The following is a 49,671-nucleotide window of genomic DNA, read 5'->3' on the forward strand; positions in this document are numbered from 1 at the left end:
TATCGCGGGTGCAGAAAGCCATGAACACCGAGGTCTGCTCCGTTTACCTGCTGGACCCGGCCTCCAACCGTTACATCCTGATGGCCACAGAAGGCCTGTACAAGGATTCTGTGGGCAAGGTCAGCCTGGCCTATTCTGAGGGTCTTGTTGGCCTGGTGGGTTCCCGCGAAGAACCCATCAACCTGGAAGACGCCCCTTCCCATCCGCGCTACCGCTACTTTCCTGAAACCGGTGAGGAACGATTCCGTTCCTTCCTCGGTGTGCCCATTATCCACCACCGCCGCGTACTTGGCGTGCTGGTCGTCCAGCAGCGGGAAAGCTCCCGGTGCTTTGATGAAGGGGAAGAAGCATTCCTGGTTACCGTATCAGCCCAACTGGCCGGGGTGATCGCGCACAGTGAAGCCACGGGCGCGATCAGCGGCCTGTCGCTTACCGGTGAAGAAACCCAGGACGTCAGCTTCAACGGCGTGCCTGGTGCTCCGGGCGTGGCCATTGGCACCGGCGTAGTTGTGTATCCGGCGGCAGACCTGGACCTGGTGCCCGAGAAGCCTACCGAGGAGATCGAGCAGGAACTGGCGCTGTTCCAGTCCGCCGTGCAGGCAGTACGGGAAGATATCGAACGGGTAGCGAACCGGCTGGCGTCCCAGCTGCGACCGGAAGAGCAGGCACTGTTCGATGTGTATCTGCGCATGCTCAGCGACGAAGCCCTGCCCGGCGAGGTGGTCAACAAAATCCGCGAGGGTACCTGGGCTCAGGGCGCCCTTAAGCAGGTGGTTCAGCAGTACATCCGGCATTTCGAGATGATGGACGACCACTACCTGCAGGAGCGGGTAGTGGATATCCGGGATCTCGGCCGCCGCCTGCTGTCACACTTGCAGGAAGGTGAGCAGAAACACCTGGAATATCCCGAGCATACGATACTGGTCAGTGACGAAATCACTCCGGCTATGCTCGGGGAAGTACCCAAAGGCCAGCTTGTGGGTCTGGTATCCGTAAAAGGCTCCAGTAACTCCCACGTGGCCATCCTGGCCCGGGCCATGGGTGTGCCCACGGTGATGGGCCTGGTGGATATTCCGGTGAACCAGCTGGATGGCAGGGAACTGATTGTCGACGGTTTCGAAGGGCAGATTTTCGCCTCGCCCTCGGCGGATCTGCGGGCCTTCTACCAGGCTATTTGCGACGAAGAAAACGAGCTGATTCGCGGCCTGGAAGCCCTGCGGGACAAACCCTGTGAAACCACCGACGGCCACCGGGTCGCGTTGCTGGTGAATACCGGCCTGATGACCGATGTATTGCGGTCGCTTTCCCATGGCGCCGAGGGTATTGGTCTGTACCGAACCGAAGTGCCGTTTATGATCAAGGACCGCTTCCCCTCCGAGCAGGAGCAGCGGGAATATTATCGGGAGCAGCTGGAAGCCTTCGCCCCCAACCCGGTTACCATGCGTACCCTGGACATCGGCGGCGACAAGGCCTTGACCTATTTCCCCATCCAGGAAGAAAACCCGTTCCTGGGCTGGCGTGGCATCCGGGTTACCCTGGACCACCCGGAAATCTTCCTGGTACAGGTGCGGGCCATGCTCAAGGCCAGCGAGGGCCTGAACAATCTGCAGATCATGCTGCCCATGATCAGCAACATTTCCGAGGTGGAGGAGTCCCTGCACCTGATTTACCGGGTTTACCACGAGGTTCGGGAAGAAGGTTACGACATCCACATGCCCAAGGTGGGCGTGATGGTGGAAGTGCCGGCTGCGGTTTACCAGATTCGCGAACTGGCCGAGCGGGTGGACTTCCTGTCGGTCGGTTCCAACGACCTCACCCAGTACCTGCTGGCGGTCGACCGAAACAACCCCCGCGTGGCCCAGCTTTACCACTCTTACCACCCGGCCGTGCTGCAGGCACTCGTACGGATTGCACAGGATGCCCACTCCGTTGGCAAACCGGTAGGCATCTGTGGCGAGCTGGCCGGTGATCCGGGCGGTGCCTTGTTGCTGATGGCCATGGGCTACGATTCCCTGTCTATGAACGCAGCCAGTCTGCCCAAGGTGAAATCGGTTATTCGCAGTATCGATCGGGAATGGGCGATCCAGTTGCTGGAAGATGTATTGCTGCTGGACTCTCCCCATGTGATCAAGAGCTGCGTTGACCTGGCCATCCGAAATGCCGGTTTCGGCCGCTACCTGCGGCCGGTGAAGTCCTCTCCCGTTGCACTGGCGGAACAGGCCGTTTCCTGATTTTCCGGTGGTTATAGGGTGCGCACTCTAAAAACCGTTGTTAGGTTAGTAGGGTAAATTCGCTGCAGTAACCGTGAAGGACAGCCGATGAAGCAGTCGACCGAGCTTAAATCCGCACCACGCATAGGCCTAGCCCTTGGCGGCGGCGGCCCATTGGGCGGTATTTATGAAATCGGTGCCCTGCGGGCGCTGGATGAAGCGCTGGACGGCCTCGACTTCAATAATGTGGACGTGTACGTAGGCGTGAACTCCGGCTCCTTTGTGGCCGCCAACCTGGCCAACCAGGTGACCACCGCCCAGCTGTGCCGGATCTTTGTGCGCAATGAAGCCGAAGTGCATCCCTTCCATCCGGAAGTGTTCTACCGCCCGGCGCTCCGGGAATACGGTAACCGCTTGCTGGCCGTGCCGAAGCTGATCTCCACCGCCATCAGCCGTTTCGTCAACAACCCCTACGACCAGAGCCTGCTGGAGGCCATGACCATCCTGGCCCAGGCGGCCCCGGCGGGGTTGTTCGACAACGAAGGTCTTCATGATTACCTGCGCCGGGCCTTCACCATGCTGGGGCGCACTAACGACTTCCGGCAACTGAAGCACCGGCTGTACGTGGTGGCTGCCGATGTAGAAAGTACCGAAGCCGTGTGTTTCGGAGCGCCGGGTTTCGACCACGTGCCCATTTCCAGGGCGGTACAGGCCAGCACGGCCTCTCCGGGCTTGTATGTGCCGGTAGACGTAGACGGCCGGTACTATGTAGACGGCACCCTGAGAAAAGGCCTGCATGCATCGGTCGCTTTCGAGGATGGTGCGGACCTGGTGCTGGCGGTGAATCCGCAAGTGCCCATCGATGCCAGCGCGGCCGTGCGGGCAGGCACCATGCAGCCGGGCGATCTCACCCGCTCGGGCATGCCCAACCTGCTGTCCCAGATGTTCCGCACCATGGTTTATTCGAGAATGCAGTCGGGCATTGCCCAATACGCCCGGGATTACCCGGACAAAGACATCCTGCTGTTCGAACCCACCCGGGACGATGCCAAGCTGTTCTTCTCCAACGTATTCAGCTTCCAGAGCCGCCGCATGGTGTGTGAACACGCCTACCAGATGACCAGGCGGGACTTGCTCAGCCGGGCCGATGAACTGGAGCCAAAATTGGCGAAATACGGCATCAAACTACGCCGGGACCGCCTGGAAGACGAGCAGCGCACCATCTCCACCAGCCTGTATGGCGAACTGTTACCTCTGTACGTGGCCAAGGGCCGCAAGAAGCAGGCCGAGAAGGGCAAACTGGCCAGCGGGATCAGTAACGTTACCCATCTGTTTTCCCGGGCCCAGTAGGGCCTGTGACTCTTCTGTCCTTTGATCGATAGTCAGATACCGGGAGCAAGCTGCGGGAAGTAGTAAGGTTCCGCATGTTCCGGGATTTCCCATTTCAGAGGGGATCGACTGCTGGTTTCACTCAGCAGCCCGTCGTCTTTCAACTGCTTGATGAGCCTTCGTGCTGTGCGGCTTTCGGACGCGCCGGTCATTTCCAGTGCGGTGGAGCGTTCGAGCGCGCCCTGAATGAAGGCCTGGAACAGAATCTGTGAAGCTTCCGGTTTCAGTGCTCCGTCAACGCCCGGAATTCGGCCTTCATTTCTCGCCTGAACATAACTGCGAATGCGTTTCTGCATCCCGCTAAGATCAAGCAAGCCGGCAATGTAAGCCACCTGATCCCTGGCAGTCTCAAGCATGAATCTGGCGAATAACGCCAATTCCGTTTCGCTGAGGTATCCTCGGCCATCATGGTTGCCCTGGCGAGGGAAGTCCGCGCGGGCCAGCTTTGCCTTATAGCTATCCGACTGCCGCGCGAGGCCCCGGCTAAGACACCAGACCCCGATACTTTCCAGCCCGGCTGCCTTCCATGCCGCGTCGGTCCAGAGCCGGATAACACGGCCATTGCCATCCAGGAACGGGTGAATCCAGAGTAGACGATGGTGGGCACACGCCAGGGCGATAAAACGCTTGTCGCCAGAGTAAAGCTTGCCCGAATAATGCTCGCATGCCTGAGACACAAGCTGTTCGATATGTTCCGCAGGCGGGGGCAGGTGCCGGCCGACTGTGACAGACTGTCTTCGGAACCTGCCTGGTTCTACCCATCGCTCCTCTCCGTTCCCGGATTTCATGATTCGAAGCGACTCGGGTAAATCCCGGTAAAAGCGCTCGTGTAACTCTCTCAGAAAGCCCGTTGAGCATACCCGGTCAAGATCCGGATTCTGCTCCTGAACCCAGTCCTGGACAGCAATGTGTGCGATAGATTCCAGCTGGTGGTCTCTGGCCACCGGATCGTGGCTGAAATCGCCCCGCTGGGCTTCCCGTATTTCATGGGGAAGGGTTCGATTACCTTCGATCAAATTCGAGTAGTAGGAATTGATCACCGCCATGTGCTTTCGGATAGTTACGGCCGTTTCGTCGGCCAGCCGGCCGGTCAGTTTGGCGGCTTCACGGTTCAGCGTGCTGGCAAGGTCCAGAAGCTCGTGCTTAATCAGCGCCTCTTCCTGCGGTACGAACGGGGCCAGGTCCATAAATGAAGTCATACACAGTCCTTGGTATATTCTGGTCGAGCTTTGTCAGGAGTGTCCGGTTTAATGTCCGCTTTGAAAGTTCCACAATGCCACAGTGAGTGCCCATAAATAAAGGTTTTGGTGTGAGTCGGTGGCAGGAGAGAGCTGCTTTTTAGGCGTTAAATGTCCGGTTTAAAGTCCGCTTTCTGAATGGCTGCCTGGCAAGCTGGCACAAAAAAGGCCGGACGGGACAACCCCTCCGGCCTTTTGCTTACCTGGCTGTCGGCTTACAGGATATACCGGCTCAGGTCTTCGTCTTCTGCCAACTCGCCCAGTTTCTCGTCGACATAGGCGGCGGTGACTTCGAACACCTCGGTTACCTTGTCGCCGGCATCGTACGACAGGCTTTCCAGTAGGCGCTCCAGTACCGTATGCAAGCGGCGGGCGCCGATGTTTTCGGTGGTTTCGTTCACCTTGTAGGCCACTTCCGCAATACGGGCAATGGCATCGTCTGCAAACGTCAGCTTCACGCCTTCGGTGCCCATCAGGGCTTCATACTGCTGCACCAGAGACGCGTCCGGCTCGGTCAGGATGCGCTTGAAGTCGTCCGGGGTCAGCGCTTGTAGCTCTACCCGGATCGGCAGACGGCCCTGCAGTTCCGGAATCAGGTCCGACGGCTTGGACAGGTGGAACGCACCGGAGGCGATGAACAGGATGTGATCGGTACGCACGGCACCATACTTGGTGCTTACGGTGCTGCCCTCGATCAGCGGCAGCAAGTCACGCTGTACGCCTTCACGGGAGACGTCAGACGAGGTGTTCTCGGAACGCTTGGCCACCTTGTCGATCTCGTCGAGAAACACGATGCCGTTCTGCTCAACGGCCAACAGCGCTTTCTGTTTGATCTCTTCCTCGTTCACCAGCTTGGCGGCTTCCTCGTCCTTGGCCAGTTTCAGGGCGTCTGCCACCTTCATCTTCCGGGTCTTGCGCTTGTCGGAAGACAGGTTGGAGAACATGCTCTGCAGCTGGTTGGTCATCTCCTCCATGCCGGGAGGCGCCATAATCTCAACGCCGGCGCCGCTGCTGCGCAGGTCGATCTCGATTTCCTTGTCGTCCAGCTCACCTTCGCGCAGTTTCTTGCGGAACATCTGGCGAGTGGCGGAATCGTTGCTGGTACGCTGGCTGTCTTCGTTGAAATCCCGCGCCGGCGGTAGCAGGGCATCCAGAATGCGGTCTTCGGCCGCGTCCAGGGCACGGTTTTCGTGCCGTTTCATCTCCTTCTCGCGGAGCATCTTCACGGCCATATCCGCCAGGTCCCGGATAATGGACTCCACATCCCGGCCCACGTAGCCCACTTCGGTAAACTTGGTGGCTTCTACCTTCAGGAAGGGCGCATCGGCCAGCTTCGCCAGGCGGCGGGCAATCTCGGTTTTACCCACACCGGTGGGGCCGATCATCAGGATATTCTTGGGGGTAATCTCGTCACGCAGGCTGCTGTCCAGCTGCATCCGGCGCCAGCGGTTACGCAGGGCAATGGCCACGGCACGCTTGGCTTCCTGCTGGCCCACGATGTGTTTGTTAAGTTCGTGAACAATTTCACGGGGAGTCATTGCAGACATGGTCGCTCCGGTCAGTCTTTGATGGGCAGCACTTCCAGAGTGCGGTTCTGGTTGGTGTAGATGCAGATGTCGCCGGCAATCTCCAACGCCTTCTCTGCAATCTCGTGGGCGCTCATATCGGTATTCTCGAGCAGTGCCCGTGCCGCCGCCTGGGCAAAGGCCCCGCCGGAACCAATGGCAATCAGGCCCTGTTCCGGCTCGATGACATCACCGTTACCGGTAATAATCAGCGACGCAGTCTTGTCGGCCACGGCCAGCAAGGCTTCCAGCTTGCGAAGAGCACGGTCACTACGCCAGTCTTTGGCCAGCTCCACCGCAGCGCGGGTGAGGTTGCCCTGGTGTTTCTCCAGCTGGGCTTCAAAGCGTTCAAAAAGGGTAAAGGCGTCTGCAGTGCCACCGGCAAACCCGGCAATAACCTGGCCGTTGTACAAACGGCGCACTTTGCGGGCGTTCCCTTTCATGACGGTGTTGCCCAGAGAAACCTGGCCATCGCCGCCCATGGCGACTTCGTCGTCCCGGCGGACGGAAACTATGGTAGTCATTTTGGCTCCAGTTGCCTGTGTGAAAAATCGTATTTCAGGTTTATGGAGGCAGCTGGCGGGAATTCAAGTGGCCCAGGTTTGGCGGCTTTGGTCGCGGGGGGAGGGACAGGTTTGGGGGCGGCTTTCCAAAAACCGCTCCTTGCGGCACATCCCTGTGGCGCTTCTGCTCCGCCATCCATGGCTCCGCAAATTTTTGGAAAGCCGCCCCCAAACCTGTCCCCGAGCAATGTGCTGGCCCGCAGGCAAGCCCCCCGCGCCTTAAGAGGTTGTGTCGGAAGCTTCAGCCTTCTTTGGGAACTTTACGAACCAAAGGCTGGATATTGATGGACACCAGCTTGTCCACAGCCGAATTCATCTGGCTGCGAGAGGTGAACGGGCCGACATTCACCCGGTACCAAATGCCGCCATTATCCTGTGTGATCTGCTGAACGTGGGCGCGAAGGCCCTGGAAGGCAATCTGGGCACGCTGGCGCTCAGCGTCTTCCTTGCTGCGGAAGGAGCCGGACTGGAGGATGTAGTCGAACGCCGTTTTGGCCGGGCCCGGGGTGTACTCCTGTACTTTCGGAGGCACCACCTCAGATTCCGGCAGCATTTCATAGAAGCGGAAATTCTGCTCTTTTTGCCGGGCAGCGTCCTGCCTGGCCTTGGTGGCTGCAGGGCTTGCTTGTTGCTGGGCCGGCGCTGCCTGTTTCGGCGCTTCCGGGCCTACAGGCAGGGTGTTCAGGTAAACAATAAAACCGATAAAGCCACCAACAGCGGCCAGAGACAGAACCCACTTCAAGGACAAGCTCCCGTGCTGCCTGTGCGCAGGGGCGCTGCGCTTGGGTTTTGATGCCTTGCGGGCGGCGGTCTTCTGCCTGGGGGCAGCGGCGCCTTTGCCCGCGGGGCGATCCTTTTTGGCGTAGTCTCTGGCCATGGCCGGTTTACATCTCTTCCGGTGCGCTCACGCCCAGCAAGTCCAGGCCGTTGGCAATCACCTGGCGTACTGCCAGGTAAAGGCTCACACGGGCGTCCCGCAGGGCAGTGTCTTCAATCAACACCTTGTGGGCGTTGTAGTAGGTGTGGAACTGCCCGGCCAGCTCACGCAGGTAGTGGGTGAGGTGGTGCGGCTCGCGCTGGGCGGCGGAGTTGGCAATCAGCTCCGGGTATTTCGCCAGCTGATTGGCCAGTTCTTTTTCTTCATCCAGAGTCAGCAGGCTCAAATCGCCCACACACTCGTTCAGGCCCCGCTGTACGCCTTCGGCGGCCAACTTGCGCAGTACGCTGCAAATCCGGGCGTGGGCATACTGGATGTAATACACCGGGTTTTCATTGGTCTGGGAGCGGGCCAGGTCGATATCGAAGGTCAACTGGGAATCCACGCGGCGCGCGGCCAGGAAGAATCGGGTAGCGTCGCGGCCCACTTCGTCGATCAGGTCCCGTACGGTTACGTAGCTGCCGGCCCGCTTGGAGATTTTCACTTCCTGGCCGGAGCGGGTCACCATCACCATCTGGTGCAGAACGTAGTCCGGCCAGCCCTGTGGGATGCCGGCTTTCAGTGCCTGCAGGCCGGCGCGCACGCGGGTCACGGTGGAGTGGTGGTCTGCACCCTGTTCGTTGATCACGGTGGTAAAGCCACGCTGCCACTTGTCCAGATGATAGGCCACATCCGGCAGGAAGTAGGTGTAGCCGCCATCCTTTTTGCGCATAACCCGGTCTTTGTCGTCGCCAAACTCGGTGGTTTTCAGCCACATGGCGCCGTCCTGTTCGTAGGTGTAGCCGTTGGCTTTCAGGCGCTCAACGGTGGCTTCTACTTTGCCATCTTCGTAAAGGGACGATTCCAGGAAATACACATCGAACTGAACGCCAAAGGCTTTCAGGTCCAGGTCCTGTTCCCGGCGCAGGTAAGCTACGGCGAATTCGCGGATGGCGTCCTGGTCGTCCGGGTCGGCCTTGGCGGTCACTTCCCGGTCGTCGGCAATCACGGTTTCGCCGGCCATATAGGCGTTGGCTACGTCGACAATGTAGTCGCCCCGGTAGCCGTCTTCCGGCCAGCTTTCGTCTTCTGGAGTCAGGCCCTTAACGCGGGACTGAACCGACAGGGCCAGGTTGTTGATCTGGGCACCGGCGTCGTTGTAGTAGAACTCCCGGGTAACGTCGTAACCGTTGGCTTCTAGCAGGCGGCACAGGCAGTCGCCAATCGCGGCGCCACGGCCGTGGCCCACGTGCAGTGGGCCGGTGGGGTTGGCAGACACAAACTCCACCTGAACCTTCTCGCCCTTGCCGGTGTTGTTGCGGCCGAACTGCTCCGCTTCATCCAGAATGCTGTTCACAATGCCGAACGCGCTGGCGGTGCTCATGAAAAAGTTAATAAAGCCCGGCCCGGCAATTTCCACCTTCTCAACCGCTGAACTCTCCGGCAACGCCGCCACCAGTGCCTCGGCCAGCTTTCGTGGCGGGCAGCCAGCCGACTTGGCGGCCATCAGGGCAATGTTGCAGGCGTAATCGCCGTGGGATTTGTCCTTGGTGTTACCCACCTGGGGGGTAAAGGTCTGGTCAGCCGGCAGGGTGCCTTCGGATTGCAGGGCGGCCAGTGCAGACTGGAGAAGCTCGGATACGGTCTCTTTCATGCGTCAGATGACTCGGTGTTCAGGAGAATGGATACAGGGCAGGGCGCCCGTTGAAATCAGAAGGGGCGTATTATCGCGGAAAGTTGGGGTGTAAGCAAAAAGGCCCGTTGCGTTGACTGTCAGCGGACGTGCAATTAAATGCTCAGCCCATGATGCCGGCCCGTTGAATCTGCGTAGGTTCGGGTTTGCATTGGTAGAAGGGCCTTTCGAAAGGCTTCAGTTTTGTCGCTAAGCTTCCATCGCTTGCTGGGAGAGTATCTCCCGCGCGGCTGTGGGCCTTTGTCGCCCAACAAAAGACTATGAAAGCGGCGAGTTAGCTGCTGAAGCCTTTCCGCTTTGTCGCGAGGGCACACTGGGTACTGGCTTAGCAGTTCTAAAACGCACAGTAAGCGTTGGAATTCCTCGGAGGTTATCTCCGATCGCACTTGGTTCAATTCAGGCATCGTTGGCCGGTACTCGGTAAACCAAAGTAGCTCTGCAAGAGATTTTGCATCCTCATTTGCTTTCTCAAGCGGTGTTGTGCCGACACGATAGAGTAATCGTTGCTCACAAGTCACTGTCATGACTCTTTACCTTGATAACTGTTCGTCAGAACCTCAAAACATCTGTGAGTGCTCTCCCCAATGCGGTGTCTGGCTTAATAACTCGAGAATCGCCTTGCTCACGCAGCATCATGGGCTCCGGTACTGTTCGATTTTTGAGTCTATCACAAGATGGCAGTGTGCGATGGTGGGCAGGGCGCCCGTTGAAATCAGAAGGGGCGTATTAACGCGGAAAGTTTGGGTGTAAGCAAAAAGCCCGGCGCTGAGGCCGGGCTTTTTGCTGGTTAAGATCTTTAGTCTTAAATGTCGAGCAAGTCCTCTGCTACTGTTTCGCCCGGCGTTGTAACGGTAACAGTAAGCTTCGCTGGTACAGTATCGTCAGAACGCTGGGCGAATACGCAAGCGGAGTATGCACTTTCATTGTCGGGAAGAGAGGATCCGCGGACAGTTTTTGTAGTCTCTGCTGAAAGAATCTCTCCAGTGCTACTAATTGAAAACGCGACTTCTGTTCCGGTTGGTGGGTGAATTAGAGTTCCAGCAGCATCCTCAACGGAAACGGAAGCGCAGTACTCCCCAGCTTTTGCGCCTGGGGCTAAAGTAACTGTTGGATTCTTAGAGCTGGAAATGAAGAGGCTGCCAGTCTGGGATATCGAGCCGACACCGCCTGCGGTTAGCTCGCCAATTGTGGTTGCAGTTATTTCGGGTTTTGTTAGCCACGGTGCTTGGCTACGCCAAATAACTGTGCAGGCACCATCTTCGTTCAATTGGCATTCGGGGGTTATCGATCCGCCTGTGGACGTGAAGTTGATTGTTGTGTTGCCCCTGACGTTTTGGCCATTCTTGTCAGTTGCGAAGACAGTGAAATCGACCTCAATACCTGCTGTAAACTGAGCGTCAGGAATGAGGTTGCTTGCGGCAAGGGTCAGCCCAGACTCAACAGGAATAGTCGAGTTGATTGCAATTGGTTGCGACTGGGTTTCGCTCAAGCTTCCATCGGACTTCTCAATGCCTGCGATTACCCTCACTACTGTCGAGTCGGATCCAGCGATCACTAGTGTCGAGACATTGCCATTGCTGTCTGAAGTTGCTTGTGCTGGGTCAATGGTTACTGGTAGCTCTGGTGATGGAGTGTCACCAGAAATTCTGAAGTTCACAGTTACACCGGGTACGGGATCTCCGGCTTGGTCAACAACTTGAAAGCTAACCTCTGATTCAGATGGCCTTGCAGAGGATCCTGAGCCTGAAGGTGCGATAGATGTATATTCTGGATCGTTGGAAACGATTCTGTCTGCCTCTGCACCGTCAATGTTGAGAACTATGCTGGCTGTGGCTTGCTCGCCTTCAATGAATGCTGTAACGGTATCTGTGGGGGTGCAGCCATTGGCGGTGTACGTGGTCTGCGCGATCCCTGAGCCGGTTACGATGGGGGAATTGATCGAAGCTGTTCCGTTAGTCAGGCAGCCAGACCTAAAGCTGACCTGTATATCTCGGTCGGCTATCAAAGAGTTTCCGTCTGATGCGTTAGCAATTGAAACATTAAGTGAAGTTGTTCCCCGAGGCGGAAGGCTGGTGACCTCGCTAGTGATTGAGCCCTCTATGAATGCATCGCCTTCACCCGAGCCAAGGACGACGGTTTCTTCTGCGGTTGCATCGGGAGTAGTATCCGCTCCACCGTTAGCTGAATCGTTGTTCGGCTGGTTTGGTGTATTGGTACCGGAAACAAGAGGCGTCGAATTCTCATCCCCCCCACAAGCCGCCAAAAATACAGCCAGCGACAACGCCGACGCACGCGCAAGGAATTTCCCTGACATTTTTATATCTCCAGTGTTCGTTACAGCAAAAGCCTTTTCGCTGCGCATTCCCTGCACGAGAACCGCAACCTCAGGTGTTGTTACAGAATTCTTCTATAGTTTGCTGAAAATCATAGCACAGTCGGTGAAAAGGCAATGATTACGGCGCGAGTTTTCTGCAAAAGATTGTAACGTTTTGCAGGGCGTGCGCTGTGTCGCACTTCAAAGCTTTCCTCGTCAGCCGGTTTCCTGTGGGTCCACATCCACCATCCAGCGGGTGCTGGTGGGCAGTTTTGCCTGGTCCAGGTATTGGCATATATGGCTCAGTAGCCGGTTCAGCTGGCCCCGGCTGTCGCTCACCAGTACCAGCTGGGCACGGTGGCGGTCGGCCTTGCGGGCGATGACGGCTGGTAGCGGGCCCCATACTTCTATGCCCGGTGTTTGTGCCATGGGTTTCAGGGTGTCCAGCAGTTGCAGGCTGTGCTGCATGGTGTCCGCTTCGGCCCGGAGGATGGCCATGGCCCGGAAGGGCGGGAGCTGGCCGCCTTCGCGTTCGGCCAGTAGCTGGTCGGCGATGTTGGCGTAGCGGCCCTGGTGCAAGGCGTTGAGCAGTGGGTGGTCGCTGTGGCAGGTCTGGATCAGTACTTTTCCGGGTTTGTCGCCCCGGCCGGCGCGGCCGCTCACCTGTAACAGGGTCTGGATCATCTGTTCCGGTGCGCGGAAGTCCACGCTGAACAGGCCTCCGTCGGCATTTACCACGCACACCAGGGTCACGTTGGGAAAGTCGTGGCCCTTGGCCAGCATCTGGGTGCCCACCAGTATGCACGGCTCGCCGCTGTTCACTTTTTTCAATATGGCCTGGATGCTGCCCTTGCGCTGGGTGCTGTCCCGGTCGACCCGCACCACGGGAGTGTCCGGGAACTGTTCGGCCAGGGTGTCTTCGGTGCGCTCGGTGCCCTGGCCCACGGGTTTGTAGTTTTCGCTCTGGCATTTCGGGCAGGTGTGGCTGACGGCCATCTGGAAGTCGCAGTGGTGGCAGCGCATGGCCCTGTCCCGCCTGTGATAGGTCAGGCGGGTGTCGCAGCGGGGACATTCTTCCAGGTGGCCGCAGTCAAAGCACATCATCACCGGGGCGAAGCCGCGGCGGTTTACAAACACCAGGGCCTGTTCGCCTTTATCCAGCGTTTCTTTTATGGCATTCAGGGCGGGTCGGGACAGCCCGGCTTCCAGTGGCCGGCTGCGGATGTCCAGCAGTTCCAGCGCCGGAGGTTTGGCGTTACCGGCCCGTTCTTCCAGCCGGATGAGCTGGTACTTGCCCTGACTGGCGTTGTGCCAGGATTCTAGAGAAGGCGTGGCGGAGCCGAGAATCACCGGGCATTGATTCAGGTGGGCCCGGTATACGGCCACATCCCGGCCGGAGTAGCGGAAGCCTTCACCCTGCTTGTAGGAGCTGTCGTGCTCTTCGTCCACGATGATGGTGCGGAGCCCGGTAAACGGAAGCAATACGGCAGAGCGAGTGCCAATCAGGATAACCGGCTCGCCGTTGCGGATTTTCAACCAGGTGCTCAAGCGCTCGCCGTCGTTCAGGGCGGAATGCCATACCGCAATCCGGTTGCCGAAATAGCGGCGGAAGCGGGCCAGGGTTTGCGGTGTCAGGTTGATTTCCGGCACCAGCACCAGTGCCTGCTCGTTGTCTTGCAGGCGGGTTTTCAGGTAGTGCAGGTACAGCTCGGTTTTGCCGCTTCCGGTAATGCCGTATAAAAGGGTGGCTGAAAATTCATCGGTATGTTCCGGTAAACCGGCAGCCGCTGTTTGTTGAGCTGCTGACAGCAGCGGAGCGGACAGGTCGGCTTCGGCAGCTGTGGTTATGCCGGCAATCGCCTCCTTCTGCTGTATCAGTTCTTTCTGTTCCAGTGCACGCATCTGTGCGCGGCTGAAGCCGGCCTGTACCAGGGCGCTGGTGGTTATGCCGGGCGCTTCTTTTACCGTATTGAACAGCGCCCGCTGGCGGTGCGCGGTGGCCGGCAGGGCGGGCTCGCTGGCTGTGCAGTGCCAGCTTTCATCCGGCTTTTCCCGCGCCGGCCGGCCTTTGCGCAAGGCGGGGGGCAGGGCGGTGAACAGGCATTCGCCCAGTGGGTGCTGATAGTAGTCGCTGGCCCAGGTTAATAGCCGGAAGGTGCTTTCGGGTAGAGCGGGCCAGGGCTCCAGGGTTTCGGCCACCGGCTTCAGGGTAATGCCTTCTGGCGGTTGAACCCCTGTTTCTACCACCAGGCCGGTCAGGGTTTGCCGGCCGAAAGGCACTTTCACCCGCTGCCCCGGGGCCAGCTCAAGGCCGTCCGGAACCCGGTAGTCAAACAGCCTGCGGAGCGGGCGGTTGAGGGCGATGCGGGCAGTTGCTGGCCGTGTCACGGTATCTGCGTATCCTGAAAACGGGCGGTATGGCGCCGGCGGTAGTTTACGGGCTGGTTCCGGGGAGCAAGATACTTGCCTGTGGCCGGGTTTGTCAGTAAGATTCGCGGTCTGTTTCTGGCCGGGCTTGATTGTGCACGGTCTTTCCAATTGATTCAAACATGCGGTGCCTGGCTGAAACCGCCCCTTACGGCGGGTGATCAGGTAGCGGCATGACCGAAAGAGGTTCGCCATGAAAGAAGGTATTCACCCGAAGTACGAAGACATCACCGCTACCTGTTCCTGCGGTAACGTGATCAAGACCCGTTCTACTGTTGGTCACGACCTGCAGCTGGACGTTTGCTCCCAGTGCCACCCGTTCTACACTGGCAAGCAGAAGGTTATGGATACCGGTGGTCGTATCGATCGCTTCCAGAAGCGTTTCGGCAGCCGGATCGGCGGCAAGAAAGACTGATCATTGCCGCAATGCTGAAAAAAGCGCCTTCGGGCGCTTTTTTTGTGCCTGCAGATCAGGCCCCTTTGCTGCTGCATACGCAAAATGCCCTATTGACTGATTGCAAAATGTTCGATTTCGGCTTGTCGTTTCGGGTCGGGCGCGCCATAATGGCGCGCTCCGCTGGCTAGGTCCGGCGGTATTTACCTTTAAACGTGACAAACGGAACAGTGGCAATGTCTCAAGATCTGAAAGAAGCAGCCCTTGAATATCACGCCAAACCGCGGCCGGGTAAGCTGAGTGTTGAAATCACCAAGCCGACCGAAACTGCCCGCGATCTTTCCCTGGCGTACAGCCCCGGGGTTGCCGAACCGGTCCGCGAGATCGCGAAGGACCCCGAGAATGCATACAAATACACAGCCAAGGGTAACCTGGTAGCCGTTATTTCTGACGGTACTGCCATCCTGGGTCTGGGTAATCTCGGCCCCCTGGCGAGCAAGCCGGTAATGGAAGGCAAGGGCGTACTGTTCAAGCGCTTTGCCGGAATCGACGTATTCGATATCGAAGTCAATTCCGAAAGCCCGCAAGCGTTTATTGAAACTGTTGAGCGTATCGCAGATACCTTCGGCGGCATCAACCTGGAAGACATCAAGGCACCCGAGTGCTTCGAGATCGAGCGCGCTCTGATCGAAAAGTGCAATGTGCCCATCTTCCACGATGACCAGCACGGTACTGCCATCGTAACTGCAGCCGGCATGATCAATGCCCTTGAGCTGCAGGGCAAGAAAATCGAAGAAGCCAAGGTGGTTTGTCTGGGCGCTGGTGCGGCCGCAATCGCCTGCATGAAGCTGTTGGTCAGCTGCGGTATCCGCTCTGAAAACATCTACATGCTCGACCGTAAGGGTGTGATCCACTCTGGTCGTGACGATCTGAACCAGTATAAGGCGATGTTCGCGAACGAGACGGACAAGCGCACCCTGGACGACGCTATCGACGGTGCTGATGTATTCCTGGGTCTCTCCGGCCCGGACCTGTTGGGTGCCGAGCAGCTGGCCAAGATGGCTCCGAACCCGATCGTGTTTGCCTGCTCCAACCCGGATCCGGAAATCAGCCCGGCAGTGGCCATGGCTACCCGTGATGACCTGATCATGGCGACCGGTCGCTCTGACTATCCGAACCAGGTAAACAACGTACTGGGCTTCCCGTTCATTTTCCGTGGCGCGCTGGACGTTCGTGCAACCGCCATCAACGAGGAAATGAAAGTGGCCGCTGTTCACGCCATCCGTGAGCTGGCCAAGGAGCCGGTACCCCAGGAAATCTGTGCCGCTTACGGTGTAGATAGCCTGGAGTTTGGCAAGGAATACATCATTCCCAAGCCGATGGATGTTCGTCTGCTGGAAGTGGTTCCTGCTGCTGTGGCCCGTGCCGCGGTAGACTCCGGTGTAGCTGGCCTGCCTTACCCGGCCCACTACCCGCTGAAGTCCATGGACGACATCATCTGATTGCGATGTAGTCTGGCTTCATAAAAAACCGGCGGAGATCCCGCCGGTTTTTTTATGTCTGTATCTTCGCTTTTCGGTCAGAAAATCTGCCGTGACAAGCCTTCAGATTCTCCGTTCAGTCCGGAGCCGTTGTCGTCTGCAGAAAGCGGGGCCGGCACGTTTTCTTCCTTGAACAGCTCGAACACTCCGTCCTCTCCCGGCCGTGCCCGCTCACCGGTCTGTGGGTTAATGCGGATGCTGGCAAGGCCGTTTGGCCGGTCCATAGTGGCGGCAGGCGCATCCTTCAGCGCGACTTTCATGTAATCCAGCCACACCGGCAGGGCGGTGCTGGCACCATATTCGGCGCGACCAAGCGGGGCTGGCTGATCAAAGCCGACCCATACGGTTGTTGCCATGTCGTGGTTGAAGCCGGCAAACCAGGTGTCTTTCTGCTCGTTGGTTGTACCGGTTTTGCCTGCCAGGTCACTGCGCTCAAGGGCCAGTGCGCGGCGGCCGGTGCCCCGGCGGATGACGTCCTGCATGATCGAATGCAGGATGTACACGGACTGCTCATCGGCCAGCCGGCGCATTACCCGTGGCCCTTCGGGTTCGTCTGCAGAGGCGGGCAGTGCCATGCCTTCGGTATCGGGAAGCTCGTCGGTCTGGATGTCTGTGGCGTTCTCGTTTTCCGCCAGCTGATCGCAGTTACTGTCGCACAGTATGGTTTCCGGTGCTTCGTATACCACGGTGCCGTCAGATTCCTCGATGCGTTCGATCAGGTACGGTTGTACATCGTAGCCCCCGTTGGCGATAACCGCGAAGGCCCGGGCCAGTTCCATCGGAGTCAGCAAGCCACTGCCCAGAGACAGTGACAGGTTGGATGGCATGTTGTTGGTCGGTACTTTCAGCTGGCCCAGGTAATCAAGGGTCGTCTGAATGCCCAGGTCCCGAAGCAGGCGAATAGATACCAGGTTCCGTGAGCGATAGAGGCCCTCACGCAAGGTGGTGGGGCCGTAGAATTGCCCTGATGAATTCTGGGGGCGCCAGGTGTCTTCCAGTTCCGAGTCATCGAAAACAATCGGCGCGTCATTATAAATGGTGGCCGGTGTGCGGCCGTTTTCCAGGGCCGCTAGGTACAGGAACGGCTTGAAGGTAGAGCCCGGCTGGCGCTGGGCCTGGGTGGCGCGGTTGTATTTGCTCTGGCTGAAGCTGTAGCCGCCGGCCAGGGCTTCGATGGCACCGGTTTTTGCGGCCAGTGAGATCAGGGCGCCTTCCACTTTGGGTGCCTGGGCAAGGGCCGCTTTCAGGGTACCGGCACCCGCGTCTTCGGGATCCGGCTGATCGTCATTGGCCTCTGGCAGTTCGGTGACCTGCGGCAGTTCCAGGATCTTCGTGTAAATCACGTCACCGGCGCTCACCACGTCTGACGGCTTTTTCGGTTCCGGGCCGGTCAGGTTTTCGGTGCGGTACCGCTTGGCCCAGGTCATGGTGTCGAAGCCTATGATCCCGGTACCCAGTCTTCGCAGCTGGGCATGCACTTCACCGGCCTCATCGTCGATGCGGGTAACCACGGCGGGCACCAGTGACTCCACTTGCGGATAGTTGAGCAGTTGTCGGGAGATTTCGTCGCCTGACAGGTCGCTCACATCAATCTGGCCGATCGCGCCACGGAACCCGTGGCGGCGGTCATAGTCTTCCAGGCCCGCCTGCAGGGCTTCGGTGGCAGCCTGCTGCTTTTCGCTATCCACGGTGAGGGTTACGCTGTACCCATCGGTGTAGGCTTCCTCGCCAAACCTGCGAACCATTTCGGCACGGGCCATCTCAGCCAGGTAGTCGGCGTTAACTTCGGTTTCCCTGGTGTTGTAGCTGGCGGTAATAGGTGCGTCTTTGGCAAGGGCCCCGGCTTCTTCACTGATGTAGCCCAGGTCTTTCATCCGGCCAAGAATCCAGTCCCGGCGAATCAGCGCCCGCTCGGGGTTTGCCAGCGGGTTATAGGCGGAAGGTGCCTTGGGCAGGCCTGCCAGCATGGCCATCTGGGCGAGCGAGAGTTCGTTAACCGGTTTGTCGTAATACACCTGAGCTGCCGCTGCGATACCATAGGCCCGGTTACCCAGATAGATCTTGTTCAGGTATAGCTCGAAGATCTGTTCTTTGTTCAGTTCACGTTCAATCTGAAGTGCCAGCAGTATCTCGTTGAACTTGCGGATGAAGGTGCGGTCCCGTGACAAAAAGTAATTTTTTGCAACCTGCATGGTGATGGTGCTTCCGCCAGACTGGATTTCGCCGGTGGAGATCAGTTCGATGGCAGCCCGCACCAGGCCTTTGATGTCTACCCCGAAGTGGTCGTAAAAGCGGGAGTCTTCAGCGGCCATAAAGGCTTGTAACTGAATTGTAGGGATCTGTTCTATTGTGACCGGTGCCCTTCTCTTTTCGCCGAATTCTGCTATTAATCTGTTGTCTTTGCTATACACCCTCAGCGGCGTCTGCAGCTTTACGTCCAGCAGCTGGTCAACATCCGGCAGGTTGGGGCGAAGGTAAAGGTAGAAGCTGGAGGCAACAATAACAGCGACACTCAGGCCGGTGAGAATGAACCAGGCTAAAACACGAGATGTACGCAGCAGATTAGACATTTTTTTCTGACAACAGTTGGATATAGGTCTATTATTTGAGAAATTGCTTTAGGAAGGCTTGGGTGGCCTTTCCAACCTGCAATCGCTCCTGAATAAATAAGAGAGTGCATTGTAGACGTAAAAAAAAAGAAATTCTCTTACATAAAAAACAGATAGCGCAATTCTGGGACAGCTACCGGAACTCAGGAGCTCCAGGGTTGCACAGCCGGGTGTATTCAACCAGGTATAGGGTGAGCGCGTGTTCGGATTACCAGGAAAAAAATCCAGTGCTGTGCTGGGAGTGGATATCAGCTCCAGTTCAGTGAAGGTGCTCGAGCTGTCGAAACATGGCAGTCGTTATCGGGTCGAGAGCTATGCCGTAGAGCCGTTGCCGGCTGATGTGGTAGTCGAGAAAAATATCACCAACGTCGAAGCTGTGGGCGAAGTGCTCAAGCGGGTGGCGTCCAAGTCCCACACCAGCGTCAAACAAGCTGCTGTCGCGGTGTCCGGTTCGGCGGTCATCACCAAGATCATTGAGATGGACAGCGGCCTCAATGAGTTCGAGATGGAAGACCTGATCGGCCTTGAGGCGGATCAGTACATTCCCTATCCGCTGGATGAAGTGGCCCTGGATTTTGAGGTTCAGGGGCCTTCCGAATCTAACCCGGACAAAGTTGAAGTGCTCCTGGCGGCTTGCCGGAAAGAGAACGTGGATGTCCGGGAAGATGTGCTTGAAATTGCCGGCCTGAAATCCAAGATCGTCGACGTTGAAGCCAATGCCCTTGAGCGCGCTTACACCCTGATCGAACAACAGCTCGATGGGCAGGGCGAGGAAATGGTCGTTGCCATTGTCGACCTGGGTGCCACCATGACCACGCTTAGCGTTCTCGCCGGCGGCACGACGGTTTATACCCGTGAACAAATCTTCGGTGGCCGCCAGCTGACGGAAGAAATCCAGCGCCGCTATGGCGTGTCGTTCGAGGAAGCCGGCCTGGCCAAGAAAAAGGGCGGGCTGCCGGACGACTACGAAGAAGAAGTACTTGGCCCCTTCCGGGAAGCAGTGGTTCAGCAGGCTGCCCGCGCACTGCAATTCTTCTTCGGTGCCAGCCAGTACAACTCGGTGGATTATGTGGTGCTGGCAGGTGGAACCGCTTCTATACAGGGGCTGGTTGAAATGGTTGAAGAAAAAACCGGTACCCGGACCCTGGTGGCCAACCCCTTCGCCGATATGTCGATCGGCTCCCGGGTAAACGCCTCAGCCCTGAGCAATGATGCCCCGTCGTTGATGATTGCCTGTGGTCTGGCAATGAGGAGTTTCGACTGATGGCAAAAATTAACCTCAGGCCCTGGCGGGAAGAACTGCGGGCTGAAAAACAGAAACAGTTCGTGGTGATGATTCTGGGCGCGGCGATTATTGCCGCAGGCCTGGCATTCCTCTGGAAGAGCGATATGGATAACCGGATTGCCTACCAGCAGTCCCGTAATGCCTACATCGAAACGGCCGGTAAGGAACTGGATAAGCAAATCAAAGAGATTGAAAACCTCAAGCGGCAGCGCGACGAGCTGCTGGCTCGTATGCAGGTCATCCAGGATCTGCAGGGCAAACGCCCTGTTATTGTCCGGGTATTTGACGAGCTGGTGCGCACGTTGCCCGATGGCCTGTTCTTTACGGACCTGAAGCGGTCGGGGGATCGGATCGACATCGTTGGCATGGCCGAGTCCAACAGCCGCATTTCAAACCTGATGCGCCGCTTTGACGAGTCAGACTGGTTTGCTAACCCGAACCTGTCCAATGTGGCGGCTGCAGACAACCGTCGGGCCGGATACAGTCAGTTCAACCTCTCTGTGCAGCAAAAAACTCCAGAGCCCGAAGGGGAGGGTAAGTAATGAGCCTCGCGGACTCACTTAAAAGCCTGAATGAATTCGATATCAATGACCTTGATATCAATAACGCGGGTATCTGGCCTGCACCAGTCAAGGCAATTGTTGCGCTGATAGTCTTCGGCCTGATTCTTGGTGGTGGCTACTGGTTCTTTATCAAGGATCAGTACGCTCAGCTCGATCGTGTCGAAAAGCAGGAGCAGGAACTCAAGCAGCAGTACGAGCAGAAAGCCTATCAGGTCGCCAACCTGGACGTGTTCAAGGCTCAGATGGCCGAAATGGAAGAAACCTTCGGAGCGCTGGTGCGTCAGCTGCCGAGTGAGACGGAAGTTCCGGGCCTGCTTGAGGACATTACCAACACGGCGTTGGGCAATGGTCTGTCGTTGCAGGAAGTGAAGCTGCAGCCGGAGCAGCGCCGGGACTTTTACTCGGAGTTGCCGATTAACATCCGGGTTTCGGGCGGCTACCACGAGCTTGCCTCTTTCGTGAGCAGTGTGGCCAGCCTGCCGCGGATCGTTACATTGCACGATTTAACCATCAAACCAATCAGCGGAGAGGGCGACCAGCTTGATATGCAGGTTGTTGCCCGTACCTACCGCTACCGGGCTGGAGAGTGAGCATGACAGGAAAGCATGCGGGAAAAGCCTGGCTGGGTGTGTGTCTGGCCTCTTTGCTGACGGCTTGTTCCCAGGGAAACGGTTTCTCTGATCTGGACAAGTTTATGGCGGATACCCGGGCCAAGCCCCGGGGCCACGTTGAGCCCCTGCCGGAATTCAAGGCCTACGAGGCATTCAGTTATTCGGCAGCCGATCGGAGAGCGCCGTTCGAGCCGCCCATCGATGTTCAGCTGACCATGGCCGATGAAGAGCCGGTGAGTGACGTAGAACCGGATCTGGATCGACCGAAGGAAGTTCTGGAGAACTTTGACCTTAAATCACTTGGAATGGTCGGTACTCTGCAGGGCGTGGATGGCAACCTGTTCGCGTTAATACGGGACAACGAAGGCGGGATTCACCGAGTCCGCACCGGTAACTACATGGGCCAGAATTACGGCCGGGTGGTTGGCGTGAGCGACACCCGGATCGAGCTGGTGGAAATCGTTCCGAACGGCCGGGGTGGTTGGGTCGAGCGCCCGCGCTCCCTGTCCCTGGATGAAGAATGAGGCAGGGGAGCGGCAAAAACATGATTGAAAGAAATATGCATGAACAAAAAGTTGTGGGATCGAGGCTAGCGATGTTCAAAAAACTCAATGTCTGTGTCGGCGTGATTGCCATCGGGTTATGGAGTAGCCTGGCCGGAGCGGTCACGCTGGAAGACGTATCGTTTACGTCGCTGCCGGGGGAAGGCCTCGAAGTGACCATGAAGTTCGATGGTGCCCCGCCCGAACCTAAGGGTTATACCATCGAGCGTCCTGCACGGATCGCCGTAGACCTGTCGGATACCACCAGCGGCCTCAATCAGCGCAGCATTCCGCTGGGTAGCGGAAATGCCCAGAGCCTGACGGTCGTGGAAACCAAGGACCGCACCCGGTTGATCTTCAATCTGGTGGAGCTGGTGCCTCATGAAACGGTTCGCAACAATAACTCGCTGGTAATGACCATTGGTGGAGGCGGTTCAGCGCCTGTGGCGAGCTCCCGCCCGGCACAGCCCCAGTCAGCGCCAGTTGCCTCAACCTCATCTTCCAATGCGCTGGCGGATGTGGATTTCCGCCGGGGCAAAGACGGTGAAGGTCGGGTGATTGTGGATCTCGGCAGCACCAAGGCCGCTGTAAACCTCACTGAGCTTGGTGGCCGTATCCGGCTGACCATGCCGGACCTGGAGGTGCCGGCCAACCTGCGCCGTCGCCTGGATGTTTCGGACTTCGCCACTCCGGTAACCCGTATCGATACATTTGTTGAAGATGGCAATGCGGTGATCGAAATCCGTCCGGAAGGCGAGTACGACTACATTGCCTACCAGTCTGGCCGGGAGTTTACGGTCAGTGTTGAAGAGCTGTCCCAGGAAGAAGCGGAAATCCGCCGTGAAGAGAAGTTCCCGTACACCGGTGAGAAACTGTCCCTGAACTTCCAGGATATTGAAGTGCGCTCTGTACTTCAGCTGATTGCCGATTTCACCGGCCTGAACCTGGTGGCCAGTGACACTGTGGGTGGCAGCATTACCCTGCGCTTGCAGAATGTACCCTGGGATCAGGCGCTGGATCTGATTCTTAAAACCAAGGGTCTGGACAAGCGCCAGATTGGCAACGTGCTGCTGGTAGCCCCAGCGGATGAAATTGCCGCCCGTGAAAAGCTTGAGCTGGAAACCTCCAAGCAGATCGCTGAGCTGGCGCCGGTTCGTCTGGATATCATTCAGGTGAACTACGCCAAGGCCGCGGATGTGGTAGCCCTGATTCAGGCAGACGAAGAGCTGATTTCCTCCCGTGGTTTCGTATCGTCAGATGCCCGTACCAACACCATCAGTGTGCGTGAAACAGCGGACAAGCTGGAAGAGATTCGTCGCCTGGTAACTACCTGGGACGTACCTGTACGCCAGGTTTCTATCGAGGCACGCATTGTCCGGGCACAAACCAATGTGGCCGAAGACATCGGTGTTCGCTGGGGTGGTGCTGCTTACAATGTCGATGGCGATGACGTTGTGACCATTGGTGGCTCGCTGGGCACCCTGCAGGAAGCTCGCGACGCAGCTGGCGGTGGCAGCAATACCATTTCCTTCCCGGGTGCCTTGGGTGTTGATCTAGGGGTGTCTGGCGAGGGCGCATCCTCCTTCGCAATCGGCTGGGGCAGTGATGACTTCCTGGTAGATCTGGAGCTTTCTGCCCTCGAAAGCGACGGCCGTGCAGAAGTGGTCTCCCAGCCGCGGGTTGTGACTGCGGACCGCCAGACGGCATCTATCAAGTCCGGTGAAGAGATTCCGTACCAGAAAGCTGCGTCCAGTGGTGCCACTTCCGTTTCTTTTAAGGAGGCTGTGCTATCGTTGGAAGTGACCCCGCAAATTACCCCGGATGATAAGATCATTATGGATCTGGTAGTCAACCAGGATTCCCGGGGCGAGGTCACGGCCGGTATTCCGTCGATCAACACCAATGAAGTTATGACTCAAGTGCTGGTGGCGAACGGCGAGACAGTGGTTCTGGGTGGTATCTTCCAGTCCGAGGTGGCCACGCAAACCACCAAGACTCCGTTCCTGGGTGATATTCCCTACCTTGGCCGCCTGTTCAAGCGTACTGAGCACATCAATGAGCGCAGTGAGCTGCTGATCTTCATCACCCCGAAGATCATCAAGAACGACCTGATCGACTGATCCGGCCAGTAAACCGAAAAGCCGCCGCTAACCCCGGCGGCTTTTTCGTATCTGGAGTAGTGCTTCTGGTGCCGGTGACTTATGGAAAGGTGCGCCCTGTGCTATTCTCACCCGCTTGAAATCTGTTGAGCGGAAATTATGTCTTTGCCCAAACGCGTAGTACTGGTCGGGCCCATGGGGGCCGGAAAAAGTACCATCGGCCGGATGCTAGCCAAGGAACTCGGGTACCGTTTTCTCGATTCTGACCGCATTATTGAAGAACGCTGCGGCGCCAATATTCCCTGGATCTTCGATGTGGAAGGGGAGGACGGCTTTCGTCAGCGGGAGACTGCCATGCTGGATGAGCTTACCGGCGAACAGGGTACCGTTCTGGCCACCGGTGGTGGCGCTGTAATGCGCCCGGAAAACCATCCGTTACTGAAGAAAAACTCTGTGGTGGTGTACCTGAAAACCTCCATCGAGCAACAGGTGGAGCGCACCCGCAAAGACCGTAACCGCCCGTTGCTGCAGAATGATGATCCGGAGGCCGTCCTGCGCAGGCTGTTCGACATCCGTGATCCGCTGTATACCAGGCTGGCGGATATCGTGATGTACACAGACCGGAAAAGCCCCCGGCTGGTGGTTCGGCAGCTGGTTAACCGTATCAACCCCAGAACCCCCCGGCACAAACGGCAAAGACGCAAAGAAGGTCGTGACTATGCACAAGGTACTTCGAGAACTTGACGTTGACCTCGGGGAGCGCAGCTACCCGATTATTATCGGTCAGGGTTTGCTTGGCTCCTTTGACCTGACCCCCTGGGTGGCCGGCAATCAGGTGATGATCGTTACCAACGAAACGGTCGCGCCCCTGTACCTCGAAAAAGCCCGTGCCTGCTTCCCCGGTAAAACCGTGGATGTGGTTACCCTGCCGGATGGTGAAAAATACAAAGACTGGCAAACCCTGAACTTGATCTTCGACGGCTTGCTGGAGAACCGGCACACCCGAAAAACCACCATCGCGGCCCTTGGTGGCGGTGTAGTGGGGGACATGGCCGGGTTTGCGGCGGCCTGCTATCAGCGGGGCGTGCCCTTTATCCAGATTCCCACAACCTTGTTGTCCCAGGTGGATTCCTCCGTAGGCGGAAAAACCGGCATCAACCATCCCTTGGGGAAAAATATGGTGGGTGCATTCCATCAGCCGCAGGCTGTGTTGATTGATACCGATTCCCTGGCCACCCTGCCACCCCGGGAAGTCTCTGCGGGGCTGGCGGAAGTCATCAAGTATGGTTTGATCCGAGAAGAATCTTTCCTGGGTTGGCTGGAGCAGCACATTGATGAGCTGGTCCGGCTGGAGCCGGCTGCCCTGGGTGAAGCTATCTACCGTTCTTGTCTGTGCAAGGCCGAGGTAGTGGCGCTGGATGAAAAAGAAGGCGGCCTGCGGGCGATTCTCAACCTGGGGCATACCTTTGGCCATGCCATCGAGACCTTTGCGGGTTACGGCAACTGGCTGCATGGCGAAGCAGTGGGTACCGGCATGCTGATGGCGGCTGATCTTTCGGTTCGTGAAGGTAATATCACGCCTGCGGACCGTGACCGTGCAGCGGAACTGATCCGCCGTGCCCGGTTGCCGGAGCTGGCTCCGGAAGGCATGACCGAAGACGATTTCATGAGCCTGATGGCGGTGGACAAAAAGAATGTCGACGGCAAGCTCCGCCTGGTGCTGATGAAAGCACTTGGTGATGCCTATGTAACCGACGAAGCGGCCGCCGGCAATATCCAGGCGACACTGAACGCCTTTATCCGCTGACCTGTTTTCTGCATACCCGGCTGCAGGGGCCGATTATGGTGCCCTGCGGCCTTTCTGCCCTCTTTTAGACCCCCGGTTTTGCACCATCCCGGTGCAAAATTGCAAAAAGTAGCCTCTCCCGTATAAAAAGGTGTTGCGTAGGTACAAATACGTGCGTAGACTCCCTTCCCCCTTTTTTTTGGTGTCAGTTCATTTTGTGCACTAAGGCAGTGCATAAGGGGCTGGCGGGAAGCCTTTTTACACGAGAGAACGCTTATGACAACAGGCTTGTATCATCCCGATGAATTCAGGGACAACTGCGGTTTTGGCCTGATTGCCCACATGAAGGGCGAGGCCAGCCATAAGCTGTTGCAAACTGCTATCGAATCCCTCACCTGTATGACCCACCGCGGAGGCATCGCAGCAGATGGTAAAACCGGCGATGGTTGTGGGCTCCTTTTGCAGAGCCCCAAGGCCTTCCTCAATAAAGCTGCGGAAGCGGCGTTCGGAAAAAAACCTGGCGACTTGTTTGCAGTTGGCCAGGTTTTTTTAGCTCCGGAGGAATACAGGGCTGCAGCCGGAAGGGCTGCGGTTGAGCAAAGACTGACCGAGCAGGGCCTGGAAATCATGGGCTGGCGGGAAGTGCCGGTGGATGACAGTTGCCTGGGCCCCATGGCCCGGGATTGTATGCCCCGCATCGAGCAGGTGTTCGTGCTGCCGGCCGGAAAGTCTGAGCAAGACTTTGCCATCAGCATGTTTGTTGGCCGCCGCCATGCCGAGCGGGATATGGCGGATGACTCCGAGTTCTACATCTGCAGCCTGTCTCACCGTACCCTGGCCTACAAAGGCCTGATGATGCCGGCAGACCTGGCGAACTTCTACAAGGATCTGGGCGACCCGGACCTGCAAACCGCGATTTGCGTGTTCCACCAGCGGTTCTCCACTAACACCATGCCGCGCTGGCCGCTGGCCCAGCCGTTCCGCTTCCTTGCCCACAATGGTGAAATCAACACCATCGACGGCAACCGTAACTGGGCCATCGCCCGTGCTGCCAAGTTCAGCTCTCCGGCCCTGCCGGACCTGCAAACCCTGCAGCCGCTGGTGAACCTGACCGGTTCTGACTCCTCCAGCATGGACAACATGCTGGAAATCCTGCTGGCCGGTGGCGTGGACCTGTTCCGTGCTGTGCGGATGATGATTCCGCCGGCATGGCAGAACGTGGAGACCATGGACCCGGACCTGCGCGCTTTCTACGAATACAACTCCATGCACATGGAGCCCTGGGATGGCCCGGCCGGTCTGGTGATGTCCGACGGCCGCTACGCCCTGTGTATGCTCGACCGTAACGGCCTGCGCCCTGCGCGCTGGGTGGTTACCAAGGATGACTTTATTACACTGGCATCTGAAGTCGGCACCTACAGCTATACTCCGGACGACGTGGTTGCCAAGGGCCGGGTAGGGCCGGGCCAGATGCTCGCCATCGACACCGAAACCGGCGAAGTACTGCACACACCTGATATCGATGAGCGGCTGAAAAACGCCAAGCCTTACAAGCGCTGGCTGCGGGGCAACTCCCTGCGAATCGAAACCACCCTGGACCAGGCCACACCCGAGTTCCGGCTGATGGAATCGGACGATCTTCTGGTGCACCAGAAGATGTTCAACGTCTCGTTCGAAGAGCGGGACCAGGTGCTGCGGCCCCTGGGAGAGGGTGCCCAGGAAGCGGTTGGCTCCATGGGTGACGATACACCCATGGCGGTGCTGTCCAGCAAGGTTCGCCATGTGGCCGACTACTTCCGGCAGAAGTTTGCCCAGGTAACCAACCCGCCCATCGACCCGCTCCGCGAGACCATTGTGATGTCTCTGGAGACGTGTCTGGGTGCGGAAAAGAACGTTTTCCAGGAAACACCGGATCACGCCAACCGGATCATCCTGACCACGCCGGTGCTGTCCCCGGCCAAGTTCCTGAAGATCAGCAACAACGATCGCCCGGGCTTCGAGGTTGAGCACATTGCCCTGAGCTACCGCCCGGAAGAGGGGCTGGAGCAGGCGGTTCGCCGCATCTGTGAGCAGGCGGCCAATGCCGCGCGCAGTGCCAAGGTACTGCTGATTCTGAGCGATAAGGGGCTGGCCGAGGGCGAACTGCCGATCAACTCCCTGATGGCCACCGGCGCTGTGCACCATCACCTGGTGCGCAACGGCCTGCGTTGCGATTCCAACATCATCGTGGAAACCGGCTGGGCCCGGGACCCGCACCACTTTGCGGTGTTGTTCGGCTTTGGTGCCACCGCGGTGTATCCGTACCTGGCCTACCAGGTGCTGAACGACCTGATCCGCACCGGCGAAATGCTGATGGACCCGGTCCAGGCCAAGAACAACTACCGCAAGGGCATCAACAAGGGCCTGCTGAAGATCCTGTCCAAGATGGGGATCTCCACCATTACCTCCTATCGGGGTGCCCAACTGTTCGAGGCCATTGGTTTGGCCGACAGTGTGGTGGACCTTTGCTTCAAAGGCGTACCCAGCCGTATTCAGGGTGCGGACTTCTATGACTTCCAGCAGGACCAGGAACAGCTGGCCGCTGTGGCCTGGAAGCCCCGCAAACCGCTGTCTCCCGGTGGTTTGCTGAAGTATGTGCACGGCCAGGAATACCATGCCTTCAACCCGGATGTGGTGGCGAAGCTGCAGGATGCCGTTATCAGCGGTGACTATGGTCACTACAAGGAATACGCAGGCCTGGTGAATGAGCGCCCGGTGGCGACCTTGCGGGATTTGCTAACCTTCAAGAAAGACATCAAGGGCATTGATCTCAGCGAAGTGGAGCCGGTGGAAAGCATTTTCCCCAGGTTCGATTCCGCCGCCATGTCGCTCGGTGCCTTGTCACCGGAAGCCCACGAAGCCCTGGCCGTGGCCATGAATACCCTGGGTGGCCGCTCCAACTCCGGTGAGGGCGGGGAAGACCCGGCCCGCTATGGCACTAACAAGCGCTCCAAGATCAAGCAGGTGGCCTCCGGTCGTTTCGGCGTAACGGCTGAATACCTGCGCAGTGCCGATGTTATGCAAATCAAGGTTGCCCAGGGTGCCAAGCCCGGTGAGGGTGGCCAGCTGCCCGGTGGCAAGGTGAATGACCTGATCGCCCGGCTGCGTTACTCGGTGCCCGGCGTGACCCTGATTTCGCCGCCGCCGCACCATGATATCTACTCCATCGAAGACCTGGCTCAGCTGATCTTCGACCTGAAGCAGGTAAACCCGCAAGCGCTGGTGTCGGTGAAGCTGGTATCCGAGCCCGGCGTCGGCACTATCGCCGCCGGCGTGGCCAAGGCCTACGCCGACCTGATCACCGTTTCCGGCTACGACGGCGGTACTGCGGCCAGCCCGCTGACCTCCATCCGTTACGCCGGCTCCCCGTGGGAGCTGGGCCTGACCGAAACCCAGCAGGCCCTGCGTGCCAACGACCTGCGCGGCAAGATTCGCCTGCAGACCGATGGCGGTATCAAGACCGGCCTGGATGTGGTGAAAGCCGCCATTCTGGGGGCTGAAAGCTTCGGTTTTGGTACCACGCCCATGGTGGCCCTGGGCTGTAAATACCTGCGGATCTGCCACCTGAACAACTGCGCTACTGGTGTGGCCACCCAGAACGACTACCTGCGGGAAGAGCACTTCAAAGGTACCGTGGAAATGGCCATGAACTTCTTCCGCTTTGTGGCGGAAGAAACCCGGGAGTGGCTGGCCAGGCTGGGCGTGCGCAGCCTGGAAGAGCTGGTAGGCCGCGTAGATCTGCTGGAACGCCTGCCGGGCGACACTGAGCGCCAGAAGAAACTGGACCTCAGCCGCCTGCTGCAGAACGATCATATTCCGGCCGACAAGCCGCAGGTGTGCCAGGTTGAGCGCAACCAGCCCTTCGATGAGGGCAAACTGGCAGAACAGATGGTGAAAGACACTGCGGCAGCCATTGCCGAGAAATCCGGCGGCGCCTGGAGCTACAAAGTCACCAACTGCGACCGTTCCATCGGCGCCCGCCTGTCTGGCGAAATCGCTGCCCGGCACGGCAACCAGGGCATGGCCGATGCCGCCATCACGCTGGATCTTACCGGCACGGCTGGCCAGAGTTTTGGTGTCTGGAACGTAGGTGGCCTGAACATGGTGCTGGAAGGCGACGCCAACGACTACGTGGGCAAGGGCATGACCGGTGGCAAGCTGGTGGTCAAGCCGCCCCGTGGCAGCGACTTCAACACCCAGGAAACCTCCATCATCGGTAACACCTGTCTGTACGGTGCCACCGGAGGCAAGCTGTTTGCCGCCGGTACCGCAGGCGAACGTTTTGCCGTGCGTAACTCCGGTGCCCACGCAGTGGTGGAAGGCGCAGGCGATCACTGCTGTGAGTACATGACCGGCGGCCTGGTGACTGTACTGGGCTCCACCGGCTACAACTTTGGTGCCGGTATGACCGGCGGCTTTGCCTACGTACTGGACCTGGATAACACCTTCGTGGACAAGTACAACCACGAGCTGGTGGATATCCAGCGGATCTCCCGGGAAGACATGGAAGCCTACCGGAACCACCTGCGAGGTGTGATCCGGGAGCATATTTCAGAAACCGGAAGTGCCTGGGCCGAGCACCTTCTGGAGGATTTCGACGATTACATCGGCCGGTTCTGGCTGGTCAAGCCCAAGGCCGCGAACCTGCGCAGCCTGCTGGCCAATACCCGTGCCCGCCCGGAATAACCCCGGGTTCAGAAAGGTTGATGGGCTGTTGCCGGCAGGCGCAGCCCCCGTCGAAATCGAGATGAAGAGAGCAGCAACATGAAAGAACGTCTCCATAATGACTTTCAGTTTGTGGAAGTAGGGCGGGTAGACCCCAAGAAGGTGCCCGCCAAGAAGCGCAAGAAAGAGTTCGGGGAAATCTACCACCCGTTCAGCGAAACCCATGCGGCATCACAGGCGCATCGCTGCCTGGAATGCGGTAACCCGTATTGCGAGTGGAAGTGCCCGGTACACAACTACATTCCGAACTGGCTGAAGCTGGTGTCGGAAGGCAACATCATGAAAGCCGTAGAACTGTGCCACCAGACCAACTCCCTGCCGGAAGTCTGCGGCCGGGTGTGCCCGCAGGACCGCCTGTGTGAAGGTGCCTGTACCCTGAACGACGGCTACGGCGCGGTCACCATCGGTTCCGTTGAAAAGTACATCACCGACACCGCCTTCGCCCTGGGCTGGAAGCCGGATATGTCCAATGTGAAGTGGACGGATAAGAAAGTGGCGGTAATTGGCGCTGGCCCGGCGGGCCTTGGCTGTGCCGACATCCTGGTGCGCAATGGCGTGAAACCGGTGGTGTTTGATCGGTATCCGGAAATCGGTGGCCTGCTGACCTTCGGCATCCCCGAGTTCAAGCTGGAAAAATCCGTGATGGCCCGGCGCCGGCAGGTGTTCGAGGAAATGGGCATGGAATTCCGCCTCAATACCGAGGTGGGCAAGGATGTTCAGCTGAAGGCGATCATCGACGAGTTCGATGCCGTGTTCATGGGCATGGGCACCTACACCTACATGAAGGGCGGCTTCCCGGGCGAAGACCTGCCGGGTGTGTATGATGCCCTGCCGTTCCTGGTGTCTAACGTCAACCGCCGCCTGGGCTTCGAGCAAAAACCCTCCGAGTTCATCGACATGAAAGACAAGAATGTCGTGGTGCTCGGCGGTGGCGATACCGCCATGGACTGTAACCGCACCTCCATTCGCCAGCAGGCGGAAAGCGTGACCTGCGCCTACCGCCGGGACGAAGAAAACATGCCGGGTTCGCGCCGTGAAGTGGCCAACGCCAAGGAAGAAGGCGTGAAGTTCCTGTTCAACCGCCAGCCCGTTGAAATCGTGGGTAACGGCAAGGTGGAAGGCGTGAAAGTGGTCACCACCGAGCTGGGCGCCCCGGATGAAAACGGCCGCCGCCGCCCGGAAGTGGTGCCCGGAAGCGAGGAAATCATCCCGGCAGACGCGGTGCTGGTGGCCTTCGGCTTCCGCCCGAGCCCGGCGCCCTGGTTTGACGAGTTCGGCGTAAACACCGACGACTCCGGCCGGGTAACCGCGCCGGAGCAGGCGGAATTCCCGTTCCAGACCAGCAACCCGAAAATCTTCGCCGGTGGCGATATGGTGCGCGGTTCTGACCTGGTGGTGACCGCCATCTGGGAAGGCCGTCAGGCAGCAGAAGGCATCCTGGATTACCTGGATGTCTGATTAACGGCTTGACCGGTGTCAGAAGGGCGGCTTTCTAGTGGAAAGCCGCCCTTTTTTATTGGCGCAAACGGGGTATCATTGCTTCCCATTGTCTCTGACCATTTACCGACGAGAAGACTGGAATTATGACTGAGCTGAAGAACGATCGCTTCCTGCGCGCCCTTATGCGCCAGCCCGTAGACCGCACCCCGGTGTGGATGATGCGCCAGGCCGGCCGTTACCTGCCGGAATACCGCGCAACCCGGGCCAAGGCCGGCGACTTCCTCAGCCTGTGCAAGAACACCCCGCTGGCCTGTGAAGTGACCCTGCAGCCGCTGGAGCGCTACCCGCTGGATGCCGCCATCCTGTTCTCCGACATCCTGACCATTCCGGATGCCCTGGGGCTGGGCCTGTACTTCGAAACCGGAGAAGGCCCGAAATTCCGCAAAGTGATCCGTTCCGAAGCAGACGTAGACGCACTGCCGAAAATGAATGCCGAGTCCGACCTGGACTACGTGATGAACGCGGTCTCCACCATCCGCCGTGAACTGAACGGCCGGGTACCGCTGATCGGGTTCTCCGGCAGCCCCTGGACCCTGGCGACCTATATGATTGAAGGTGGCTCCTCGAAGACCTTCTCGGAAGCCAAGAAGCTGATGTACGGCCAGCCGGAAGTCATGCACCGCTTGCTGGACCACCTGGCGGATGCCGTTATCGATTACCTGAACGGCCAGATCAAGGCCGGCGCCCAGGCGGTGCAGATTTTCGATACCTGGGGCGGCGTGCTGAGCAGCTGGGCCTACGAAGAATTCTCCCTGCGTTACATGAGGAAAATCGTCGCCGGCCTGATCCGCGAAAGCGAAGGTCGTCGCGTGCCGGTGATTCTGTTCACCAAGAACGGCGGCCAGTGGCTGGAGTCCATCGCCGATTCCGGCTGCGATGCCGTTGGCCTGGACTGGACCACCGACATCGGCAACGCCCGCGCCCGCGTGGGTGACAAGGTAGCCCTGCAGGGCAACATGGACCCGGCCATGCTGTATGCGCCAAAAGAGCGCATTCGGCAGGAAGTGGCAGATATCCTGTCCCGCTATGGTTCCGGCTCCGGGCATATCTTCAACCTGGGGCATGGTATTACCCCGGATGTGGATCCGGAGCATGCCGGGGCGTTCATCAATGCCGTTGTCGAATTGAGTGCCGAGTATCACCGGTAAAGCCTTACTTGGGTGATTGCCTTCCCTGGCCTGCTTGGGTTGGGGGAGGCGGTCTGGTGGGGGAGCCTCCAAAAAAACGCTCCTGCGGCACATCCCTGTGGCGCTTGGGCTCCGCCATCCATGGCTCCGCACATTTTTTGGAGGCTCCCCCACCAGACCGCTGTTCCAACTCCGTGAAATAGTCCGAGCGCCGCCGCCCCCTGCTTTTCTTTGGTTTAAATCGTTTTACCTTATTTGACGCAGTCAAAGACTATTGGCGTGTTGTGCTTCTGTTTGTGTCGGGTCTATAGTCAAAACAGAGCCAACCGATCAGGAGTTTTGCCTTGGCACCGTCAAATAAAGAGAAACGTAAATTCAGCCGAATGGAGTTCGGGGCTCCCTGTGAATTGTTCTGTGAAGGCCAGGTCTGGTCGTCCGAGGTGCTGGATATTTCTTTCGGTGGGGTGATGGTCAGGCGCCCGGCGGCTGAGGCATTGCCGTATAACAAGCCGTTTGAGGTGGTGATTCATGTAGACGACCATGAGACTGGCATTGTTATGGCCGTTGAGCTGAGGCATACGGATGATGAACGTCTTGGGTTTCGGTGTGACTATATCGACGCTGAAAGTACTGAGAATCTGGAGCGGTTGGTGGCCAGTAAGCTTGGGGACTTGGCCCTGTTAGAACGGGATTTCGCCAAGCTTATCGGGTAACAGGCTTTGGCTAGGTTTTGTTTGTTCATTGGACGCTAGCACTTGGTCTGGCAGGGCGGTGTGGGAGGGGCTTTCCAAAAATGTGCGGAGCCATGGATGGCGGAGCCCAAGCGCCACATGGATGTGCCGCAAGGAGCGTTTTTTGGAAAGCCCCTCCCACACCGCCCATAGCTCCACGCCAAGCAGGCTAGGGCCGGAAGTTTAGAGTTCCTCCAGAGCCGAAAGGGCATCCGATAGCTTGGTTACCGGGATGACTTTCATGCCCTCCACAGGCTTTCTCGGTGCGTTGCCTTTGGGCACCAGGGCCCGCGTAAAGCCGTGCTTGGCGGCTTCGTAGATGCGCTCCTGTCCGCTTGGCACCGGGCGGATTTCGCCAGATAAGCCGACTTCCCCGAAGATTACCAGATCCTGCGGTAAAGCCCGGTTGCGGAAGGACGACACCACCGCCGCAAGCAGCGCCAGGTCCGCACTCGTTTCGTTGACCTTTACGCCACCCACCACGTTCACGAACACATCCTGATCCGCCACATGCATCCCGCCATGGCGGTGCAGCACCGCCAGCAGCATCGCTAACCGGTTCTGGTCGGTGCCCACTGCCACTCGCCTCGGGTAGCTGCCCTGGGCCATGTCCACCAGTGCCTGGATTTCCACCAGCATTGGCCTTGTGCCTTCCCATACCACCATCACCACACTGCCCGGCGCGGCTTCTTCGCCGCGGTTCAGGAAGATGGCGCTGGGGTTTTTTACTTCCTTCAGGCCCTGTTCCAGCATGGCGAATACGCCCAGCTCATTCACCGCACCGAAGCGGTTCTTGATGCCGCGAAGGGTGCGGTAACGGCTGTCGCTGGAGCCTTCCAGCAGGATCGAGCAGTCGATCATGTGCTCCAGAACCTTCGGCCCGGCCAGGCTGCCGTCTTTGGTGACGTGGCCGACCAGCAGCAGAATCGTGCCGGTCTGCTTGGCAAAACGGGTGAGGAACGCCGCACTCTCGCGTACCTGGGAGACCGAGCCGGGAGCGGATTCGATTTCCGCTACGTGCATCACCTGGATACTGTCGATCACCAGGATGCGGGGTTTTTCCGCTTCGGCTACCTGCAGCAGGCGTTCCACCGAGGTTTCCGAGAGCATTTTCAGGTCTTTGGTGGGCAGGCCCAGCCGCTTGGCGCGCATGGCCACCTGCTGCAGGGATTCCTCACCGGTTACGTACAGGGCAGGGTGCTGGGCGGCGAGCTGACATACTGCCTGCAGCAGCAGGGTGCTTTTACCTGCGCCCGGGTGGCCACCCATGAGTACGGCAGAGCCTTCCACAAGACCGCCGCCCAGTACCCGGTCGAATTCCTGCATGCCGGTGCTGATGCGGGCCTGTTCGGCCAGGCTGACTTCGTCCAGGCTTTTGACGGCCGAGAGGCTGCCTGCGTAGCCCTCGAACCGCGCGCTTCGAGCGCCTTTGCCGGGGCCCGATACGCCGCGCACTTCGCTGATGGTGTTCCATTCGTGGCAGGCCGTGCACTGGCCCTGCCACTTGGAATAGTCCGCACCGCATTCGGTGCAGACGTAGGCGGTTTTTACCTTTGCCATCAGGCCAGCTTCTTGTACTTCATGCGCTTGGGCTGCATGGCAGAATCCCCTTTGCGCTTCTTGAAGTCGGCATCGTAGTCGGTGAAGTTGCCTTCGAAGTAGACCACTTCGCCGTCGTCTTCAAACGCCAGGATGTGGGTGGCCACGCGGTCCAGGAACCAGCGGTCGTGGGAGATTACCAGGGCGGAGCCCGGGAAATTCAGCAACGCTTCTTCCAGGGCGCGCAGGGTTTCCACGTCCAGGTCGTTGGTGGGTTCGTCCAGCAGCAATACGTTGCCGCCCTGTTTCAGCAGCTTGGCCAGGTGCAGGCGGTTGCGCTCACCACCGGACAGGTCGCCCACCCGCTTCTGCTGGTCGGTGCCCTTGAAGTTGAAGCGGCCCACGTAGGCGCGGGATGGCGTCTCGTAGTTGCCTACCTTGATGATGTCCTGGCCGTCCGAGAGTTCTTCCCACACGGTCTTGCTTCCGTCCAGGTCGCGCATCTGGTCCACATAGGCCAGTTCCACGGTTTCGCCCACGGTGATGGTGCCGGAGTCCGGCTTGTCCATGCCCGCGATCATCTTGAACAGGGTGGACTTACCGGCGCCGTTACCGCCGATAATGCCGACAATGGCACCGGCCGGTACGTTGAGTGAGACGTTTTCATACAGCAGACGGTCACCGAAGGCCTTGCTGATGCCGTCTACTTCGATCACCTTGTCGCCCAGGCGAGGTCCGGGCGGGATGTACAGTTCGTTGGTTTCGTTGCGCTTCTGGAATTCCTGGGAGCTCATTTCCTCGAAGCGGGCCATGCGGGCCTTGCTCTTGGACTGGCGGCCCTTGGCGTTGGAGCGAACCCACTCCAGCTCCTGTTTGATGGCCTTCTGGTGAGCGGCTTCCTGCTTGGATTCCATCTCCAGGCGCTTCTCTTTGTTCTCCAACCACTGGCTGTAGTTGCCTTCGAACGGAATGCCCTGGCCACGGTCCAGTTCCAGAATCCAGCCGGCTACGTTGTCCAGGAAGTAACGGTCGTGGGTGATGGCAACCACGGTGCCGTCGTAATCGTGCAGGAAGCGTTCCAGCCAGGCCACGGATTCGGCATCCAGGTGGTTGGTGGGCTCGTCCAGCAGCAGCATGTCCGGGCCGGACAGCAGCAGGCGGCACAGGGCCACGCGGCGGCGCTCACCACCGGACAGTACTTTCACCTTCTGGTCCCAGGCCGGCAGGCGCAGGGCGTCTGCAGCGACTTCCATCTTGCGTTCGATATCGTGGCCGTCGGTGGCCTGGATGATCGCTTCCAGCTCGCCCTGTTTCTTGGCCAGCTCGTCAAAATCGGCATCCGGCTCGGCGTAGGCGGCGTATACCTTGTCCAGTTCAGCCAGGGCGTTGTGAACATGGGCGACAGACTCGTCCACGATTTCCTTGACGGTCTTCTCTTCGTCCAGCTCCGGCTCCTGGGGCAGGTAGCCCACATTGATTCCGGGTTGGGGCCTGGCTTCGCCGATGTAGTCCTGGTCCACGCCCGCCATGATACGCAGCAGGGTGGATTTACCGGCGCCGTTCAGACCGAGCACGCCGATTTTGGCGCCAGGGAAGAAGCTCAGAGAAATGTCTTTCAGAATCTCCCGCTTGGGTGGTACCACCTTGCCCACGCGGTTCATGCTAAATACGTAAGATCCTGTTGCGCCTGTTTTGTTACCTTTTGACAATTTAATTACCTTCTAGATCCGATTAACTGAGGTGCCAGGGGGAAAATTATTGCAATTGGCTACGTAACGTTAATAATGCTGACGAGACAGCAAAGTGCTAGTGCTAAAATTGTAACCTTCTCCGGAGCCTTATGACTTTATCAATAAAAGAAATTAGATTGGGCAATGAGACCAGAGTTAAGCTATTGCTTCAAGACTCTGTGCCTGTCTACTGGCCTTGCCTGTTTGTCCTAAAAAAGATGCGGGTTCGGTCGCCTAATACTCAACAGCGTTGTCTCAGTGATCTGCTCGTCTTTTTTGCTTGGCTAAAAGCAGAAGGGATCGACTTAGAGGAGCGTTTGAAACAGCGTCCGAAATCTCAATACTTGAGCGAAGCCGAGTTGGCTAGGTTCTCCAGTCGGGCGCATTGGGCGAAAAAAACATTGGACAGGCTGTTTAGTGGCGTCAGTCTTCATTCTGCGTCATATAAGCAAATTGGTGCTTCGCAGGCTGAATCGCGCCTGATATCAGCCAAAAAATACTTAGCGTTCATCTATGGTGCTTTGGGGTCTCCGGCTGATAGCTTTGCTGCAATTATCTGGATGGAAGAGCGTATTGATCTCAGTATTACAGAGTCCAGACCTGCTTGGAAGCGAAGGCCGAGAGAGTCTAAGGGGTTAACGCCTGAGCAGGAGGACGTGCTTTTGGAAAAGCTTCACCCTGACTCAAGTGAGAACCCATGGCCGAAGTCTCCGGCTCTAAGAGTGCGCAACTACCTGGTTATTCTTCTACTCCTAAGCCTAGGCGTCAGGCGAAGTGAGATGCTGGGCATTAAGTTGTCTGATATTGACTATCGTCATAATCGTATTCAAATCGTTCGCCGTCCCAATGACCCCGATGACCCGCGTTTGTCAGAGCCGCTTGTTAAGACAGATGAGCGTATTCTCCCGGCTAGCGAGCAATTGATGGCGATAATCAATGAGTACATCGAGAAACACCGCAGTTCAAAACGAGCCAAAACCCACCCTTATCTGTTTCTGGCGCATGGCAAGGCGAAGGGTGCCCCGCTATCGATTAAGTCTGTTGACGCCATATTCAATGCAGCTAAGCAAGCATTTCCAGTTCTAAAGGATGTCACACCACATACACTTCGGCATCATGATGTATACCGAACCATTAAGACAATTTATGAGCGAACCGAGGGTTTGCCCGTTGAGGATAGGATTCAACAAGAGCGTCGGGTACTCACTTACAAATACGGTTGGTCAGACACTTCGGAAATGCCCAGTTTTTACGGGCAAAAATTCTATCAAGAAGATGCCGACAAAGCGATGGAAGCACGTAATAGAGGGCTTCTGGAGAACAGGCGACACAAGGTGGAGTAATAAATGTTCTTAGAGAAGCCTATAAAAAGTAACATTGAAGAGTGGTTGAATCAGGAGATGACCGCAAAGGGCGGCGGGAAATTCACTCCTTCAGACGATCTATGGCGACCTGATCCGACTGCTACCTCAGCCAATGTGGGGAAAGCTAAGTGGGCTGTGAATGAGGATTCACAAGCGTGGCTTATTGCAGCGCTATCTTATTACGCCAAAGAGATGTCAGCCAGGCGCATGACTCACATGACATATCTTCTGAAACGCTGCGCTGGTTGGGGATTAAACGTGTTGGACGAGGGTGATGCCCTTGTTCTTCGAAACAGTTTATCGGCTAGCGAATTTACTAGCTTAAGAGCATTTCTCAAGCGGTGGCGAGAAAAGTATGGACTCGCTATATGTCCGAGTGAACGTCTCATTGCAGTGCTCTATGCGCTTAGGCCAAACGATAGCAGTGGACCTTGTCCTGTAGAGAGTATGGATCCAGTGAAGGGGCCCTTCACAGTGCTTGAGACCCAGTCGATATTCGACTGGGTTAACGATGCGTACGCCGATGGGAGAGTGTCAATAGAACGATTTGTGTATGTTCGACTGTTGCTGGCGACGGGCGCTCGCCGGCGTCAAATACAGCAATTAGTGTTTGGGGATGTCACCAATAACGCTATCGAAGGGCCGACACTTCGGATGCCAAAGGCGAAGCAGCGTGGCTTTGAATACCGCAATAGCTTTGTTTTATTTAATCTAGCTCCAGACCTACATAAAGTTCTTCTAAATTACCAGCTACTGACACTTCAGGGTTTGCAACGTGAGCAGCCAGAAGTGGACTGGGATAAAGCATTGCCTAACGTACCAATGTTTCGGGCTAAGGGCTCGGATAACAAGTTTGGGGAGATTTGCGATGACCCTGACCTTCACCTCCTCGAATCAGGCCCTGTGGAGAAGTTTCATAAGCAAGATGGATCAATGAAAGCGCTCCTTTCAAACCTAACACGTGATCTGGCATTTCCGATCTCGGAGCGCACAGGTGACTCAATTTCTCTGACATCCCACCGCTTCCGATATACGCTCGGTACAGACATGAGCCGAATGGGTTATGGCCCGCACGCCATCGCCTCCGCAATGAGCCACAAAAATATTCGTTGCGTTGGTAGGTACATGAAAACGTCCCCTGAGATGGGTAGGCGAGTTGACGACAAAATCAAAGCGGAGATGGCCTTAGTCGTTAACGCATTTCAAGGCCGTTTGGTAAGCAGTGCAACGGAAGCGATTAACGGTACTGATCCGAACAAGGTGATTTGGAGCCAGTCTGGGCCAATGGCATTTTGCGGTTCTTCAGGGGGCTGTCATCTAGATGCTCCGGTGGCGTGTTACACCTGTTCGAAGTTTCAACCCTGGGTTGATGGGCCACACGAGGAAGTTCTTAAGCGTCTTCAATTGAGGCAACAAAGAGCAATAGATGCTGCTGGTCAGAGCAGCGATTGGGCGATCAGTTTTGATCGCCCAATACTCGCCGTGCTGGGGGTTATTCACCAGATAAGTGACTTAAAGAAAGTATCGAAGGGCGCCCTGAATGAGTAATGTTATCCCCTTTGTTCCGAAAAGCGGACTGGCAGCAAGCGCCGCGTTAAACGAATACATTCAATGGGCGAAATCGCAGGGTTCCTTGTATGACGGACCGGATGAGCCTTTCCAGTGGATGGCATTCAGTTGGGATCGCTGGGACCTGAAGAAAACAGCATGCTCAAAGCTTGGGAAAAGATCTGAGATGCTCAGCCCTGACTTTGTTGATTATGCTAAGGCGACGCTATTTGAGGAACGGGTTGTTGCCCTTCGGGTATCTAGTCATCGATTGATGGCTCTGAGGTGTCTCGAAGTCGCCATGCTGGAGATAATTCAAAAAGGTGACGTGACATCTGTGAGTGCCGCGGTCTTTGATAAGGCATGTGACATAGCGAAGGACCATTATAGCTCGGCTGTTACGGCCTACATAATTTCCGGGCAGCTCAAATATATTTGTAACCACCTCCATTCTGCGGGCATTGTGGCTAAGCCTTTTATTTGGGAACCTCAGATAAAGCCACCTCGAAAGACCCTCAAGTCGAGTGCGGAGGCCGCAGCGACGCGATTGCCGAGCGACACAGTATTGATGGCGTTAGGTGAGATTTTTTATAGCAAGCCTGAACTGCCGCTGGATGTTTTGGTTACCTCTGCTGTGGCGATCATGCTTTCCCAGCCCTCCCGAATTAGTGAACTGAGTTATCTGAAAAAGGACTGCCTCTTTATAGAGCGCGATGCTCAAGGCCGAGAACAGCTGTATATACTGTGGTACTCGGCAAAAAACTTTGGGGCAAACCGAAAGCTAGTTCCTGACAGCATGAGCAAAACTTGCAAGGAGGCAGTCAAACGGGTGGTCGAGATCACCCAAAAGAATCGTGAATACGCCAGATGGCTCGAAGAGAATCCCGAATCATTTCCATACCACTCTGACGTCCCCAATAAAGGTTTGGACACTCCACTTTCTGTCCAAGAGGCGTGCGATGCGTTGATGTGCTCAACCAAGAATCGATCGCCAAGGGCAGCGTTTAGGCTTCTATTAGCCGGAGTGGTTAAAAATGCGAAATATAGCGTGCAGGTGCACAAAATCGCGCAAGAACTTTTAGACGGCTATGACACGAGTAAGGGCAAACGGCACTATGTGAATGGAAGGCTGGCTAAGTTAGAGTTCCACGACACGTGGGAGATCACCCTTCGAAAGCTCAATAAGATGGTCAGAGGAATTTATCTGCCCAGGTACTTCCCTTACACCGATAGCCGGCGGATCACTAAATTTCAAGATGCATTGTTCTGCTTCAGAACTGGAACACTGACGGCAGGCACAGACGTTGTGCAAGTAAAGCCCTTTGGCTTAGTGGGATCTCTAGTAAATGTAATAAGCCAGAGGCTGACAGGGAGCATTAAAAATGTAAAGACTATCTTTGAACGTCACGGATATAAGGGGATGAAAGTTAATAGTCACGCGTTTCGCCACTTTTTGAACACGGCGAGTAACCGTGCGGGGCTTTCTCCAGAACTGATCGCTCGTTGGTCGGGCCGGGTTGATGTGAGCCAGAACAGGGTCTACAACCACATGTCGCCTGAGGAAAAAGTCGAGGAGATAGAATCGTTTACTTCCCCGCTGGTGGCTTCAAGTAGAAAGCTTCTTGCCTCCCTTAAAACAAATGCTCCAATTACCATGAAGGACCTTGGGAGAGAGAGCGATCGCATCGTCCACCGCACGGAGTATGGAATTTGTATTCACGACTATGCCCAGGAACCTTGCGCTAAGTTCAATAATTGCCTGACCTGCGGGGAGCATGTGTGCGTGAAAGGTGATAAGACGAAGCTGGCGAACCTCAAAGATGAGCGCGAATACTTACGGAGAAGCCTTGTGAACTTCCACCGAGAGGCTGATAAGGGCACATACGGCGCAAATACCTGGCTTAATACCGCTCTCGAGAAAATGGAACGCTGTGATCAATTAATCCAAGTGTTGGAAAACCCCGATATCGAGGATGGCGCAGTTATCAGAGGGTTAGAGAATGGGTGGACAGCAGGGCGTAATGCCTTGGCGTTGCGGGGCGATGAGGTTGAAGAGGATGCGGCCCTTATCGAAACTGATGGTATAGATGACAAAGTAAAGGAACTAGAAAAGCTTTTAGGCATCGAGGGCAAGCATGGCAAGACTTTCTAAAGTAGACGTTGAGCGCATTGAGTTGATGATTCGGAACTGGCGAACCAGAAAGCTAACTTGGGAGCTAGTTGTGATCGCTTGTGGAAACGAATTGGGTATTGAGACGACCAGAAAGACACTCCTAACCCGTAATGGTATCAAGACGGCTATGCGTCTGCGTAAAGCTGAATTGAAAGCGCCCTCACAGGAAGTTCGCCAGTTTACAGATATTGATCGGGCAAATGATCGAATTGTTCGCTTGACACAGCGTGTAGCGGAGCTAGAGAAAGCGCAGGAAGCTCTGGTCGACCAATTTACGCGCTGGGCTTACAACGCTGATCTCCACGGGGTGAATGAGGACGTGCTGAATCGACCGATCCCCAAGCCTTGCCGCTGACAGCGTTCAGTGTCCTGCTGCGAGATCGGTAAGGTCGGTTCTTTAGTCAGAAAATGGTCGTTTGTTGGACGCACCAGTTCATCCCGCAAAAATACCCAATTTCGGCTTGTTTCGTGTTCAACAATCACGTACAACAATCTATGAACAGAAAAGGTACCTTTCATGATCATAGGTTATGCGCGCGTCAGCACGAACGACCAGAATCCCGAACTCCAGATCGATGCACTTAAAAAAGCCGGGGCTGAGCAGATCTTCCAGGAAAAATTTACCGGCACCCTGCGCGAGCGACCCGAGTTGTCGCAGTGTCTCCGTATGCTCCGGCAGGGCGATGTACTGATCGTGTGGAAGCTGGACCGCCTTGCTCGATCTCTGAAGGACCTGGTGGAGATTGTTCAGGACCTCCAGGATCGCGGCATCGGCTTTAAGTCCCTGACGGAATCCATCGACACCACCAGTTCGGGTGGACGCTTGGTCTTCCATATTTTTGGGGCTCTGGCTGAGTTTGAGCGTGATCTGATTCGGGAACGGACGATAGCTGGGCTGCAGGCTGCCCGGGCAAGAGGGCGTAAGGGCGGTCGGAAACCAGCAATGTCCGATGCTGACACTAAGAAGGCCGCCGCAATGCTTTTAGATCCGAAAATCACTAAAACAGAAGTGGCTGAGCACTTTGGTGTATCCAGGACTACCCTGAATGCTTCACTTCGGCGTATTGCAAATCGTGAGACCAGACCTTGACGAAGCGTATGTCGCTCATTAAAAAAACGAGGGTGTCGCTATGGGTGCTGGTGGGATCGCCCAGATCCTTGACAGTCCGGTTAATTTATGGATTAATCAAAAAAGGCTAGAGGTAAGCCTGCCTTCCACCACGGCGAAACAAACGTAACCTCATCGAAAGCAGATTACGCTTCAAGCTCTGTTGATTGACTCTAATCTTCAGCCAATCAGTTAAGGTGGAAACTGTGTCGGCTTTGTGGAGATTACAATGTCGAATCAACGTCTATCCAAAAGTCATATCCCCACCCTAAAGCGCTTGGCTAAGTCTATAAAGCGTGATCAGGGTATCTTGCATTCAGAAGCACTCGATCAAGTGGCTCAGCAGTACGGGTACAATGCTTGGTCTCATCTCCAATCTTCGATTCCTGAGCGAGCTGTAACAGAATCAGCTGAAGATCTCCTGCGAGAGTTTTTCGACGGCCGTCGCGAAAAGCGCCATCTAAAAATGGTGCTTGTGCTTTGGGAACACCTAGGCCATACCTCTCTCGTGAACCGATTACTGTCAGAGCTGCGTGGTGCAAGTCAGTCAGCTATTGGCGAAATTTACTCCGAACTGAAAAACGAGTCACCGCAAAAGCTCTATCATGCCATTGATCGGGCGCACTTCGAGTGCATGAAAGCCGATCACGAGGCTTTTGAGAGACAGGATGCGCTCAATGAAGCCGCAGTCGATGCTTTTATTGATGAGCATATTGACCAGTGTGAGGAGGGTCAGGCAAGGGAGCAAATGGGCATGATGCTATCAGGACTCCCCCCTCACACGCAGACAACGATCCTGCGCCACCAGTTTCAGGTAGCTGGCAGAGATGGCCCGATAAGTTTGCATGACGCCTCATGGTTTTATCGAGAGGACCAACAGCGCGTTGATGCTGTGTTTCTGCTTATCAAGCTAGTTCATGAATGCATACGCTATTCTTCGGACTTCGATGGTCCGGAATCTCTGGACAATTGGCTTATAACACCTTTTGATCCTGCGAAAAAAGAAAGCCTATGCCCTCTGGACGCGCTGGGAAGTGATGTCGCACTCGAATACCTCGACACCTTCGCCGCTAAGATTGATGAGGAGACGGCGGATCCTCGGGCAGAGGCAGCGGTAAAGTCCTGGGTTGACCAATGGATGGCAGAGCCCCAACGGATTCTCCCTGAACATCGGCATCTCTTAGATGATGAGAATACGGCGAAATTGCACTTTGAAACGCTGCGGGAGTCAGCTTTGCAGGTCAGCGTTCAACAAATGGGAGCCTTGGCATTATGAACATTGATCCCGTTTACGATAAGTCGGTGTTTTTCGAGCGTGAAGATAGGATGCGCATAAACGAGCAGCACCCAAACGAATATCGGGTCATCTCTAACCACTCAGGTTATGGCTGTGAGGGTGGCGAGAACTTTGAACACGATGATACCGGTGGTCTTCATAACTATTCCGGCGTAGAGGATGAAATTTTTTCGTCTTATGCTGAGCACGAGGATTGGCAGGAAGGTTACGACTACTGAACAACTAGAGCCTGCTGCTATTTTGAACGCGACCTCATGCTAGCGAAACCCAGACTCTGTTTGCCCTACAGATGGGGTCTGGGCTATTCATCACTTTACCCACAACCCGGTAATAAAATAGTTTCGGATTGATTATCCAGCCGTTCCTTCACCGACCGCCACTCCGGCATGAACCGATCCAGCAGCCCATAGAAGCGGGCGCTGTGATTGTGTTCCACCAGATGACACAGCTCGTGCAGCAGCACGTAGTCGATGGCCCGTGTAGGGGCTTTGATCAGGTGCGGGTTCAGGAGAATGGCTCCTTCCGGTGAGCAGCTTCCCCACTGGGTTTGCATTTCCATCATGCGCCAGGCTGGTGCCGTTGTTGTCCAGGGCAGACTCTCAACCATCAGGTCGAGCCGGCGCTGGAACACCTCCAGGGCGCGATCCCGGTACCACTGGCGCACGGCTTTGTGTATCCGGTCTGGACTCAAGTCCTTGCCCTGCACGCGCAGCTGGCCGCCGATCAGTTTGCAGGTGACCTTGCGCTGCTCCGAGGCCTGGATGACCTTCAGTACGTACCGCCGGCCCAGGTACAGTTGGCTCTCTCCGCTGACCCATTGTCGCGGCCGGACATCCCGGTGGCGCTCGGCGATGTCGTCGAGATGCTTGAGGATCCACCGGGCGCGGCGCTGGACGGCCGATTTGATTGCCGGCAGCTGGGCCGACTCCGGGGCATCGACCTGCACCATGCCGTTGGGATGCACATGCACCCTTATGGTTGCCTTCTTGTGTTCTGGCACATAGCACAGGTGGTACCGGAACTCCCGGTCACCGTACCGGGCCACGTATTCCAGCGGCTGCTCATCCTGATGGGACTCTACCGAGGTCATCAACGGGCGACTCCATTACGAAGAATCTGCACCACCTCATCCAGCATGGCTTTGGCCTTATCCAGCCCTATCAGGGCGAACAGACGGGGCAACAGGCTTTTGCGGACATCCTGCTCGATGCCGACGGGGTTCAGGGAGTTTTCGGCCACGGCCCGGTTCACCACCTGGTCGATCTCGAAGGCCTCCTGAATCAGCTGCTCGCCTTTTTCGGCTTCCAGCTCGGCGAAGGCCTCACCCAGTACCAGCTTGAAGGCCCCATAGTAGGCCTGGGCGTGCTTGTTGCCCTCGAACCGATCCGTGGGCAGATCCGGTACGTCCCGATCTTCCACCATAGCTTCCAGATCGCTGAACAGCTTGAACTGGGCCTTGTAGTCGAACATGGACTCCGCTTTCTCGATGGCGTCCTTCAACAGAGCGGAGAACACCTTCTTGGCGTAGGGATCGTCGCCGAGCTTTTCCTCAATGGTTTTCTTGGTGCGGGTTTTGATCTTGTCGGTTTCGTTCTTGGTCTTTTCCTCTGACCAGTCTTCCGGCTTGTCATCCACGGCGTCGATCAACACCGGCTCATCACCGGGGGCGACATCCACGCCGGTCACGTACCGGTCGATCAGATCCCGGATCTGGCCCTCGTAGGCGGAGTAGTCCACGGTTTCCTGGGCATCGATGCGGACGGTCTTCCGAAGATCGGAGAACCACTTCAGGTCGGACTTGTACCGGCGAATGTCCTGTTCGGTGAAGGCCTTGTCCTGGAAGAAGCTCTGAGTGGAGAGCGCGGTCTTCAGACACATTCCGAACTCGGTCAGGGCCTCGTAGAAATCCTCCCGAAGCGCCTGCCGGGTATCCATCTCCACACCGTCCTCGTCGGACTCGTATTTCGGCATGAAAATCTGCCGGTACTGCTCCTGATCCAGAACGTTCCGAACCTCTCCGAAGAAACTCCAGAGCTTATCGTGCAGGGCCGGGAGCTTCTTGTACTCGGTGTCCACGTTGGAATACAGGCCGTCGATGTCCTCGATGGCAAAGCCGCCCTGGGTCTGCTCCTCGTAATTCTGGTAGTCGGTGATGGCCGTATCCAGCTCTTTGAGGATGCCCCGGTAGTCGATCAGGTAGCCGAAGGGCTTCTGGGGGTGGAGCCGGTTCACACGGGCGATGGCCTGGATCAGGTTGTGGCCCTTGAGCTGCTTGTCGATGTAGAGCACCGCGTTGCGGGGTTCGTCAAAGCCGGTCAGGAGCTTATCTACGACAATCAGGATGTCCGGCGGCCCGTCGGTACCGAAATGCTCAATGATCTGCTTCTCATAGTCCTGAGGGTCGCCTGTGACGTTCTTCTTCCACCAGGCCTGTACCAACGGCAGGTTGGACTCATCGGCGTCGGTGTGGCCCTCGCGGGTATCCGGGGCGGAGATGACGATGGCACTGGTGACACGGCCCACCTCGTCGAGGTGCTGCTTGTAGCGGATCGCGCTCAGTTTGCTGTCGGTGGCCAGCTGGCCCTTGAGCTCCAGTCCCGCTTTCTTGAAGTTCTCGCTGAAATGCACGCTGATGTCGAAGGCGTTGAGCTTGATGCGATCCTGGGCGGTGTAGATCTGGCCCTGTTTGGCGTACTTGCGCTTGAGATCCGCCTTCTGGTCGTCCGACAAGGACGCGGTGACCTTCTCGAACCAGGTATCGACGGCCTTCTGGTTCACATCCAGCAGGGGCTTGCGCTCTTCGTACAGCAGCGGGGTAATCGTCCCGTCTTCGACCGCCCGTTTCATGGTGTAGGCGTGGATGATGGCCCCGAACTTCTCGGCGGTTTCGCTCTTCTCTTTTTTCAGCAGCGGGGTGCCGGTGAAAGCGATGAACGACGCATTGGGCAGGGCCTGGCGCATCCGTTGATGGTTCTCGCCCCCCTGGCTCCGGTGTCCTTCGTCGACAATAACGATGATGTTGTTGGACGGGTTGTAGCATTCCGGCTGCTTCGCGGCCGAGGCGAACTTGTTGATGATGGTGAAGATGATCCGCTCGGTGCCCTGGCCGATGCGCTTGGCCAGATCCCGTCCGGAGCGGGTCTTGGCCAGGGAGTCGCCGCTCTTCTTGCCGGCGATGTCGGAACCAAAAGCGCCGCCGGTCAGGAAGGTTTTGGACAGCTGCTTCTCCAGATCCACCCGGTCGGTGACCACGATGATCCGGCAGTTCTTCAGAGCGTCGCTGAGCAGCAGGGCCCGGCACAGGTAGACCATGGTGAAGGACTTGCCGGAACCGGTGGTGTGCCAGAGCACGCCGCCTTTGCGCTCGCCGCTGGGTTTGAACTCGGAGATTCGCTCCAGGAGGGCTTTGATGCCGAAGGCCTGCGGGTACCGGGCCGCGATCTTGCCGATCTTCCGGTCAAACAAGATGAACAGGCGCAGAAACTCCAGGAACCGGTGCCGGTCGAGCAGACCGACTAGGAGCCGATCCTGTTCTGTGGGCATAACCGACTGTGACCAGAGTTGCTCGAAGTAGGCCCGGATCTTCGCGGGTTTGTCCTTAAACAAGGCGTCCTTGTCGGACACGGACAGCGAGCGGTTCTTGATGTCCTGCACGTACCGCTCGTCGAACTCCTCGTCCGTCCACTTTGACCAGAACTTCAGCGGGGTGTGCGTGGTGCCGTAGCGCCCGTCGTTGCGACTGATCGCAAAGAGCAGCTGGGCGAAAGCGTAGAGATACGGCACTTCGTCGTTCTTCTGGTTGCGGAGGTGCTGGCTGATGCCTTCCTCCACCATGTTCTTGTTGGGGTTGCCGGAGGCGGCTTTCTTGGCCTCGATCACCGCCAGGGGGATGCCATTCACGAACGCCACCACATCCGGCCGGCGGGTGTGGGTGCCCTGGGTGGACAGCACTTCCATCTCTTCGGTGACATGGAACTCGTTGTTCTCCGGGTTCTCCCAGTCGATCAGATGGATCGTGGGCTGGGCTTTCTTGCCGCCGATAAACTCCGTCACGGTGATGCCGAGGGTCAGCATGTCGTACACGGACTGGTTGGCGTCCATCAGCCCCTGGGCCATGGAGGGTGTCGTGATTTCCCGGATCACCTGATCCACCGCCTGCTCGGATAGTGGGTACCATTGCCCCTTGAACTCGAACTTGCGCCGGCGCAACACCCGCTCCAATACCGGCTTCATCACCACATCCCGCTGGTTGCCCCGAAGGGCCATGCACTCCGTGGCTGGTAGGAACGTCCAGCCCAGGTTGATCAGCGTGGCCAGGGCCGGGATGTGGCTGGAATGCTGCTCATTCCCTTGAGGGGTGGTGTTCATGCGGCCTCCGTGTCCACCTGCACCCGACGCTTGCCGGTGAGGAGTTGTTGCATCAGGGCTTTCTTTTCACTCTTCAGTGAGTCAAGCCGAGCTTGTAAGGAAGAAATCTCTCGGTCGGCAGTGGCACAGACTTCTGAAATGGCATGCTGTTCTTCGGAGCTCGGGCACGGGATCACCAAATTGGCAAAAATCGAGATCCAATGACGCTGATGGCCTCCGACCGCGAACCTAATCATCCGCATCGCCTCAAAAATAAATCTGATTGAATATCCTGGTTTGGCTGTGAGTATTTTCATGGCGCTGGACTTCGCTTTGAACGGGAAGTCCACATACTGGCTGGCCGTCGTGAAGTCATCAAAGATAATCACTGGAAGCCCATCGTCGTAAATCCCGAATGTTTCGTCAGTGTATCCCAGCAAGAAGCTCTTCCCCGCTGTCAGAACTGGCGTAGGAAAGTCATCGGAGTATTCTGTAGATGTAACAAGGAATGGTGTTGGCTGCTGGTAGGCCAAAGCCTCACCGAGTTCAACTTTTTTCCACTCCCCCTCAAACCCCGGCAACCGCTTCTTCCCGGTCAGCAACTGCTGCATCAACCCTTTCTTCCGCTGCTGGCTGTTCTCAAGCAGGCGCTCGGTGGCGGTGATGGCCTGATCCCAGGTGGAGAGGATCTGGGCGAT

34 protein-coding genes and 1 pseudogene (1 of these 35 running past the window's edge) are annotated in these 49,671 nt (G+C 57.1%); 22 read left to right on the plus strand and 13 right to left on the minus strand.

Features of this window, described 5'->3' with window-relative positions; genetic code table 11:
• Together ptsP and H3Z84_RS05510 are read left to right on the plus strand one after the other, a co-directional pair.
• Nucleotides 1-2,231 carry the 3' portion of a phosphoenolpyruvate--protein phosphotransferase gene (gene ptsP / locus H3Z84_RS05505; protein ID WP_199456769.1) on the plus strand. It extends 76 nt beyond the left edge of the window, so only the last 2,231 of its 2,307 coding nucleotides appear in the window; the start codon falls outside the window, past its left edge; it ends in the stop codon at nt 2,229-2,231.
• 87 nt (nt 2,232-2,318) lie between these two features.
• Nucleotides 2,319-3,560: a patatin-like phospholipase family protein gene (locus tag H3Z84_RS05510; RefSeq protein WP_199456770.1), complete on the plus strand. Its 1,242-nt coding sequence runs from the start codon at nt 2,319-2,321 to the stop codon at nt 3,558-3,560.
• Nucleotides 3,561-3,592: 32 nt separating this feature from the next.
• Here H3Z84_RS05510 and H3Z84_RS05515 read toward each other — a convergent pair whose 3' ends face one another.
• The 7 genes from H3Z84_RS05515 to H3Z84_RS05545 form a co-directional block, all read right to left on the minus strand.
• Nucleotides 3,593-4,798, minus strand: a complete 1,206-nt coding sequence (locus H3Z84_RS05515) for a Fic family protein (RefSeq protein ID WP_199456771.1) — start codon at nt 4,796-4,798, stop codon at nt 3,593-3,595.
• Between the two features lie 254 nt (nt 4,799-5,052).
• Complete coding sequence (gene hslU / locus H3Z84_RS05520; protein WP_058341517.1) at nt 5,053-6,384, minus strand: ATP-dependent protease ATPase subunit HslU; 1,332 nt, start codon at nt 6,382-6,384, stop codon at nt 5,053-5,055.
• Between the two features lie 11 nt (nt 6,385-6,395).
• Nucleotides 6,396-6,926 carry an ATP-dependent protease subunit HslV gene (hslV, locus tag H3Z84_RS05525; RefSeq protein WP_022990117.1) on the minus strand — a complete coding sequence of 177 codons (531 nt, stop codon included), beginning with the start codon at nt 6,924-6,926 and terminating at the stop codon, nt 6,396-6,398.
• A 280-nt stretch (nt 6,927-7,206) separates the two neighbouring features.
• Entirely contained in the window at nt 7,207-7,842 is a 636-nt protein-coding gene (locus tag H3Z84_RS05530) for an SPOR domain-containing protein (RefSeq protein WP_199456772.1), read from the minus strand.
• A 7-nt stretch (nt 7,843-7,849) separates the two neighbouring features.
• A complete protein-coding gene (gene argS, locus H3Z84_RS05535; RefSeq protein ID WP_199456773.1) occupies nt 7,850-9,535 on the minus strand; it encodes an arginine--tRNA ligase in 1,686 nt (561 codons plus the stop codon).
• 841 nt (nt 9,536-10,376) lie between these two features.
• Nucleotides 10,377-11,936, minus strand: coding sequence for a hypothetical protein (locus H3Z84_RS05540; RefSeq protein WP_199456774.1), 1,560 nt, complete (start codon nt 11,934-11,936; stop codon nt 10,377-10,379).
• A 168-nt stretch (nt 11,937-12,104) separates the two neighbouring features.
• On the minus strand, nt 12,105-14,276 hold the full coding sequence (locus H3Z84_RS05545; protein WP_323126953.1) for a primosomal protein N': 2,172 nt from the start codon (nt 14,274-14,276) through the stop codon (nt 12,105-12,107).
• A 232-nt stretch (nt 14,277-14,508) separates the two neighbouring features.
• Between H3Z84_RS05545 and rpmE the strand changes: the two genes are divergently transcribed.
• Nucleotides 14,509-14,730, plus strand: coding sequence for a 50S ribosomal protein L31 (rpmE, locus tag H3Z84_RS05550; RefSeq protein WP_022990121.1), 222 nt, complete (start codon nt 14,509-14,511; stop codon nt 14,728-14,730).
• Nucleotides 14,731-14,945: 215 nt separating this feature from the next.
• Nucleotides 14,946-16,211 (plus strand): malic enzyme-like NAD(P)-binding protein, encoded by a 1,266-nt coding sequence (locus H3Z84_RS05555; protein WP_022990122.1) that lies wholly within the window; start codon nt 14,946-14,948, stop codon nt 16,209-16,211.
• A gap of 77 nt (nt 16,212-16,288) precedes the next feature.
• Here H3Z84_RS05555 and H3Z84_RS05560 read toward each other — a convergent pair whose 3' ends face one another.
• Nucleotides 16,289-18,820 (minus strand): penicillin-binding protein 1A, encoded by a 2,532-nt coding sequence (locus H3Z84_RS05560; protein ID WP_199456776.1) that lies wholly within the window; start codon nt 18,818-18,820, stop codon nt 16,289-16,291.
• 238 nt (nt 18,821-19,058) lie between these two features.
• On the opposite strand from H3Z84_RS05560, the gene H3Z84_RS05565 reads away from it, so the two are divergent.
• From H3Z84_RS05565 to H3Z84_RS05615, 11 genes are all read left to right on the plus strand, one after another.
• Entirely contained in the window at nt 19,059-20,123 is a 1,065-nt protein-coding gene (locus H3Z84_RS05565; RefSeq protein WP_199456777.1) for a pilus assembly protein PilM, read from the plus strand.
• On the plus strand, nt 20,123-20,686 hold the full coding sequence (locus tag H3Z84_RS05570; RefSeq protein ID WP_199456778.1) for a PilN domain-containing protein: 564 nt from the start codon (nt 20,123-20,125) through the stop codon (nt 20,684-20,686). The genes H3Z84_RS05565 and H3Z84_RS05570 overlap by 1 nt, the downstream gene beginning before the upstream one ends.
• The gene (locus tag H3Z84_RS05575) at nt 20,686-21,297 is read left to right on the plus strand and encodes a type 4a pilus biogenesis protein PilO (protein ID WP_199456779.1); all 612 of its coding nucleotides are present in this window, start codon (nt 20,686-20,688) and stop codon (nt 21,295-21,297) included. Before H3Z84_RS05570 ends, H3Z84_RS05575 begins: the two co-directional genes overlap by 1 nt.
• A gap of 2 nt (nt 21,298-21,299) precedes the next feature.
• Nucleotides 21,300-21,842: a pilus assembly protein PilP gene (locus H3Z84_RS05580; RefSeq protein ID WP_199456780.1), complete on the plus strand. Its 543-nt coding sequence runs from the start codon at nt 21,300-21,302 to the stop codon at nt 21,840-21,842.
• Nucleotides 21,843-21,862: 20 nt separating this feature from the next.
• Nucleotides 21,863-23,980 carry a type IV pilus secretin PilQ gene (pilQ, locus tag H3Z84_RS05585; protein ID WP_199456781.1) on the plus strand — a complete coding sequence of 706 codons (2,118 nt, stop codon included), beginning with the start codon at nt 21,863-21,865 and terminating at the stop codon, nt 23,978-23,980.
• Nucleotides 23,981-24,118: 138 nt separating this feature from the next.
• Nucleotides 24,119-24,703 carry a shikimate kinase AroK gene (gene aroK, locus H3Z84_RS05590; RefSeq protein WP_199456782.1) on the plus strand — a complete coding sequence of 195 codons (585 nt, stop codon included), beginning with the start codon at nt 24,119-24,121 and terminating at the stop codon, nt 24,701-24,703.
• Nucleotides 24,678-25,766 carry a 3-dehydroquinate synthase gene (gene aroB / locus H3Z84_RS05595; RefSeq protein WP_199456783.1) on the plus strand — a complete coding sequence of 363 codons (1,089 nt, stop codon included), beginning with the start codon at nt 24,678-24,680 and terminating at the stop codon, nt 25,764-25,766. Before aroK ends, aroB begins: the two co-directional genes overlap by 26 nt.
• Nucleotides 25,767-26,021: 255 nt before the next feature.
• Nucleotides 26,022-30,470, plus strand: coding sequence for a glutamate synthase large subunit (gene gltB, locus H3Z84_RS05600; protein WP_199456784.1), 4,449 nt, complete (start codon nt 26,022-26,024; stop codon nt 30,468-30,470).
• Nucleotides 30,471-30,548: 78 nt separating this feature from the next.
• On the plus strand, nt 30,549-31,967 hold the full coding sequence (locus H3Z84_RS05605; protein WP_094625704.1) for an FAD-dependent oxidoreductase: 1,419 nt from the start codon (nt 30,549-30,551) through the stop codon (nt 31,965-31,967).
• 125 nt (nt 31,968-32,092) lie between these two features.
• Nucleotides 32,093-33,157, plus strand: a complete 1,065-nt coding sequence (hemE, locus tag H3Z84_RS05610; RefSeq protein WP_022987735.1) for a uroporphyrinogen decarboxylase — start codon at nt 32,093-32,095, stop codon at nt 33,155-33,157.
• Nucleotides 33,158-33,480: 323 nt separating this feature from the next.
• Nucleotides 33,481-33,849, plus strand: a complete 369-nt coding sequence (locus H3Z84_RS05615) for a PilZ domain-containing protein (protein WP_228285721.1) — start codon at nt 33,481-33,483, stop codon at nt 33,847-33,849.
• Nucleotides 33,850-34,050: 201 nt separating this feature from the next.
• Here the strand turns inward: H3Z84_RS05615 and radA are convergent, their stop codons facing one another.
• Together radA and ettA are read right to left on the minus strand one after the other, a co-directional pair.
• Nucleotides 34,051-35,427 carry a DNA repair protein RadA gene (gene radA / locus H3Z84_RS05620; RefSeq protein ID WP_022987737.1) on the minus strand — a complete coding sequence of 459 codons (1,377 nt, stop codon included), beginning with the start codon at nt 35,425-35,427 and terminating at the stop codon, nt 34,051-34,053.
• A complete protein-coding gene (gene ettA / locus H3Z84_RS05625; RefSeq protein ID WP_266096176.1) occupies nt 35,427-37,115 on the minus strand; it encodes an energy-dependent translational throttle protein EttA in 1,689 nt (562 codons plus the stop codon). The genes radA and ettA overlap by 1 nt, the downstream gene beginning before the upstream one ends.
• Nucleotides 37,116-37,246: 131 nt before the next feature.
• On the opposite strand from ettA, the gene H3Z84_RS05630 reads away from it, so the two are divergent.
• The 7 genes from H3Z84_RS05630 to H3Z84_RS05660 all read left to right on the plus strand — a co-directional run bounded on the left by H3Z84_RS05630 (nt 37,247) and on the right by H3Z84_RS05660 (nt 44,844).
• Nucleotides 37,247-38,479 carry a tyrosine-type recombinase/integrase gene (locus H3Z84_RS05630; RefSeq protein WP_199456786.1) on the plus strand — a complete coding sequence of 411 codons (1,233 nt, stop codon included), beginning with the start codon at nt 37,247-37,249 and terminating at the stop codon, nt 38,477-38,479.
• 3 nt (nt 38,480-38,482) lie between these two features.
• Complete coding sequence (locus tag H3Z84_RS05635; protein WP_199456787.1) at nt 38,483-40,048, plus strand: tyrosine-type recombinase/integrase; 1,566 nt, start codon at nt 38,483-38,485, stop codon at nt 40,046-40,048.
• Nucleotides 40,041-42,200 (plus strand): hypothetical protein, encoded by a 2,160-nt coding sequence (locus H3Z84_RS05640; RefSeq protein ID WP_199456788.1) that lies wholly within the window; start codon nt 40,041-40,043, stop codon nt 42,198-42,200. Before H3Z84_RS05635 ends, H3Z84_RS05640 begins: the two co-directional genes overlap by 8 nt.
• Nucleotides 42,184-42,576 (plus strand): hypothetical protein, encoded by a 393-nt coding sequence (locus tag H3Z84_RS05645; RefSeq protein ID WP_199456789.1) that lies wholly within the window; start codon nt 42,184-42,186, stop codon nt 42,574-42,576. Before H3Z84_RS05640 ends, H3Z84_RS05645 begins: the two co-directional genes overlap by 17 nt.
• Before the next feature lie 162 nt (nt 42,577-42,738).
• On the plus strand, nt 42,739-43,311 hold the full coding sequence (locus H3Z84_RS05650) for a recombinase family protein (protein ID WP_199456790.1): 573 nt from the start codon (nt 42,739-42,741) through the stop codon (nt 43,309-43,311).
• Nucleotides 43,312-43,558: 247 nt separating this feature from the next.
• Complete coding sequence (locus H3Z84_RS05655; RefSeq protein ID WP_199456791.1) at nt 43,559-44,605, plus strand: hypothetical protein; 1,047 nt, start codon at nt 43,559-43,561, stop codon at nt 44,603-44,605.
• Entirely contained in the window at nt 44,602-44,844 is a 243-nt protein-coding gene (locus H3Z84_RS05660) for a hypothetical protein (RefSeq protein ID WP_199456792.1), read from the plus strand. Before H3Z84_RS05655 ends, H3Z84_RS05660 begins: the two co-directional genes overlap by 4 nt.
• Nucleotides 44,845-44,939: 95 nt before the next feature.
• On the opposite strand, the gene H3Z84_RS05665 is transcribed toward H3Z84_RS05660, so the two are convergent.
• From H3Z84_RS05665 to H3Z84_RS17040, 3 genes and pseudogenes are all read right to left on the minus strand, one after another.
• Complete coding sequence (locus H3Z84_RS05665; protein WP_199456793.1) at nt 44,940-45,716, minus strand: M48 family metallopeptidase; 777 nt, start codon at nt 45,714-45,716, stop codon at nt 44,940-44,942.
• Nucleotides 45,716-48,994, minus strand: a complete 3,279-nt coding sequence (locus H3Z84_RS05670; protein ID WP_199456794.1) for a type I restriction endonuclease subunit R — start codon at nt 48,992-48,994, stop codon at nt 45,716-45,718. Before H3Z84_RS05670 ends, H3Z84_RS05665 begins: the two co-directional genes overlap by 1 nt.
• Nucleotides 48,991-49,671, minus strand: a pseudogene (locus H3Z84_RS17040) (restriction endonuclease subunit S); the annotation flags it as partial. The gene H3Z84_RS05670 and the pseudogene H3Z84_RS17040, both read right to left, overlap by 4 nt.

The sequence above is a fragment of the Marinobacter sp. bablab_jr003 genome (assembly GCF_016464245.1).
Classification (GTDB): Bacteria; Pseudomonadota; Gammaproteobacteria; order Pseudomonadales; family Oleiphilaceae; genus Marinobacter; species Marinobacter vinifirmus.

Bases quoted from the DNA above. Each gene is read 5' to 3' on its own strand.
- H3Z84_RS05510 (WP_199456770.1), top strand. From the start codon at position 2,319: ATGAAGCAGTCGACCGAGCTTAAATCCGCACCACGCATAGGCCTAGCC.
- H3Z84_RS05515 (WP_199456771.1), bottom strand. From the start codon at position 4,798: ATGACTTCATTTATGGACCTGGCCCCGTTCGTACCGCAGGAAGAGGCG.
- hslU (WP_058341517.1), bottom strand. From the start codon at position 6,384: ATGTCTGCAATGACTCCCCGTGAAATTGTTCACGAACTTAACAAACAC.
- hslV (WP_022990117.1), bottom strand. From the start codon at position 6,926: ATGACTACCATAGTTTCCGTCCGCCGGGACGACGAAGTCGCCATGGGC.
- H3Z84_RS05530 (WP_199456772.1), bottom strand. From the start codon at position 7,842: ATGGCCAGAGACTACGCCAAAAAGGATCGCCCCGCGGGCAAAGGCGCC.
- argS (WP_199456773.1), bottom strand. From the start codon at position 9,535: ATGAAAGAGACCGTATCCGAGCTTCTCCAGTCTGCACTGGCCGCCCTG.
- H3Z84_RS05540 (WP_199456774.1), bottom strand. From the start codon at position 11,936: ATGCGCAGCGAAAAGGCTTTTGCTGTAACGAACACTGGAGATATAAAA.
- rpmE (WP_022990121.1), top strand. From the start codon at position 14,509: ATGAAAGAAGGTATTCACCCGAAGTACGAAGACATCACCGCTACCTGT.
- H3Z84_RS05555 (WP_022990122.1), top strand. From the start codon at position 14,946: ATGTCTCAAGATCTGAAAGAAGCAGCCCTTGAATATCACGCCAAACCG.
- H3Z84_RS05560 (WP_199456776.1), bottom strand. From the start codon at position 18,820: ATGTCTAATCTGCTGCGTACATCTCGTGTTTTAGCCTGGTTCATTCTC.
- H3Z84_RS05570 (WP_199456778.1), top strand. From the start codon at position 20,123: ATGGCAAAAATTAACCTCAGGCCCTGGCGGGAAGAACTGCGGGCTGAA.
- H3Z84_RS05575 (WP_199456779.1), top strand. From the start codon at position 20,686: ATGAGCCTCGCGGACTCACTTAAAAGCCTGAATGAATTCGATATCAAT.
- H3Z84_RS05580 (WP_199456780.1), top strand. From the start codon at position 21,300: ATGACAGGAAAGCATGCGGGAAAAGCCTGGCTGGGTGTGTGTCTGGCC.
- pilQ (WP_199456781.1), top strand. From the start codon at position 21,863: ATGATTGAAAGAAATATGCATGAACAAAAAGTTGTGGGATCGAGGCTA.
- aroK (WP_199456782.1), top strand. From the start codon at position 24,119: ATGTCTTTGCCCAAACGCGTAGTACTGGTCGGGCCCATGGGGGCCGGA.
- aroB (WP_199456783.1), top strand. From the start codon at position 24,678: ATGCACAAGGTACTTCGAGAACTTGACGTTGACCTCGGGGAGCGCAGC.
- gltB (WP_199456784.1), top strand. From the start codon at position 26,022: ATGACAACAGGCTTGTATCATCCCGATGAATTCAGGGACAACTGCGGT.
- H3Z84_RS05605 (WP_094625704.1), top strand. From the start codon at position 30,549: ATGAAAGAACGTCTCCATAATGACTTTCAGTTTGTGGAAGTAGGGCGG.
- hemE (WP_022987735.1), top strand. From the start codon at position 32,093: ATGACTGAGCTGAAGAACGATCGCTTCCTGCGCGCCCTTATGCGCCAG.
- radA (WP_022987737.1), bottom strand. From the start codon at position 35,427: ATGGCAAAGGTAAAAACCGCCTACGTCTGCACCGAATGCGGTGCGGAC.
- H3Z84_RS05630 (WP_199456786.1), top strand. From the start codon at position 37,247: ATGACTTTATCAATAAAAGAAATTAGATTGGGCAATGAGACCAGAGTT.
- H3Z84_RS05635 (WP_199456787.1), top strand. From the start codon at position 38,483: ATGTTCTTAGAGAAGCCTATAAAAAGTAACATTGAAGAGTGGTTGAAT.
- H3Z84_RS05640 (WP_199456788.1), top strand. From the start codon at position 40,041: ATGAGTAATGTTATCCCCTTTGTTCCGAAAAGCGGACTGGCAGCAAGC.
- H3Z84_RS05645 (WP_199456789.1), top strand. From the start codon at position 42,184: ATGGCAAGACTTTCTAAAGTAGACGTTGAGCGCATTGAGTTGATGATT.
- H3Z84_RS05650 (WP_199456790.1), top strand. From the start codon at position 42,739: ATGATCATAGGTTATGCGCGCGTCAGCACGAACGACCAGAATCCCGAA.
- H3Z84_RS05655 (WP_199456791.1), top strand. From the start codon at position 43,559: ATGTCGAATCAACGTCTATCCAAAAGTCATATCCCCACCCTAAAGCGC.
- H3Z84_RS05660 (WP_199456792.1), top strand. From the start codon at position 44,602: ATGAACATTGATCCCGTTTACGATAAGTCGGTGTTTTTCGAGCGTGAA.
- H3Z84_RS05665 (WP_199456793.1), bottom strand. From the start codon at position 45,716: ATGACCTCGGTAGAGTCCCATCAGGATGAGCAGCCGCTGGAATACGTG.
- H3Z84_RS05670 (WP_199456794.1), bottom strand. From the start codon at position 48,994: ATGAACACCACCCCTCAAGGGAATGAGCAGCATTCCAGCCACATCCCG.